The sequence below is a fragment of the Paraburkholderia phytofirmans genome, assembly GCF_046028095.1.
GTDB lineage: Bacteria > Pseudomonadota > Gammaproteobacteria > Burkholderiales > Burkholderiaceae > Paraburkholderia > Paraburkholderia phytofirmans_A.
In genome coordinates this window covers 629046-686716 of the sequence record NZ_JAQQDJ010000003.1, presented here as the reverse complement: position 1 = coordinate 686716, position 57671 = coordinate 629046, and the positions used below count along the sequence as shown (strand labels likewise).

At 62.4% G+C, this 57671-nt stretch carries 52 protein-coding genes and 2 pseudogenes (2 of these 54 cut by a window edge); 33 read left to right on the top strand and 21 right to left on the bottom strand.

Annotated features, from left to right (window positions below; translation table 11 throughout):
• Positions 1-1272, bottom strand: partial view of a hypothetical protein gene (locus PQR54_RS11995; protein ID WP_408245770.1) — the 5' portion only. Its footprint begins 516 nt before the window's first position; only the first 1272 of its 1788 coding nucleotides appear in the window; it begins with the start codon at positions 1270-1272; its stop codon lies off the left edge, out of view.
• A gap of 378 nt (positions 1273-1650) precedes the next feature.
• Between PQR54_RS11995 and PQR54_RS11990 the strand changes: the two genes are divergently transcribed.
• Positions 1651-2109, top strand: a complete 459-nt coding sequence (locus PQR54_RS11990) for a ribonuclease (protein ID WP_408245768.1) — start codon at positions 1651-1653, stop codon at positions 2107-2109.
• A gap of 171 nt (positions 2110-2280) precedes the next feature.
• Here PQR54_RS11990 and PQR54_RS11985 read toward each other — a convergent pair whose 3' ends face one another.
• Complete coding sequence (locus tag PQR54_RS11985; RefSeq protein WP_408246074.1) at positions 2281-2682, bottom strand: hypothetical protein; 402 nt, start codon at positions 2680-2682, stop codon at positions 2281-2283.
• Positions 2683-3207: 525 nt separating this feature from the next.
• Here PQR54_RS11985 and PQR54_RS11980 point away from each other — a divergent pair.
• Positions 3208-6423: a chemotaxis protein CheB gene (locus tag PQR54_RS11980; protein ID WP_408245766.1), complete on the top strand. Its 3216-nt coding sequence runs from the start codon at positions 3208-3210 to the stop codon at positions 6421-6423.
• Between the two features lie 14 nt (positions 6424-6437).
• Positions 6438-6977, top strand: coding sequence for a response regulator (locus PQR54_RS11975; protein WP_408245764.1), 540 nt, complete (start codon positions 6438-6440; stop codon positions 6975-6977).
• 143 nt (positions 6978-7120) lie between these two features.
• Here PQR54_RS11975 and PQR54_RS11970 read toward each other — a convergent pair whose 3' ends face one another.
• Positions 7121-8098 (bottom strand): SDR family NAD(P)-dependent oxidoreductase, encoded by a 978-nt coding sequence (locus PQR54_RS11970; RefSeq protein ID WP_408246072.1) that lies wholly within the window; start codon positions 8096-8098, stop codon positions 7121-7123.
• A 121-nt stretch (positions 8099-8219) separates the two neighbouring features.
• On the opposite strand from PQR54_RS11970, the gene PQR54_RS11965 reads away from it, so the two are divergent.
• Positions 8220-8798: a TetR/AcrR family transcriptional regulator gene (locus PQR54_RS11965; protein ID WP_408245762.1), complete on the top strand. Its 579-nt coding sequence runs from the start codon at positions 8220-8222 to the stop codon at positions 8796-8798.
• Positions 8799-8837: 39 nt separating this feature from the next.
• Here PQR54_RS11965 and PQR54_RS11960 read toward each other — a convergent pair whose 3' ends face one another.
• The gene (locus tag PQR54_RS11960; RefSeq protein WP_408245760.1) at positions 8838-9650 is read right to left on the bottom strand and encodes a hypothetical protein; all 813 of its coding nucleotides are present in this window, start codon (positions 9648-9650) and stop codon (positions 8838-8840) included.
• Between the two features lie 145 nt (positions 9651-9795).
• On the opposite strand from PQR54_RS11960, the gene PQR54_RS11955 reads away from it, so the two are divergent.
• On the top strand, positions 9796-10338 hold the full coding sequence (locus PQR54_RS11955) for a DUF488 domain-containing protein (protein WP_408245758.1): 543 nt from the start codon (positions 9796-9798) through the stop codon (positions 10336-10338).
• Between the two features lie 45 nt (positions 10339-10383).
• Positions 10384-10995, top strand: coding sequence for a uracil-DNA glycosylase family protein (locus PQR54_RS11950; protein ID WP_408245756.1), 612 nt, complete (start codon positions 10384-10386; stop codon positions 10993-10995).
• Between the two features lie 53 nt (positions 10996-11048).
• Here the strand turns inward: PQR54_RS11950 and PQR54_RS11945 are convergent, their stop codons facing one another.
• Positions 11049-11663, bottom strand: coding sequence for an O-methyltransferase (locus PQR54_RS11945; protein WP_408245754.1), 615 nt, complete (start codon positions 11661-11663; stop codon positions 11049-11051).
• A gap of 3 nt (positions 11664-11666) precedes the next feature.
• Complete coding sequence (locus PQR54_RS11940; protein ID WP_408245752.1) at positions 11667-11798, bottom strand: hypothetical protein; 132 nt, start codon at positions 11796-11798, stop codon at positions 11667-11669.
• A 318-nt stretch (positions 11799-12116) separates the two neighbouring features.
• Here PQR54_RS11940 and PQR54_RS11935 point away from each other — a divergent pair, with 318 nt between their 5' ends.
• Both PQR54_RS11935 and PQR54_RS11930 read left to right on the top strand, forming a co-directional pair.
• Positions 12117-12395 (top strand): DUF1488 family protein, encoded by a 279-nt coding sequence (locus tag PQR54_RS11935; RefSeq protein WP_408245750.1) that lies wholly within the window; start codon positions 12117-12119, stop codon positions 12393-12395.
• A 26-nt stretch (positions 12396-12421) separates the two neighbouring features.
• Positions 12422-13213: a phosphate/phosphite/phosphonate ABC transporter substrate-binding protein gene (locus PQR54_RS11930; RefSeq protein WP_408245748.1), complete on the top strand. Its 792-nt coding sequence runs from the start codon at positions 12422-12424 to the stop codon at positions 13211-13213.
• A gap of 36 nt (positions 13214-13249) precedes the next feature.
• Here the strand turns inward: PQR54_RS11930 and PQR54_RS11925 are convergent, their stop codons facing one another.
• The 4 genes from PQR54_RS11925 to PQR54_RS11910 all read right to left on the bottom strand — a co-directional run bounded on the left by PQR54_RS11925 (position 13250) and on the right by PQR54_RS11910 (position 19056).
• The gene (locus PQR54_RS11925) at positions 13250-15319 is read right to left on the bottom strand and encodes an acetyl/propionyl/methylcrotonyl-CoA carboxylase subunit alpha (RefSeq protein ID WP_408245746.1); all 2070 of its coding nucleotides are present in this window, start codon (positions 15317-15319) and stop codon (positions 13250-13252) included.
• Positions 15320-15400: 81 nt separating this feature from the next.
• Positions 15401-16186, bottom strand: coding sequence for an enoyl-CoA hydratase/isomerase family protein (locus tag PQR54_RS11920; protein WP_408245744.1), 786 nt, complete (start codon positions 16184-16186; stop codon positions 15401-15403).
• Between the two features lie 31 nt (positions 16187-16217).
• On the bottom strand, positions 16218-17825 hold the full coding sequence (locus PQR54_RS11915) for a carboxyl transferase domain-containing protein (protein ID WP_408245742.1): 1608 nt from the start codon (positions 17823-17825) through the stop codon (positions 16218-16220).
• A gap of 49 nt (positions 17826-17874) precedes the next feature.
• Positions 17875-19056: an isovaleryl-CoA dehydrogenase gene (locus tag PQR54_RS11910; RefSeq protein WP_408245740.1), complete on the bottom strand. Its 1182-nt coding sequence runs from the start codon at positions 19054-19056 to the stop codon at positions 17875-17877.
• Between the two features lie 298 nt (positions 19057-19354).
• On the opposite strand from PQR54_RS11910, the gene PQR54_RS11905 reads away from it, so the two are divergent.
• From PQR54_RS11905 to PQR54_RS11895, 3 genes are all read left to right on the top strand, one after another.
• Complete coding sequence (locus tag PQR54_RS11905; RefSeq protein ID WP_408246070.1) at positions 19355-20104, top strand: TetR/AcrR family transcriptional regulator; 750 nt, start codon at positions 19355-19357, stop codon at positions 20102-20104.
• Positions 20105-20196: 92 nt separating this feature from the next.
• Positions 20197-21036: a DUF72 domain-containing protein gene (locus tag PQR54_RS11900; protein WP_408245738.1), complete on the top strand. Its 840-nt coding sequence runs from the start codon at positions 20197-20199 to the stop codon at positions 21034-21036.
• Between the two features lie 127 nt (positions 21037-21163).
• On the top strand, positions 21164-22282 hold the full coding sequence (locus PQR54_RS11895; protein ID WP_106301387.1) for a 3-deoxy-7-phosphoheptulonate synthase: 1119 nt from the start codon (positions 21164-21166) through the stop codon (positions 22280-22282).
• Between the two features lie 202 nt (positions 22283-22484).
• Here the strand turns inward: PQR54_RS11895 and PQR54_RS11890 are convergent, their stop codons facing one another.
• Positions 22485-22763 (bottom strand): HU family DNA-binding protein, encoded by a 279-nt coding sequence (locus PQR54_RS11890; protein WP_042324988.1) that lies wholly within the window; start codon positions 22761-22763, stop codon positions 22485-22487.
• A gap of 350 nt (positions 22764-23113) precedes the next feature.
• Between PQR54_RS11890 and PQR54_RS11885 the strand changes: the two genes are divergently transcribed.
• Positions 23114-23497: a hypothetical protein gene (locus PQR54_RS11885; RefSeq protein WP_408246068.1), complete on the top strand. Its 384-nt coding sequence runs from the start codon at positions 23114-23116 to the stop codon at positions 23495-23497.
• A gap of 184 nt (positions 23498-23681) precedes the next feature.
• Positions 23682-25655, top strand: a complete 1974-nt coding sequence (locus tag PQR54_RS11880; protein WP_408245736.1) for a putative bifunctional diguanylate cyclase/phosphodiesterase — start codon at positions 23682-23684, stop codon at positions 25653-25655.
• Positions 25656-25685: 30 nt separating this feature from the next.
• Here PQR54_RS11880 and PQR54_RS11875 read toward each other — a convergent pair.
• Both PQR54_RS11875 and PQR54_RS11870 read right to left on the bottom strand, forming a co-directional pair.
• A pseudogene (locus PQR54_RS11875) lies at positions 25686-26023 on the bottom strand (cytosine permease); the annotation flags it as partial.
• Between the two features lie 50 nt (positions 26024-26073).
• Positions 26074-26805, bottom strand: coding sequence for a DUF899 family protein (locus tag PQR54_RS11870; protein ID WP_408245734.1), 732 nt, complete (start codon positions 26803-26805; stop codon positions 26074-26076).
• Between the two features lie 237 nt (positions 26806-27042).
• On the opposite strand from PQR54_RS11870, the gene PQR54_RS11865 reads away from it, so the two are divergent.
• Together PQR54_RS11865 and PQR54_RS11860 are read left to right on the top strand one after the other, a co-directional pair.
• Positions 27043-27978 (top strand): LysR substrate-binding domain-containing protein, encoded by a 936-nt coding sequence (locus PQR54_RS11865; protein ID WP_408245732.1) that lies wholly within the window; start codon positions 27043-27045, stop codon positions 27976-27978.
• A 109-nt stretch (positions 27979-28087) separates the two neighbouring features.
• Complete coding sequence (locus PQR54_RS11860; RefSeq protein ID WP_408245730.1) at positions 28088-29338, top strand: MFS transporter; 1251 nt, start codon at positions 28088-28090, stop codon at positions 29336-29338.
• 76 nt (positions 29339-29414) lie between these two features.
• Here PQR54_RS11860 and PQR54_RS11855 read toward each other — a convergent pair whose 3' ends face one another.
• The gene (locus PQR54_RS11855) at positions 29415-30020 is read right to left on the bottom strand and encodes a peroxidase-related enzyme (protein WP_408245728.1); all 606 of its coding nucleotides are present in this window, start codon (positions 30018-30020) and stop codon (positions 29415-29417) included.
• Between the two features lie 179 nt (positions 30021-30199).
• Between PQR54_RS11855 and PQR54_RS11850 the strand changes: the two genes are divergently transcribed.
• The 4 genes from PQR54_RS11850 to PQR54_RS11835 all read left to right on the top strand — a co-directional run bounded on the left by PQR54_RS11850 (position 30200) and on the right by PQR54_RS11835 (position 33833).
• Positions 30200-30616, top strand: a complete 417-nt coding sequence (locus PQR54_RS11850) for a cupin domain-containing protein (protein WP_408245727.1) — start codon at positions 30200-30202, stop codon at positions 30614-30616.
• 358 nt (positions 30617-30974) lie between these two features.
• Entirely contained in the window at positions 30975-31994 is a 1020-nt protein-coding gene (locus PQR54_RS11845) for a VTT domain-containing protein (RefSeq protein WP_408245725.1), read from the top strand.
• Between the two features lie 112 nt (positions 31995-32106).
• Positions 32107-32640, top strand: coding sequence for a MarR family transcriptional regulator (locus PQR54_RS11840; protein ID WP_408245723.1), 534 nt, complete (start codon positions 32107-32109; stop codon positions 32638-32640).
• Positions 32637-33833, top strand: coding sequence for an MFS transporter (locus PQR54_RS11835; protein WP_408245721.1), 1197 nt, complete (start codon positions 32637-32639; stop codon positions 33831-33833). Before PQR54_RS11840 ends, PQR54_RS11835 begins: the two co-directional genes overlap by 4 nt.
• A 53-nt stretch (positions 33834-33886) precedes the next feature.
• Here the strand turns inward: PQR54_RS11835 and PQR54_RS11830 are convergent.
• The 3 genes and pseudogenes from PQR54_RS11830 to PQR54_RS11820 all read right to left on the bottom strand — a co-directional run.
• Positions 33887-34021 (bottom strand): annotated as a pseudogene (locus PQR54_RS11830) (agmatinase); the annotation flags it as partial.
• Between the two features lie 116 nt (positions 34022-34137).
• The gene (locus PQR54_RS11825) at positions 34138-35631 is read right to left on the bottom strand and encodes an aldehyde dehydrogenase (protein WP_408245719.1); all 1494 of its coding nucleotides are present in this window, start codon (positions 35629-35631) and stop codon (positions 34138-34140) included.
• Between the two features lie 103 nt (positions 35632-35734).
• Positions 35735-36286 carry a cupin domain-containing protein gene (locus PQR54_RS11820; protein WP_106277429.1) on the bottom strand — a complete coding sequence of 184 codons (552 nt, stop codon included), beginning with the start codon at positions 36284-36286 and terminating at the stop codon, positions 35735-35737.
• 444 nt (positions 36287-36730) lie between these two features.
• On the opposite strand from PQR54_RS11820, the gene PQR54_RS11815 reads away from it, so the two are divergent.
• The 12 genes from PQR54_RS11815 (at position 36731) to PQR54_RS11760 (ending at position 50865) form a co-directional block, all read left to right on the top strand.
• Positions 36731-36952: a hypothetical protein gene (locus PQR54_RS11815; protein ID WP_370577238.1), complete on the top strand. Its 222-nt coding sequence runs from the start codon at positions 36731-36733 to the stop codon at positions 36950-36952.
• 304 nt (positions 36953-37256) lie between these two features.
• Positions 37257-38051, top strand: a complete 795-nt coding sequence (locus tag PQR54_RS11810) for a gamma-glutamyl-gamma-aminobutyrate hydrolase family protein (RefSeq protein WP_408245716.1) — start codon at positions 37257-37259, stop codon at positions 38049-38051.
• Between the two features lie 32 nt (positions 38052-38083).
• The gene (locus PQR54_RS11805; protein WP_106277425.1) at positions 38084-39418 is read left to right on the top strand and encodes a glutamine synthetase family protein; all 1335 of its coding nucleotides are present in this window, start codon (positions 38084-38086) and stop codon (positions 39416-39418) included.
• Between the two features lie 27 nt (positions 39419-39445).
• Positions 39446-40891 (top strand): aspartate aminotransferase family protein, encoded by a 1446-nt coding sequence (locus tag PQR54_RS11800; RefSeq protein WP_408245714.1) that lies wholly within the window; start codon positions 39446-39448, stop codon positions 40889-40891.
• A 73-nt stretch (positions 40892-40964) separates the two neighbouring features.
• Positions 40965-42086: a polyamine ABC transporter substrate-binding protein gene (locus PQR54_RS11795; protein WP_408245712.1), complete on the top strand. Its 1122-nt coding sequence runs from the start codon at positions 40965-40967 to the stop codon at positions 42084-42086.
• Between the two features lie 212 nt (positions 42087-42298).
• Positions 42299-43462 (top strand): ABC transporter ATP-binding protein, encoded by a 1164-nt coding sequence (locus PQR54_RS11790; RefSeq protein ID WP_106301340.1) that lies wholly within the window; start codon positions 42299-42301, stop codon positions 43460-43462.
• Complete coding sequence (locus tag PQR54_RS11785) at positions 43459-44433, top strand: ABC transporter permease subunit (protein WP_408245710.1); 975 nt, start codon at positions 43459-43461, stop codon at positions 44431-44433. The genes PQR54_RS11790 and PQR54_RS11785 overlap by 4 nt, the downstream gene beginning before the upstream one ends.
• Positions 44430-45341, top strand: a complete 912-nt coding sequence (locus PQR54_RS11780) for an ABC transporter permease subunit (RefSeq protein ID WP_106277415.1) — start codon at positions 44430-44432, stop codon at positions 45339-45341. The genes PQR54_RS11785 and PQR54_RS11780 overlap by 4 nt, the downstream gene beginning before the upstream one ends.
• 38 nt (positions 45342-45379) lie before the next feature.
• On the top strand, positions 45380-46957 hold the full coding sequence (locus PQR54_RS11775; protein WP_408245708.1) for a DUF3138 family protein: 1578 nt from the start codon (positions 45380-45382) through the stop codon (positions 46955-46957).
• Positions 46958-47028: 71 nt separating this feature from the next.
• The gene (locus tag PQR54_RS11770) at positions 47029-48321 is read left to right on the top strand and encodes an NAD(P)/FAD-dependent oxidoreductase (protein WP_408245706.1); all 1293 of its coding nucleotides are present in this window, start codon (positions 47029-47031) and stop codon (positions 48319-48321) included.
• Positions 48321-49652: an NAD(P)/FAD-dependent oxidoreductase gene (locus PQR54_RS11765; RefSeq protein WP_408245704.1), complete on the top strand. Its 1332-nt coding sequence runs from the start codon at positions 48321-48323 to the stop codon at positions 49650-49652. The genes PQR54_RS11770 and PQR54_RS11765 overlap by 1 nt, the downstream gene beginning before the upstream one ends.
• Positions 49653-49854: 202 nt before the next feature.
• Entirely contained in the window at positions 49855-50865 is a 1011-nt protein-coding gene (locus PQR54_RS11760; protein WP_408245702.1) for a DUF2891 domain-containing protein, read from the top strand.
• A 197-nt stretch (positions 50866-51062) separates the two neighbouring features.
• Here the strand turns inward: PQR54_RS11760 and PQR54_RS11755 are convergent, their stop codons facing one another.
• A complete protein-coding gene (locus PQR54_RS11755; RefSeq protein WP_408217505.1) occupies positions 51063-51488 on the bottom strand; it encodes a PRC-barrel domain-containing protein in 426 nt (141 codons plus the stop codon).
• A gap of 230 nt (positions 51489-51718) precedes the next feature.
• On the opposite strand from PQR54_RS11755, the gene PQR54_RS11750 reads away from it, so the two are divergent.
• Positions 51719-54094: a DNA polymerase II gene (locus PQR54_RS11750; protein WP_408245700.1), complete on the top strand. Its 2376-nt coding sequence runs from the start codon at positions 51719-51721 to the stop codon at positions 54092-54094.
• Positions 54095-54142: 48 nt separating this feature from the next.
• A complete protein-coding gene (locus PQR54_RS11745) occupies positions 54143-55123 on the top strand; it encodes an LLM class oxidoreductase (protein WP_408245698.1) in 981 nt (326 codons plus the stop codon).
• Positions 55124-55148: 25 nt separating this feature from the next.
• Here PQR54_RS11745 and PQR54_RS11740 read toward each other — a convergent pair whose 3' ends face one another.
• The 3 genes in view from PQR54_RS11740 to PQR54_RS11730 are tightly spaced (at most 33 nt apart) and all read right to left on the bottom strand, a layout consistent with a single transcriptional unit that may run on beyond the window.
• Positions 55149-56417, bottom strand: coding sequence for an MFS transporter (locus tag PQR54_RS11740; protein ID WP_408245696.1), 1269 nt, complete (start codon positions 56415-56417; stop codon positions 55149-55151).
• A gap of 1 nt (position 56418) precedes the next feature.
• Positions 56419-56973 carry a GAF domain-containing protein gene (locus PQR54_RS11735; RefSeq protein WP_408245694.1) on the bottom strand — a complete coding sequence of 185 codons (555 nt, stop codon included), beginning with the start codon at positions 56971-56973 and terminating at the stop codon, positions 56419-56421.
• Positions 56974-57006: 33 nt separating this feature from the next.
• Positions 57007-57671: the 3' end of an MFS transporter gene (locus PQR54_RS11730; protein WP_408245692.1), read on the bottom strand. Its footprint extends 748 nt past the window's final position; the window shows 665 of its 1413 coding nt (coding positions 749-1413); its start codon lies off the right edge, out of view; its stop codon occupies positions 57007-57009.

Genomic DNA, 57671 nt, shown 5'->3' with positions numbered 1-57671 from the left:
TTTGACCAGCCACTCGACGCCCGTAACGATAGCCGATACGAGGCTGCCGGCGCCCGGCAGAAAGGCGCTCAGCGACATGGACACCACCCCTTTCAGCGTGGTCCACAGTCCCTGGAAAATACCGGATTCCATTTCGCCTTCGAGCGTTGCGGCGATCAGTTCGGGATGTCCGGGGTTCAGTTCGATGCGGCGCCGCTGCAGCCACGCGCCGACTTTTTCCGCGGCTGCACGCAAGGTCTTGACGATGCCCGCGCCGAGGTCGATGGCCGCGCCCACGAATGGCGCCGCGCTGGCGAGACACTGTGTGACGACGACCTTGATCAACGAACGCACCACGCTGCCGGCCAGGTTGAAGTTGCTTGCCGATGCGCCGAGCAACGCATTCTTGATCTTCTCGAAAGCCCACGTGACCGCGCTTTCTATCTCTCGGCGCAGATTGTTGAGCGTTTCCGTCACGGTGACGAACGCCGCGCCGACCACGGTGGTCGGCAACACCCAAGGGTTGAGGAAAAGAGCCGGATCTTCCTTGATCATGTCGAAGCCGGCCTGGGTCACCGGATAAGTCCAGGTCACGCTGGACTTGATCACGCCGCTGCCGGGGCTATTCATGTCAGGACTCACGGTGCCGGTGGTCGCCCAGCGCCGCTCGCGGGTGTTGGGGGCGCTCAGGCCGAAAAGATCGTCCACTTTCGCCACACCCTTGGGCAACAGCTTGACGCCGGTCGCGGATGCAGTGGTGAGCGCCTGAGCGGACACCTGATGCCCTGCGATATTGACATGGCGGGCCGCCTGGCTGACGTTGTTCAGATGTTGCGTGTTGGTGGCGAAGCCGGACCCCACTGCGCCACCGACGGCGGCCACACCCTCCATCGCGATGGTGAAGCAGTTCATGTCGATGTTGAGATTGCCCAGCAGGTAAAGCACGCCGTAACGCGAATGCGGGATATCGAAATTGCGGATACGGTCGCGGGCGGCCGCGGCCGACGCCCGCGGCGGCGCAACGTTGGTTGCCTCCCGCAGGATGTATTCCATCAGGCCGCCGCTTTCGGTGTTGCGCGGCACGCGGGCCCAGTTACCGCCTTTTTCGGCGACGTAGTCGTCGAGGGCGTCGCGCAGCGTGGCGGCCTTGAGCGCGTCGAAGCGCGCCGTGCACCAGGCGGCGTACGCAGCGTCGACACGCCGTGTGCTTGCGCTTCGCGAACTGAGTGTCAGCGCCGTACGGCGGATCCATTCGCTTGCATTGACAACTTCCAACGGTCCTTTCGCACCCATCTCCAGATCCCCTGTAGCCGGTCCGCCGGCTTATCCTGGTGTTGAACCCAATTGCAACATCGTAGGTAAATGAACTCCTGCACCGGTTCTTTCGAGTGGTTCCAGGATCGTTGATGGCGTGCACGTTGAGCCAGTCACCGAGGTATGCATCGGCCCGAAACGCCATCACATCGTTAACGGCCGCCACGTCGCGGACTTTAGTGGAGGTCGATGTCTTGCATGCGGGCGTCGTGCGCTACCGGACTGCCGCAAACGGTGCATCACCCTGGTTGCGGTGTGAAAAGAGGCTATCTGCCGCCGAACATTGATTTGCTCCGCCATTAGCGATACCTTCTATTCTGGTCGTCGAATTGCGGTCAACGAGAGGAGACCCGTTTCGTGAAAAGAGCGTGGGCTTTCTCCTGCATCGTCGCCTTGAGCGCGATCCTCGGCGGATGCGGCAAGGGAGGATCGCAAAACGCCACCGAGGCGTCGGGCGCCTCCGTGGCGAGCGAGGCGTCAGCTCCCCCAGCGGCAGGCGCGAGCGGCACAGCCGTCGCGTCAGGCGCACTCGGCACCGTCACCAAGACACAGTTGCCGGGGGAGGCAGCCGAAACATTGCGGCTGATCAAAGCGGGCGGCCCCTTCCCTTTTTCGGAAGACGGCGTCGTGTTCCGTAACAGCGCGGCATTGCTGCCGCAGCATCCACGCGGCTATTACCACACATACACGGTTCGCACGCCTGGGTCGACGGATCGCGGGCAGCGCCGGATCATATGCGGTGGACCACGCAGGCAGACAGGCGACTGCTATTACACCGACGATTACTACGTCAGTTTCAAGCGCATTGCAGAGTAAGGCCGCTTTTACAGAACGAATAGCGTGATTGCCGGAAGACATGCCCACTTATGAAGTGTGGTCTGGATGAAAAATTCTTCGTCGAGCATTGCTACACGATCGCGTGTGGACACGCCCATTTGCAGTTTGCCCGAGGACCTTCGACCAGTGGCCAGAGAGTCGACGGATAACTCATCCAAAAACCTTGGCCCATGCAGCCCGAAGACGTCGCGCGCGGTCTTCAAAGAGATATGACGCAGCCAGCGTCAAGAGACCTGAAATAGCACCCGTGACGATGTGCTCGACATAAGGGATGCGGTAGTGACTCACGTGCGCATAGGCGTCGCCCAATGCTGTCAGCAAGCCGACGATCAGCGCATTGCCGTATCGATTCCCGTAGAGTTTCGCAGCGGGCGTGAAGGTCAGAAGCACGGCAAGGAGTCCGGTGAGCAGACCGGTGTGGAATGCAATCGTCCAGTGGGCAAGGCTCATGATGTTGCCCCAGCTCCCCGGCATGCAGGTCATGCATGCGCTGGTCGGCTGCCAGAAACGCTGGACAAACAGCTTTAAGCGGCGCTTCCACTCGAATGACATGAGGTTTTTCCCACCAATGCCGCTGTTACGGCCGACGCCAGCCTGGCTGCCGTTGGACCGCTTTGCAGACCTTTTGACCAGCTTGCCGTCCTCGTTATGGATAAGCCTCATGAGCGCCGTCGAGGCCGCGTAATAGCGTGGCATGGAGGGATACTACACCGCCGTTAGAGCGCCGCCGTTTCAACCGGTATCGCAATTCGGCCCTTGCGATTGGCGGCCGCTCGTCGCAGCGCGGCGCCGCGCGAACCGCGGTCCTATCGCTAGCGGCAGGCCCAACCCCTGCGGCGGTGCCGTCGGCAGTTGCCGCGCGGATCGGACGCCGGCAGGACAAAACGGTAAGGCTGCCCCATGGGCGCTACGTCGGCACGGTAATATTGACGTCACGCGACCAATTCCGGGGCCAACCGACATTCATTGTCTTGCCGGTAAGTAATCAGGCATAAAATTGACCTCATCCGTGTCAATATCTGCGTTTGCTCCGGACGGGTCCAGCCTGTGTTCAACATACCAGCGCCAGAGGCAGAGTTGCTGCCTTCAGCCTTCCCCATAGTAGGCATCGGCGCTTCCGCAGGCGGACTGGAGGCGATCTCCGAACTCATCTCCACGATTCCGCGTTCGAGCGGGCTGGCACTACTTATCGTGCAGCATCTCGATCCGACCCGTCGCAGCCTGCTGCCGGAGATTCTGACCAAGCATACTGCGATGCCGGTTGTCGAGGCGGTCGAAGGAATGCTCATCGAGGCCGACCACGTCTATGTCATTCCGCCCAACGCCCGGATGCGGATTGCGCAGCGTCGCATCAATCTGCAGCCGCGCGTCGACGTTCTCGGGCCACCGATGCCAATCGACGACCTGCTGGAGTCGCTCGCCAACGACCAGGGCGCCAATGCCATCGGGGTCATTCTGTCGGGCAGCGGATCCGACGGTGCGCTAGGTCTCAAGGCAATCCAGAATGAAGGCGGCATCACGTTCGCTCAGGACGAGGCGTCCGCCCGTTTTGCCAGCATGCCGCAGGCAGCCATCGGCACGGGATGCGTCGATCTGGTTCTTCCCCCGCGGCAAATCGCGGAGGAGATCACGCGTATCGGGCGGCAGCCCCGAAGCGGTCCCAATCAGCCGATGCCGGCGACCGAGGCTGAGAAAAGTCTGCGGCACGTATTCCGGTTGCTGCACAAAGCCTGCAACGTCGACTTCACGCACTACAAACGCGGCACCATTGAGCGCAGGCTGGCGCGGCGCATGGCGCTGCGTCAGATCTCGTCCGTCGCGCAATACGCAGTCGTGCTCGAATCCGATGCGCCGGAAGTGCTCGCACTCGGACGAGATCTGCTGATCCAGGTGACGCAATTTTTCCGCGACCCGGAAACGTTCGAAGCGCTGGTCCAGATCGTATTTCCGAGGTTGCTCGGAGACCGCAAACCGGACATGCCGATCCGGTTGTGGATTCCCGGCTGTGCGACCGGTGAGGAAGTCTATTCGATCGCCATCTGCCTGATCGAATACCTCGGAGAACGCGCGGCGGACATACCGATCCAGATTTTTGGCACCGACGTGAGCATCGATGCACTGGAGATTGCCCGCGCCGGACGCTACATCGAAAACATCGCGCGAAACGTATCGTCCCAGCGTCTGCAACGCTTCTTTGTACGGGACGGCGATTACTACCGGCTCGACAAGCGCATCCGGGATCTTTGCACGTTCGCACGCCACAACGTTGCCACCGACCCGCCCTTCTCGCGGATGGATCTGATTAGCTGCCGCAATCTTCTCATTTACCTGAATCCGGTTCTGCAGCGAAACGTCATGCCGCTGTTCCACTACGCGTTGCGTGCCGACGGGGTGCTGATGCTGGGGCCGTCGGAAACGGTGGGCGCCTTCTCCGACCTGTTCGGCGTCATCGAAAGCAAGCGTACCAAGCTGTACAGCAAGAAGCCTCGTGCCGGACACCCTGGCGCCCGTTCGCTCAGCCTGATGTCTTCGCCCGAATCGGCGGTTGCGCCCACGAGTTCGACGCAGGATCGGCGCGAACCGCCGCTAGTCGAACGGCTGGGTCGCGCGGCCGCACGCAAGGCGCTCACGCGCTATGCACCGCCCTATGTCCTGTGCGATGACGAACTGAACATCATCGAGTTTCATGGCGACACCGGACCGTATCTGGTCAATCCTGAAGGGCCACCGAGCAGCAACCTGCAACGGCTTGCACGGCCTGAAGTGTTTCTGGCCATCAGCGAAGCCGTGCGGCAGGCCCGCCAGAGCGGCGCCCCGTTGCGCAAGACGGGACTACGCGTCGGAATTGCGGGGAACGCGGTCGAAGCAGGCATCGAGGTGCATCAGATACAGATCGCCGGCGCCGATGGACGCTGGTTTATCGTCTTCTTCGAGGGCGCGCCGCAACGGATGGCGGAAAGCAGTCAAGCCGCGCCCGGAGACGGTTCGATCAGGTCCGCCGTGTTGCGGAGCTTGAAGCGGAGGCTCGCCCGCACGCACGAGCAGGATCGAGGCGACCAGGACGCGGAGCTCGCGCGTCTCAGAACCGAACTGGACGCCACCCGTGAACAGCTTCGGGCAACGATCGAGGAGCATGAGAGCGCCAGGGAAGAGCTCAAATCGAGCGAGGAGGAACTGCTCTCCAGCAATGAAGAATTCCAGAGTACCAACGAGGAACTCGAGACAGCCAAGGAGGAACTGCAGTCCGTCAACGAGGAGCTTTCCACGACCAACGACGAGCTGCGCTATCGGGTCCGTGAGCTGAAGACCCTGCACGATGAAGTGACGCGTGCGCGCGACTACGCCGAGGCGATCGTCGATACGATCGCCGAACCGGTTCTCGTACTCGAGGCGGATCTGCGCATCACGCGAGCTAATCGGGCGTTCTACCAGGCCTTCGCGACCTCGGCCGAAGCGACGATCGGCACGAAGCTGTATCTGCTCGGCAACGGCCAGTGGGATATCCCTGCGCTGCGCACGATGCTCGAAGAAATACTTCCGGAGAGGACGAGCGTTCGGGACTACGAGATAACGCACGAGTTTCCGCGCATCGGCACGCGCACCATGTGCCTGAACGCAATGCGCATCGCGTGGCCTGAGCAGCCGCTTGTCCTGCTCACCATTCAGGACATGACCCAACAGCGCGATGCCGTGACGCGTCTGAAGGCGGCGGATAATCAAAAGGACGAATTCCTTGCCATGCTTGCGCACGAACTGCGAAATCCCCTTGCTGCGATTCGCAACGGGATACAGCTATGGCAGCGCGGTGATGCCGACGATGCGTCCATCAAGGCGGCTCAGGCTGCCGCCCAGCGTCAGCTCGCCAATGAGATCGGTCTCGTTGACGATCTGCTGGACGTATCCCGGATTTCGCGCGGCATCATCACGCTCAAGGTTCAGCGCATCGATCTGGCTGACGCGGTTCGCCACGCGGTCGAAACGATGCAGGCGGAAATCCGAGCGCGACAGCACGAGTTGATACTCGAGTTGCCGGAGAAAATGCTGACGGTCGAGGGCGATACGATGCGGCTTGAGCAGATCGTGACGAACCTGCTCGGCAACGCGATCAAGTACACCCCCGCTGGCGGACGCATCCGGCTTTCGCTCGAACGCGAAAGGCACGATGCGGTACTGAGCGTCACCGACAACGGTATCGGGATGACTGTGCCGAGTTCATCCCTACGATTTTCAGGATTTTTGTTCAGGCGCAGCGAACATCCGATCGCAGGAGCGCGGGTCTCGGGCTCGGTCTGACGCTGGTGCGGCGGTTGGTCGAACTGCACCGCGGGTCAGTGCAGGCTTCCAGTGAAGGCCTTGGTCGCGGTAGCAGGTTTGTCGTCCGGCTTCCGGCACTGCCGCCGGGCACCGCACCGGAACGTCCACCGAACTCCGGTCAAACCGTGGAAGGACCGGCCGCTACCCACCGGATTCTGGTTGTCGACGACAATGTCGACGCGGCGGAAAGCAGCGCCGCGCTGTTGCGACTCGACGGTCACGACGTGCAGGTAGCCTGCGACGGGCCAGCCGCGTTGCAGACCGCCGATGATTTTCGTCCCGACGTGGTGCTGCTCGACATCGGCCTACCCGGAATGGACGGCTATGAGGTCGTACAGCGGTTACGTACGATGCCGGCTCTGGCCGACGCCGTCATGATCGCGGTGAGTGGGTATGGAGGGGAACAGCATGCCGAGCGATGCCGGCAGGCCGGTTTCGATTGTCATCTGGTCAAGCCAGCCAATCTCGAGCAGCTTAATGCGTTAGTCGAGTCATGCCTCAGCAGGCGTACGACTGCTAACGATGCGTCGTGAACGGCGCGTGATGGACGTACATCGGCGCAGCGAGATTGGCTTCGCTTTGCGTGCGGACCCGACGCTCGGGTCGACTGAAACACTGCTGGATGCTGCTGACGTGCGGTACTGTGATCGCACAGCGTAGCATCCACGGCCTGGCGTCAGAACGATTCGCCCACCATTTCTTCACTCTTGCGCCAGAGCGCGTCAGCGTGTGCAGCGTCAAGCGCATAGTGTCGGACGCCTTCGCTGACGGGTGTGATGACAACATCGTCGGCAACGGTTTCGCTGACATGGCAGTTCTCGCAGTATCTGCCACCGACGGCGTCAGCTGCCGCCACCACCGCCGTCCACACGGAAGTCGCCGCCCCTTGTGGCACGGTCTTGAACTGAAACGGCGCATTCCCCTCCGACTCGAGCTGCTTGTTGATCCCTTCGAGCAACGCAGTCATCTGGCCTTCATCCATGTGACGAGCGAGTTCCGTGTGGATTCCACCCGGATGAACCGCGGCGGCGCGAACACCGCGCGCTCGATGCCGCTGATCGAAGGCCACCGCAAAGAGAATATTCGCCGTCTTGGCGCGCCCGTATGCAACGAACGGGTCGTAGGGCGTTCGTTCGAAGCCCGGGTCGTCGAGATCCACGTCAGCGAAACGATGGCCCGACGAGGCAAGCATCACGACTCGACCACCCGATGGGATCAGCGGCGCCAACCGGTTCACCAGCACGAAATGCCCCAGATGATTCGTGCCGAACTGCGTCTCGAAGCCGTCCGCGGTTTTGCCAAAGGGCGTTGCCATCACGCCCGCGTTCGCGATGATGACGTCGATGGGTTTGCCTTCCTCCTTCAGTCTGTCCGCGCAATTCCTGACGCTCGCGAGGCTCGCGAGATCGAGCGCAATCAACTCGATGCTGCCGCCGGCCGCGGCGGCTTCCCGCCGCGCATCGGCGATTGCCTGCGCTGCTTTTTCCAGATCTCTGGCCGCGCCGATCACGTTGGCGCCGCGCGCCGCCAGCGCCCGCGCCGTCTCCATGCCCAACCCCGCCGATACGCCCGTCACCAGAATTCGCTTGCCACGAAGATCGACGCCTGCGAGCACGTCGTCAGTCGTCGAAGTCGCCCCAAATTTCTCAGTCATTTCCGCCGCTCCAGCACAATGAAGATTGACGTCACTCCCCGTCCGGGATAAAACGGAGCTTCCCTCCGTTTTATCGATATTAAACGGAGACACCCTCCGTTTGCAAGGACCCAAAGTGTAAATGACCGATTCGACGCCAAAAGAACGAAAACCCAGAGCCGACGCGCTGCGCAATCGCGAACGCATCCTTGAAGAGGCAAAAACGGCGTTCACTCGCGCCGGCGGCGAAATCAGCATGGAGGAGGTCGCACGTCAGGCGGGGGTCGGCGCAGGCACGCTGTATCGGCACTTTCCGACGCGCGATGCGCTGCTGGAAAGCGTCTATCGTGCCGAGGTGGCCAAGCTTGCCGAGGAGCAGCGCAGACTGTCCGACTCGCTGCCTGCTGCCGATGCGTTGCGATCGTGGATGTTGCTCTTCGTGGATTACATCGCGACGAAGAAGATCATTGCGCCGGCGTTGAATTCAATCGTCGGGGGGCCGACCAAGCTATTCGAATCGTCCGGTGCGCAGATCAAGGACGCGATTCACTTGCTCGTCACGAACGCCATCTCGAGTGGCGACATCCGCGCGGATATCAAGCCACTGGATCTGCTTCGCGCGCTCGTCGGCGTTTCGAATGTCGCGTCGGCGCCAGACTGGCAGCAAAGTGCGAAGCGGCTGGTCGATATACTTTTACTTGGGTCGAGGCCGACGGAGTAGGTTTGGTAAGTGGACGCGGGAGCGGTCATTCGAACGATATCAGCCCTTCCCATCCTCCTGCCTCGCCCCAATCGCCTCAATCGCCGCAACAATCCGGCTCTGTGCGGCAACGAGCTGGTCATCCGTCGTCGCCACCAGCCACAGACGTGCTCGCTCCGCGAGCCGGCGGTTGTGATCCTTCAACGGGCCCATCGCGGCAGCAGCCTTCCAGACCACCGGGCCGACCCGGCTTTGTCTGCCCGACGGTGCACCGACGAGCAAGCAGTACGGTCCCAACGGAAGCGATACAAACGGAAGTGCCGGACTCGTGCTCACGCGCCAGTCGATAAAAGGCGTCTCGCTGATAAGCAACGGTGTGGGCAAACCGTAAAGCACACTGAAGTCGTACAGCGCCAGCTGTTCCGGCATGCGGGCGTAAATACGCCGGATGTCGTCGACAACCGCCGCGCGGATCTCGTCGTCGAACATGGGTTCCTGCGCGTAGCGGGCCAATGCCTCTCGCGCCTCCCATTGATAGGCGCTGAACAGGCCGAGTTCAACGCAATCCTGCACGGCGCGTTGAACCTCCGCGACAGAACCGGCTTCCTCCGGTTTGCCTAACTGCGCGGCCCGCAAAAACCGGGCAAGTCCCGCCTCCTGGATCGCGGGACCCTCTTGGGATACATCGTCTCGAGCGTCCTTGCCCAAGGGCACGTAAGTATATTTTTCGGCGGCGAAATGCGACTTCTTGCCTTCATCGAATTTGATCACGCCATCGACGCAATCCAGATAGCGAGTCCCGACTCGACCATGCTCCCAGATCCAGTTTTTCAGGAGCGGACGTAGTGGATGCGGTCTGTCTTGTTCGGCCATTGAAACCTCCAGGTGCCCCAGTATAGTTCCAAGTCGCGGATCGCTCCGTGGATGACATGGCGATGGTTAGCGTCGGCACGTTGACCTTTCGCAACCCACGCTGTACACAACATGGCATGGACGCAAGCGCTTCAGGAAGGCACCGATGAACCACCCCTTTTTCACCATTGGCCATTCCAACCGTGCGTTGCCCGAATTCGTGAGTCTGCTGAAGGAGGCGGAGATCGCGACGCTGGTCGATGTGCGCAGTATTCCACGCTCACGAACCAATCCGCAGTTCAATCAGGACACGCTGCCGGATGCGCTCGCGCCGGAACATATCGCCTACGCGCATCTTGCAGAACTGGGCGGGCGCCGCGGCAGGCGCAAAGACGATGCAGCGTCGCCCAATGTGTACTGGACTCATCCGGCGTTCCGTAATTACGCGGACTATGCGCTGAGCGACGCGTTCCGCCATGGCCTCGCGCAACTGCTCGCGCTCGGCCACCGGCGCCGCTGCGCGATCATGTGCGCGGAGGCGGTCTGGTGGCGCTGTCACAGGCGTATCATCACGGATTACCTGCTGCTGCACGGCGAAACCGTACTGCACATCATGGACGCGCGTCACACAACCGTTGCAACGATGACACCGGGCGCGCAACCTCAACCCGGCGGCACGCTGATCTATCCGGCTCCAACCACGGCCTGAACCGGCACGCAAAGCGACTGCCCGTCCGCTGTATTGCACGATTGCATGACTGTCACCACACAAGCCACGTCGCTCGATAACCTTCTTCGCGAGATTCGCGCCTGCACGCTCTGCTCGGCGGTGCTGCCGCACGCCCCGCGGCCGGTGCTGGCGGCATCCGCGCAGGCGCGCATTCTGATCATCGGCCAGGCGCCGGGCGCGCGTGTTCATGCGTCCGGCGTTCCATGGAGCGACGCGAGCGGTGCGCGGCTGCGCACATGGCTCGACGTCGACGACACCACCTTCTACGACACGTCGAAATTCGCCGTCGTGCCGATCGGCTTCTGTTTTCCAGGCCGCGGCCCGAGCGGAGATCTGCCGCCGAGGCCCGAGTGCGCCGCCCGCTGGCACAAGGAGTTGCTCGCGCACATGTCGTCGGTCCGGCTCACGCTGCTGGTCGGACAATACGCGCAGCGATTCGGACTGGGCAAGGCATTCGGACCGACCCTGACGGACACGCTCGTGCGGTGGCGCGAATTCGGCCCACAAGTCGTGCCGCTGCCGCATCCGTCGCCGCGCAACATTGCGTGGTTCAAACGCAATCCGTGGTTCGATGCGAGCGTTCTGCCGACGTTGCGCGAGCGAGTCGCGGCGGCATTGGCGGCGCCCGATGCGTGAAGATCTGAGCTGATCGGCAAGTCAAAATACGCCGCCGCCAGCCATTCGAGCCGTCAGCGATACCGGCTGATTTCCAGACCGGAACCCACCGGCACCGATAGACTCGTCATGCCCGGCTTCGCGCGAACCGCGCGGATATAGCGCAGCGCGTTCTCGCCGCCCGGCCGGATCATATTGTCGGCGACGATGATCGCGCCCGGATTGAGCTTCGGATAAAACGCGTCGAGACACGGCACGTAGAGATCTTTCCAAAGATCGATGAAAACGAAATCCGGCTTGATCGGCATATCCTCGATCAGTGTGACCGCGTTGCCGACCTTGAAGTCGACATAAGACGCAAGGCCGGCCCGGCTCGCCATCTCGCGCGCGTAGGCCGATTTGTCATCGTGCAATTCCATGGTGGTCACGCGGCCGCGCGCCGCTCGCGCGGCTTGCGCGAGCCAGAGCGTCGCATAGCCATCCGACGTGCCGAGTTCGAGAATGTGCGGAGCATGCAGGCTTGCCGCGAGAATATGGATGAAACGCGCGGTCTCCACTCCCGCAGCCTGCACATGGCGGCCCTTCGTTGCCTTCTGCTTACCGCGTCGGCGCGGTTCGCGCCCTTTCGTCTGCTCTTCTTCCGCGCGCTCCTGATAGGCGTCGAGCACGGCCAGAAAGTCCGGGTCCATCCGTCAGCGGCAACCGATCGCGCAGCCGAGCAGGCTGAACGCGCCGACAATCCCGACACCCGCGCCAAGCCCGAACGTTTCGAGCGACGTGGCACAGCCTTGCAGAGCGCAGGCCCACGCGAGCGCGGTTACCATGAGAACTTGCCGGATGCGGTTGCGCGCAATCTGGCTGTGTCGACTGCTATGGACCATCATTCCCCTCCCCGTGTTGATTGGCCTGTGCCAACGCGAAATCACTGGAGCGAGTGTAGCCAGCAAGCTTCACCGCAAAACGGTCGAATACCGGGGACAAACAGGGCGCCGATTACAAAAGCTTCCGCAAACGTATCCGTTAGCCCGGCACGGCCCATGAAGTCGCGGCCATTTCACCGCAAATGCCGGTTTTCCCACATACCGACAGCTTACGACTTGTCATCCTGATGGCTCAGGCGTGTGTTTTGGCGGGAGATGGCTATGTCGGTCTATGTCGATGAAGGGTTCAGGCCCTGTGTGACGGAATGCGCGACGGTCGCGTTCCGGGTGTGCAATGACGATCGTGCGCAGATTTTCGAGGTGAGCGCCGACGCGCTCATGACTTTCTGCGGCGCGGCGAGCACGCGCAAGGAAGATCTGCTCGTCGCATTCGAGGACGCGCAGTTCGAGATTCTCTCGGTCGCGGCGCAGAAATGGGCATTCAGACCGACCGAGCCGGTGCGTCTCGGCCTCGACGAATTCCGTACGGTCAGACATTAAAACAACGGGTATGCCAGAATCGCATCATGACCTGGATCGCCGCCCTGCCAATGTATAACGTCACGCCCGCGCTCGACCTCGAGTGGCGCGAGTGGCTCGCCGACGTGCTGCGCATGGTCAAGCCCGCGTGCCGCATCGTCGAACCGGACGAGGAATTGCATGGCTTCTGGCGGCGTCCCAATCTGCTGATCTCGCAGACCTGCGGTTATCCGTTCATGCATGGTCTGCAGGAACAGGTTCAACTGGTCGCGACGCCGCGCTTCGACGCTCCCGGCTGCGAAGGCGCGCATTATTCGAGCGTGCTGGTCACGCGTGCTGACGCGCAGTTCGATACGCTCGCGGCCTGCCACGGCGCGCGCGCCGCCTACAACCAGGACGATTCGAATAGCGGCATGAATGTGTTTCGCCACGCGGTGGCGCCGTTCTCGCGCGCCGGCATGTTCTTCAGTTCGGTGTTGCGAACCGGCTCGCATCTCGGCTCGTTGCGCGCGGTGGCGGAAAATCGCGCGGACGTCGCCGCGATCGATTGCGTGACCTTCGCTTTCGTGTGCGACGAAATGCCGGAACTGGCCCGCCAGGTCCGCCGGATCGGCATGACAGCGCCCTCGCCGGGCCTGCCTTTGATTGCTTCCGGCACGGTGCCCTCGGCGACGATCGAGGCACTGCGCGAAGCGCTGAACGAAGCCCTTGTGCTCCAGCCCGAACGCGCGAAACGCCTGCGTTTGCAGGGCTTTTCCGTGTTGCCGCCTTCAGACTACGAGCGCATCGAGCAACTCGAAAACGAGGCGCGCGCCGTTGGCTATACGCGCCTCGCCTGAGGCCTGAGGCCTGAGCCTGGAGCCTGAGCCGCGGAATTACTGCTGCTGCACGTCCAGCACCAGAAGCTGTGCGCCATCGGCAACCTGATCGCCGACCGAGTACAGCACTTCCGACACCGTACCGGCCGCCGGCGCACCGATGGTGTGCTCCATCTTCATCGCTTCCATCACGATCAGCGGCGTGCCCTTCTCCACCACGGTGCCCGGCTCGACCAGCACCGCGATCACCTTGCCCGGCATCGGCGCGGTCAGGCGGCCTTCGCCGCCTTCGGCATCCGCGGCGTGCGCGAGCAGGTTCTGCCATTCGAACGACAGCGCTTCGCCGAGGCAGAACACATGGAACGTATCGCCATCGACGAACACGCGGCCCGTTGCGCGCGCATCGCCAATCGTCGCGCGGTATTCATTCAGACCGCTGCCGTCCGACCAGCTAAAGTCCTCGCGCACGCCATCGTGTTCGAGCGTTTGCGTGCCGCCGTCGCGCGCGAACGTGACGGTGAAGGTCCTTTCGCTGTCGTTACCCGCGCTGCCGCTGTCAAGATCGCGCCAACCGAGCGTCTGCGTGTAGCCGCCGTTCAGGCGCCAGTGCGACAGCGCATCCCACGGCGATGCGCCATGCGCCGTGCCGCCTTCGCGCTTGAGCAATGCCGCGCAAGCCAGCGCCAACGCTTCCTTGAACGGTTTCTTGCGCGGCGCGAACAAGGCGTCGTGATGACGTTCGATCAAACCAGTGTCGAGATCGCCCGTTGCAAACGGCTCGCTCGCGACGATGCTTTGCAGGAACTCGACGTTGGTATGCGGGCCGACCACCTCGCAGGCATGCAACGCGCGGCTCAGACGCGCAAGCGCCTCTTCACGCGTCGCGCCGTGCACGATCAGCTTGGCGATCATCGGATCGTAGAACGGTGTGATGGTGTCGCCTTCACGCACGCCGCTGTCGATACGCACCGGCGCCTTGCGCCCGGATTCGCCGAGGCCGGCCGCGCCTGAGCCGGCCGCGTCGAGGGTGAACTCCACGCCTTCCGGCATGCGCAAATGCTTGAGCGTGCCCGTCGACGGCAGGAAGCCGCGCGCCGGATGTTCGGCATAGATACGCGCCTCGATCGCGTGGCCGTCGATCTTCAGCTGTTCCTGCGTGAGCGGCAGCGGTTCGCCGGCGGCGACGCGCAGTTGCCATTCCACCAGGTCCTGGCCGGTCACCATCTCCGTGACCGGGTGTTCGACCTGCAGGCGCGTGTTCATTTCCATGAAGTAGAAATCGCCCGTGCCGGTCATGATGAACTCGACCGTGCCCGCGCCGACGTAATTCACCGCACGCGCGGCCGCTACCGCCGCCTCGCCCATTTCGCGCTTGATTTCAGCGGCCAATCCGGGCGCCGGCGCTTCCTCCAGCACCTTCTGGTGACGCCGCTGCACGGAGCAGTCGCGATCGAACAGATAGACCGCGCCGCCGTGACGATCCGCGAACACCTGCACTTCCACGTGACGCGGCCGCGTCAGATATTTTTCGATCAGCACGCGATCATTGCCGAAGCTGCTCGCCGCTTCCCGCTTGCACGAAGCCAGCGCCGCCGCGAAATCCTCGCTGCGTTCCACCACGCGCATGCCCTTGCCGCCGCCACCCGCGCTCGCCTTCAGCAGCACCGGATAACCGATCGCATCCGCCTCACGATGCAGCAGTTTGGCATCCTGATCGTCACCGTGGTAACCCGGCACGAGCGGCACAGCGGCTGCATGCATCAGCGCCTTCGCGGCAGCCTTGGAACCCATCGCGGCGATGGCTTCGACCGGCGGTCCGATGAAGACGATGCCGGCCGCCTCGCACGCATGCGCGAAGTCCTCGTTTTCCGACAGGAAGCCGTAGCCCGGATGCACCGCCTGCGCGCCGGTGGCGCGCGCGGCTTCGATAATCCGTTCGACGCGCAGATAGCTTTCCGCCGCCGTCGAGCCGCCGATGTGCACCGCCTCATCGCACGCGGCCACATGTTTCGCGTTGGCGTCCGCATCGGAATAGACGGCCACGCTCGCGATGCCGAGCCGCTTGCAGGTCGCGGCGACGCGGCACGCAATCTCGCCCCGGTTGGCAATCAGGATCTTGTTGAACATGAAGTGTCTCGGTGAAGTGAGCCGTTTTTTTCGGGGCTGTTGTTCTGATCAAGGCGCGCCGGGCGCCCTGGATTAGGTGCTTCAGTTGCGCCAGGCCGGTGTGCGTTTTTCGAGGAACGACGCGACGCCTTCACGGCCTTCCGCGCCGGCGCGCGTACGTGCGATGCGCGCCGCCGTGTCCTCGATCATCGCGTCATTCAACTCGCGGCCCGCAATGTCCTGCACGAGTTGCTTGCACGCGCGCACCGCTTGCGGACCGTTCGCGCAAAGCGTGTCGGCAATCTGCCGCACGGTGGGGTCGAGTTGCTCGATGCTCACCGCTTCGCTGACGAGCCCGAGACGCAATGCCGTCGCGCAATCGAATTGCTCGGCGGTCGTGAAATAGCGGCGCGATGCCTGCTCGCCCAGCGCGCGAATCACGTACGGCGCGATGGTGGCCGGAATCAGACCGAGCCGCGCTTCTGAGAGGCAGAAGCGCGCGCTTTCGACCGCCACCACGATGTCGCACGCCGAGATCAAGCCCATGCCGCCAGCGTATGCGTCGCCGTTCACGCGCGCGATCACCGGCTTGTTGCAGCGATAGATCGACGACAGCATGTTCGCCAGCAGCATCGCGTCGGCGCGGTTCTCGTCGTCCGAGTAACCGGCCATCTTCTTCATCCAGTTCAGATCCGCGCCCGCGCAGAACGCCTTGCCGTTCGCGGCGAGCACGACCGCGCGCACGTCGTCGCGATCGTTGAGCGCCGTGAAGGCCGAGGTCACTTCGGCGATCATCGTTTCGTTGAACGCGTTGCGCACGTCCGGACGATTCAGCGTGACCGTTGCGATCGGTCCGGCGAATTCGGCACTCAGTGTTTCGTATTGCATCGTCGCTGCTCCCGCGCTTCGTTGCGCATCGTCACATTCTGAACACGCCGAACCGCGTGTCTTCGATCGGCGCGTTCATCGTGGCCGACAAGCCGAGACCGAGCACGTCGCGCGTTTGCGCCGGGTCGATCACGCCGTCGTCCCACAGACGCGCGCTCGCGTAATACGGGTGGCCCTGATGTTCGTATTGCTCGCGGATGGGTTGCTTGAACGCCTCTTCTTCTTCGGCGCTCCACGAACCGCCCTTGCCTTCGATGCCGTCGCGCTTGACCGTGGCCAGCACCGACGCCGCCTGCTCGCCGCCCATCACCGAGATGCGCGCGTTCGGCCACATCCACAGGAAGCGCGGCGAATACGCGCGGCCGCACATGCCGTAATTGCCCGCGCCGAACGAACCGCCGATGATCACCGTGAACTTCGGCACCTTGGCCGTGGCCACCGCCGTCACCATCTTCGCGCCGTTGCGCGCGATGCCTTCGTTTTCGTATTTGCGGCCTACCATGAAACCGGTGATGTTCTGCAGGAACACGAGCGGAATCTTGCGCTGGCAGCACAGCTCGATGAAGTGCGCGCCCTTGAGCGCCGACTCCGAAAACAGAATGCCGTTGTTCGCGATGATGCCGACCGGATGCCCCCAGATATGCGCGAAACCGGTGACGAGCGTGGTGCCGTAGCGCGCCTTGAATTCGTCGAAGGCCGAGTCGTCGACGATCCGCGCGATCACCTCGCGGATATCGAACGGCTTGCGGGTATCCACGGGAATCACGCCGTACATGCTCTTCACGTCGTAGCGCGGCGGCTTCGGCTCCTGCAACGCGACCGGCACCTGCTTGCTGCGATTCAGATTGCCGACGATGCTGCGCGCAATCCCCAGCGCATGCGCGTCGTTCTGCGCGAGATGATCGACCACGCCGGACAGACGCGTATGCACGTCGCCGCCGCCGAGGTCTTCCGCGCTCACTACTTCACCCGTCGCGGCTTTCACCAGAGGCGGACCGCCGAGAAAAATCGTCCCCTGGTTCTTGACGATGATCGACTCGTCGCTCATGGCCGGCACATACGCGCCGCCTGCCGTGCACGAACCCATCACCACGGCGATCTGCGGAATGCCTGCCGCCGACAGGTTCGCCTGGTTGAAGAAGATGCGGCCGAAGTGATCGCGGTCCGGAAACACGTCGTCCTGATTCGGCAGATTCGCGCCGCCCGAGTCGACCAGATACACGCACGGCAAGTGATTTTCAGCGGCAATTTCCTGCGCCCGCACGTGCTTTTTCACGGTGACGGGATAGTAAGTGCCGCCCTTGACCGTTGCATCGTTGCAGACGATCACGCACTCCTGTCCGGCGATCCGGCCAATGCCGGTGATGACACCCGCGCCCGGCGCGTCGTCGTTGTACATGCCGTAGGCCGCGAGTTGCGAGAACTCCAGAAACGGCGTGCCCGGATCCAGCAACTTCTCGATCCGGTCGCGCGGCAGCAGTTTGCCGCGGCCCGTGTGTTTGTCGCGCGCCGCCTGACCGCCGCCCAGTGCGAGCTTCTCGATTTTCGCGCGAAGGTCGGCGACCAGCGCTTCGAGCGCCGCCGCGTTGGCGCGGAAGTCGTCCGAGCGCGGATTCAGCTTTGATTCGATGATCGGCATTACGTGGCTCTCCTGTTCGCCGCTTCTTATTCGCTTCGGGCCGTTGCGCTCATGCCGTTTCGGCGAACAACTCGCGGCCGATCAGCATGCGGCGGATTTCGCTCGTACCGGCGCCGATTTCATAGAGCTTTGCGTCGCGCCACAAACGGCCGACCGGATACTCGTTGATGTAGCCGTTGCCGCCGAGGATCTGGATCGCCTCGCCCGCCATCCACGTGGCTTTTTCCGCGGTGTAGAGAATCACGCCCGCGCAGTCTTTACGGACCTGGCGCACGTGTTCCTTGCCGAGCGTGTCGAGTTGACGGCCCACCGCGTAGAGATACGCGCGGCACGCCTGCAAGGTGGTGTAGAGATCGGCCACCTTGCCCTGAATGAGCTGGAATTCGCCGATCGACTGGCCGAACTGCTTGCGGTCGTGGATATACGGCACGACCGCGTCCATGACCGCGACCATGATGCCGGTCGGGCCGCCCGCGAGCACGGCGCGCTCGTAGTCGAGCCCGCTCATCAGCACTTTCGCGCCGCCGTTCAACTGGCCGAGAATGTTTTCTTCCGGCACTTCCACGTCCTGGAACACGAGTTCGCCGGTATGCGAGCCGCGCATGCCGAGCTTGTCGAGCTTCTGCGCAACGGAGAAACCCTTCATGCCCTTCTCGACGATAAACGCGGTAATGCCGCGCGAATTCGCTTCGGGATCGGTTTTGGCGTAGACGACCAGCGTGTCGCAATCCGGGCCGTTGGTGATCCACATCTTGGTGCCGTTGAGCACGTAGTGGTCGCCCTTTTTCTCCGCGCGCAGCTTCATGCTGACCACGTCCGAGCCCGCGTTCGGCTCGCTCATGGCGAGTGCGCCGATGTGTTCACCCGACACGAGCTTGGGCAGATACTTCTGCTTTTGCGCTTCCGTGCCGTTGCGATGAATCTGGTTGACGCACAGATTCGAATGCGCGCCGTATGAGAGACCGACCGAGGCCGACGCGCGCGAGATTTCTTCCATCGCGATCATGTGCGCCGTGTAGCCCATGTTCGCGCCGCCGTATTCTTCCGAGACCGTCATGCCGAGCACGCCCAGATCGCCGAACTTGCGCCACAGGTCCATGGGAAACTGATCCGTGCGATCGATCTCCGCGGCACGCGGGGCGATTTCTTTGGCGGCGAATCCCGCAATGCTGTCGCGCAGCATTTCGATTTCTTCGCCGAGCGGGAATTGCAAACCGGGCAGGTTGCTCATTGCAGTGTCTCCAGAGTTCGTTGGCGGCCGGCCTTGGGTGGGCGCCGGCTGGTCCGGTTGCGGCTCGGCGGACGGCGGCGGCCTTGTGGGCCGCTCCTGTCGTCACGCACGAGGCGCGAAACGTTCAAGGCGCATTTCACGCTAGATTTACGTAAGCGTCAATAGGTATTTTTGAGTGTTACTCAGAAACTGAAGCGGGCGCCTACAACATCACTTTGGCGTGATAGCATCGCACTCATTGGGCTCGATCCGAACCATTCATGGCGGAATGAGCCTCACAAATCTGAACTGGACTCATATGACGGTTGCCACGAAGGCCGAGTTACCCGCCTCGCGCCGCCAGCCGGCCGGGCGCAAGTCGCAGCAACGCGTGAAGGAGATTCTTCAGGCGGGACGCGACGTGTTCTCCGAAAAGGGCTACGAGCGCGCGACCACCGCCGAGATCGCGCAGCGCCTCGGCATTTCCGAGGCGACCGTGTTCAGCTACTTCCGCGGCAAACGCGAGTTGTGCGCGCGGGTGATCGGCGACTGGTACGACGAGATCATCGAAGCGATCGAGTCCGGCTTGCCGCGCGACGGCAATGTGCGCCAGCAGTTTGCGTTCATCGTGCGCACGCATTTGCGGCTGATGCTGGTGAACGGCACGGATCTCTGCGCGCTGGTGTTGTCCGAGGGCCGGGCGCGGCATCATGAACTGAGCGAGGCGCTCACCGAGTTGCAGCGCCGCTATACCGCGCCGTTGATGCGCGTGCTGGCGCAAGGCCAGGAGAGCGGGCAGATTCGTGGCGACATGCCGTTGCGTCTGCTGCGCTCGATGGTGTTCGGGCCGATGGAGCATGTGCTGTGGGATGCCACGCTCGCAAACCGGCACATCGATATCGATGCGACGGCGGATCAGTTGATCGACGTATTGTGGGCGGCGCTGACGCCACCGGATCTTGCTGTAAGCGCGTTGCAGCAGTTCAGGGTGGAGGTGGCGGAGGCGAACCGCCGGTTCGAGGAGGCTACGCGCGGAGCAACGAACACGCCTATAGACGGCGGCGAATAGCGGCCGCGATTTCGTAGCTGCGCACTTCAGTTCTACGGCGAAAAAGCGGCTAATCTACTGCTTCCCCGCGCGAAGTCAGATGGAGAAGCCAAGTGCCGAAAGAACCAGCCGCAAAGACCGCAAAGACCTCGAAGACCACGAAAACCTCGAACATCCGCATCGGCATAGGCGGCTGGACCTACGCGCCCTGGCGCGGCACCTTTTACCCGTCCGACCTCACGCAAAGCCGCGAACTCGAATACGCGAGCAAGAACCTCACATCGATTGAAATCAACGGCACGTTTTACGGTTTGCAAAAGCCGGCGAGCTACGAAAAGTGGTATCAGGAAACCCCGGACGATTTCGTCTTTTCGCTGAAGGCGCCGCGTTACGCGACCAACAGAAAAGTGCTCGCCGACGCGGGCGAAACCATTGAACGCTTCTTCGGCAGCGGAGTGCTGCTGCTCAAACAGAAGCTCGGTCCAGTCAACTGGCAATTCGCGCCCACCAAGAAATTCGACAAGGAAGACTTCGAAGCCTTTCTGAAGTTACTGCCGGCCAGTATCGAAGGCCAGAAGCTCAGGCATGCGATCGAAGTCCGCAACGACACCTTCAAGACGCCGGAATTCGTCGCGCTGGCCCGCAAATACAAAGTTGCCGTCGTCCTCGCCGGTGACAGCGAATACCCACAGATCGCCGACATCACTGCGCCCTTCGTGTACGCCCGCATCATGGGCACAACCGACAAACAGGCCAAAGGCTATTCGAGCAAAGCGCTCGAAGCGTGGGCCGAACGCGCGCGGCAACTCGCGGCAGGCACCACACCGGACGACCTGGAAACCGCCGCGGATGCACCCGCGAAAACCGCCGCGCGCGACGTCTATCTCTACGTGATCAGCGGCTTCAAGGAACGCAATCCGGCGGCCGCCATGGAACTGATCAAACGGCTCTGACACGCGGCTCCCGGCCGCATCGCGCGAGTGTCATAATCCCGGCAGCGAAGACAAGCACAATCGACGCACCCACACACACGCAGTCAGGCCGCGAGGCCGCTTCTTCACCAAGGTCCGGGAGAATATTTTGAGCGCCATCGACAATCCTTTGCACGATCAGGAAGTCGGCTCGGCCGACGCCACCCAGGACACCACGCGCATCGACGACGTTCGGATCGGCGCGGTCCGTCCACTGATTTCCCCTGCCCTGCTGCAGGACGAATTGCCCGTGCCGCCTTCGGTGCAGACGCTGGTCGAGAAAACCCGCGCGGAAATCGCCGACATTCTGCATGGCCGCGACGACCGGCTCGTGATGATCGTCGGACCGTGTTCGATTCACGACCACGATCAGGCGATCGAATACGCGCACAAACTGAAAGTCGCCGCCGACACCTACAAAGACGACTTGCTGATCGTCATGCGGGTCTACTTCGAGAAGCCGCGCACCACGGTCGGCTGGAAAGGCTATATCAACGACCCGCGTCTGGACGGCAGTTTCCGCATCAACGAAGGTCTGCGTCTTGCACGGCAACTGCTGCTCGACATCAACGGTCTCGGCTTGTCCACGGCCACCGAGTTCCTCGATCTGCTGAGCCCGCAGTACATCGCCGATCTGATTGCGTGGGGTGCCATCGGCGCGCGCACGACGGAGAGCCAGAGCCATCGTCAGCTGGCTTCGGGACTGAGCTGCCCGATCGGTTTCAAGAACGGCACGGACGGCGGCGTGCAGATCGCCGCGGACGCGATCGTCGCCGCGCGCGCGAGCCACGCATTCATGGGCATGACGAAAATGGGCATGGCCGCCATCTTCGAAACGCGCGGCAACGACGACGCGCACGTGATCCTGCGCGGCGGCAAGAAAGGGCCGAACTACGACAGCGCGTCGGTGGAAGCCACCTGCGCGGCGCTCAAATCAGCGGGTTTGCGCGAGCAGGTCATGGTCGACTGTTCGCATGCGAACTCCGGCAAGTCGCACTTGCGTCAGCTGGAGGTAGTGCAGGATCTGGCGCAGCAATTGTCGCAGCGCGAGCGCCGCATCATCGGCGTCATGCTGGAAAGTCATCTGGAAGAAGGCCGTCAGGATCTGAAGCCGGGTGTGCCGTTGCGTCACGGCGTGTCGATCACGGATGCCTGCGTCAGTTGGGCGCAGACCGAGCCGGCGCTCGAAACACTTGCTGAGGCCACCCGCAAACGTCGCGCGGGCTAAGCACGCGCTGGGCAGCAAACGCCGCGTCGAGCACGCCCCTGAGGAAGCCCTCGGGGGAGAGCACAAAAACACACGCGCCGCACCTTCCGCCGATCGATCCACCTCACCGGGGTTGGGCAGCGCGTGATTCCTCACGCCCGATACATCGCTCGCCGCGCGCCATGTCAGCGCGCGTGGATGCTCCGGCGCGAAGCGCGTTGCATTACGACGCGTTGACAGCTTCCTTGAACGCCTTGCCAGCGGTGAACTTCACCGTCTTGGCAGCCGCGATCTGGATCTCGGCACCCGTCGACGGATTGCGGCCCACGCGTGCTGCGCGCGCGCCAGTCGAGAAAGAACCGAAACCGACCAGTTGCACCGTGTCACCGCTCACCACGGCTTTGGTCACCGCTTCGACGATCGCGTCGATGGTTTGGCCGGTGGCCGCTTTGCTTTCGCCCGTCGCTGCGGCGACTGCATCAATCAGTTCCTGTTTGTTCATAGCACTTCCCGTATGGTAATCATGGAACCGGCGCCACATCTGTTGCGCCGGGACCGACACACTAACGCATAGGCGCGGGTTCGCGCAAACCTTGGGTGTAAGCCTTGTATCACCCGCCCACAGGGAATTTGACGATTTTTTCCGGCAAAGTGCCATAAGAATCGCGCGCTTAGACGTTTCTTCGGCTCGATACGTGTTTTCGCGTTATCACAATCCGTTGCAATTTCAGTGCTTTAGCGCGTCGCAAGCCGCTACCGGCGGGCTTTTTTACTATGTTATGGTGGATCAGGAAGACTCGGTATTTGCCAGGCGCGGCGGCGCTAAATAAAGAATCCGGCAGGAATAAAAAAATGAAATTTCGCCATATTGCAACATGTGCGCTGCTCGCCGCGACGTCCTCCGCGGCCCTCGCAGCGGACGACAAAAGCTGCGCCACGCTTGTCGGCACGGCAAATTCACCCGCGCCGCAGAGCTTTCAGATACGTGATGGCGAGCCGGTCGACCTCGTCAGCGGCGCCGCAACGGTGCACGGCAAGCTGCTGGTTTTCGGCGACGGCGGCGTTTTCCGGGCCTATTGGCAGCCCGAGAACAGCCCGGAAAAGTATGTGCTGGCCAATGCCGGCGTGAACAGCGTGCGGCTCGTCTCCACGCCGCCGCAAGGCACGCCGGCGCAGAATGGCCAACCCGGCACGACAGTCGCGCCGCAACGCGTGCTCTCCTGCCCGGCGCTTTGACTCGCGAACCTGTTACTTCAGCCGTCTGGACACGGCACAAATGACACACGAAGCGTTGCAGCCCGGTCGTACTTACCGTTTATTCGCACAGCGATCGATTTCCTCCTGACCCGCCCTCAAGGTCCCATCGGTCCTGCCGATATACAAAGCTGCGTGTGCTGCGCAAACGTTTAAAGGGACGGGGATGATTCTGTTAGCCAAATTGAGGGAGGCGCTGTCGGTCGCGAATCGCGACCCCGAGCTCGTACGTTCGCAGCTCGAAGCATTCGGCCACCAGGTCCCGCTCCTCTATTTCATCCTGCTCGTCAATACGGCGGCCGTCGCCATCACGCACGTGAACTGCGCGCCGGCCTGGCTGTCGATCTACTTTCCCGCGACGCTGTGCACCCTGTGCATCATCCGGTGCATTCGATGGTGGCGTCTGCGGCACCGCGTCCTGACTCTCGACAAAGCGGTGCCCGAACTGCGCAAGCTGACCTGGCTTGCGGGCCTCTTCGCCGTCGCATTCAGCGCCTGGTCGTTGTTCCTCTTTCCCTACGGCACTGCGTACGAACAGACGCAGGTGGCGTTTTACATGGCGACCACGCTGGTCGGATGCGTGTTCTGTCTGATGCACCTGCGCGCGGCGGCCATGCTGCTGCTGTCTATCGTCATCCTAAGCTTTTCGACGTTTCTGGTGTTCACCGGCTATCCGGTCTTCATCGCGATGGCTGTCGACATGACCCTCGTCGGCGTCGCGCTCGCCTTCATCATTCAGCTCTACTGCCGGACCTTCGCCGACGTGGTGCACGCACAGCGCGAATTGCAGGCGAGCCAGCAAAAGACGCAACGCCTGAGCGACGACAACTTCCGGCTCGCGAGCATCGACAGTCTGACGGATCTGCCCAACCGGCGCAGTTTCTTCGCCTCGTTGCGCGCGCTGTCCGAACAGGCGATCGGCACCAGTAGCGGGTTCAATGTCGGACTGATCGATCTCGACGGCTTCAAACAGGTCAACGATATCTACGGCCACGCCAGCGGCGATCTTGTTCTTCAGGAAGTCGGCTCGCGGTTGCTGGCGCTTGCCGAGCCCGGCATTTTCTTCGCACGCCTCGGCGGCGACGAATTCGGCGTGCTGGCGCAGCACAAACTGACGGACGAGACGCTCGTCGAGTTGGGCGAGCGCATCTGCGAGGCGCTCGGTCAGCCGTATCGGGTCGCCGGCAATGTCGCCGAGTTGTCGGGCACGATCGGCTGGGCCGCGTTTCCCGAGGCCGGCACGACGGTGGCGCAGGTGTTCGAACGCGCCGACGCGGCGCTGTACGTCGGCAAGGAAAGCCGGCGCGGCACGCCGGTCATCTTCTCGACTGAACATGAAACGCGCATCCGGCGTTCGAGTCTCGTGACCCAGGAGCTCCGTCACGCGGACCTCGAGTCGGAACTGTTTCTGGAATTTCAGCCGATTTACGACGTGGTCACCCAACGCACCCTCGGCATGGAAGCGCTCGGGCGCTGGCATAACGCCAGGCTCGGCGCCGTGAGGCCGGAAGAATTCATTCGGATTGCCGAGCGCACCGAACTGATTCTGCGCATCACGGAGGTGCTGCTGCATAAAGCGCTCGACGAAGCCGCGCGCTGGCCGTGCGAGCTTTATCTGTCGTTCAATCTGTCGGCGATCGATATCTGCACTTCCGCGCGCGCCCGCCGGTTGATCGATATCGTGTTGGCTAGCGGTGTGCCGCCGCATCGCGTGTCGTTCGAAATCACCGAAACCGCCGTGACGCGCGATTTCGAACAGGCCCGCAGTTCGCTCACCATGATCAAGAAAGCAGGCTGCCGCGTGTCACTCGACGACTTCGGCACCGGTTATTCGAGCCTCAGCTACGTGCACCGCCTGCCCTTCGATACGATCAAGATCGACCGCAGCTTCATGACGGACGTGGATACCAACAGCGCATCGAAGAAGATCGTCAAGTCGGTACTCGACCTGTGCCGCAACCTTGGACTCGAATGCGTGGTGGAAGGACTCGAAACGGCATCGCAAGTCGAGGTCGTCAAGATGCTCGGCGCACGCGCGGTGCAAGGTTATCTGTTCAGCCGGCCAATGCGGGCGAGCGCGATCGCCGCGTATCTGCAAACGGCGCAGGGGCACGACTACGCTATGCAAATGCTGCCGTAGTCGATTCCTCGTGTCTTGTCGCCCTGCTCTCTATTGCCCCACGCGGTCCGCACCGCCGAATTCGCGCGGCAAGATCATCTGTTCGGGAATGTCAGCGCCTTTGACGCGTGCCGCGAAGTAGTACAGCAAGGCGGGCGCGGCCAGCCCGACGATCCACGAAATATCGACGCCGCCCAACGATTCCACCAATGCGCCCGTGTAGAAGCTCGTCGCGATGAACGGCATCTGGACGGCACGCCGAACGCGTAGACCGCAATGCCCGTCATATTCCAGCGGCCATAGCGGCCGTTCGGATCGAATAGAGCCGGCACGTCGTAGCGCTCTTTGGTCACGAAATAGTAGTCGACCAGATTGATGGCGCTCCAGGGCCGCCTGGAAAGCTTGCGGATCGGTCGGGCCGCGCAGCCTTCACCCGCCCCTAACGCGCCGCGTTCCCGTACTCCAGCTTCGGATACCAATCCTTGCCGCGCCCGCCCGGCGTCATATCGAGCACGGTCCAGATCGGCATCACGTCCGGCGCGCCGCGTGGATCCTGCCCGGGGTCCGCTGTCGAAGGTCCCATCTCTTCCGCCCAGAAGTGCCGCACCGTGCCGCCTGAGCGCGTGAACACGTTGAACGCGGGATTGTCGTCGCCCGCCGGATCTTCCGCCGCGTAGTCGCGATTGAAGGTGTTGCCGCCCGACGAATACAGCCGCAGATTTCGCCAGCCGCGCTCCTGCTTGAACGCCACCAGCTTCTCGATCGGCGAGCGCGCGATGATGGCAAACGCCACGCGCTGCAACATGTCGGGCATTTCGCCGTCGTACGCGCTCAGCAGCGACGTGCACATCGGACACGGGCGGGCGCGCTGCGGGCCGAACATCCAGTTGTAGGTGACGAGCGTGTCGTGTTCGCCGAACATTTCCGACAGCTTCACCGGGCCTGCTTCGCCCATGAAAAGGTAATCCTCGGGCACGACGCCGCCGGGCGGCAGCGCGCGGCGCTGTTCAGCGACCCGTTCGATATGGCGGCGCAACTCGATTTCCTCGGCGAGCAATTCGTTGCGCGCGCGGCGATAGTCGGCGCTTTCGCCGGGAAAGCGGCTCGGTGTGTCGGCCGCCAGTTGCCGGGCGGGCTTGAGCGTTGGTGCGGATGCGTGTACGTCGGTCATCAGCCATCTCCTGTTACGGAACAAGGATAAAGAGCGCAAGTAGCGCGCCGCGAGACGCGAGCGCGTTCTCGTCCTCCATGTAGTCACGACGAACCGCGCGGGGGCAAATCGACAACATCGATCGAAACTTTTTGCTGCAACGCTCGCACCTGCCGCAACGGCAACCAAACGCGCCCGGCAAGGTATCCTTTAGCGCAACAGCACGCGCGCCGGGCGCGCCGTCCATGGGGATGCAACATGCCGCTTCGTCTGCCACCGCTGCCGGCGCTTCGTTTCTTCGAAGCGGCCGGTAGGCATCAGAGTTTCAAACTTGCCGCCGCGGAACTGAATGTCACGCCGAGCGCGATCAGCCACGGCATTGTCGGCCTGGAACAGGCGCTCGGCGTCGAACTGTTCGTGCGCGAGCCGCGCGGCATCTCGCTCACGGCGAGCGGCGCGGACTATCTGTCGTATGTCTCCGAAGCGTTTTCGCTGATCGCCATCGGCACGCAGCGTCTGCCGAATCACCGCGCGGATCGCCCGATCGCGCTGAGTTGCGCGCCGACCTTCGCGTCGCGCTGGCTGCTGCCGCGCCTCGCCGGCTTCCGCGCACGCTGGCCGAATGTGAACGTGAGCGTCGACACCTCGCATCGGCAAGTCGGCTTTCCCGTCGACGGGTTCGATTTCGCGGTCCGCATGAGCCGTGCGCCGGTCGCGGGCACCGCGTGGACGCGGCTGTTCGGCGAGCGCTTCGTGCCCGTCTGCAGCCCCGCGTATCTGGCGAATCTGTGCGACGAGCAGGGCAACGCGGACCTGCGTCGCGCGACGCTCATTCATGTGAACGCCGCCAGCGAGGACTGGCAGGCATGGCTCGATGCGACCGGCACCGAAGGCATAGATACCACCGCGGGCCTGCGCGTCGACACGATCCAGCTTGCCTTCGAAGCGGCCGCGATGGGCCTCGGCGTCGCGCTCGGCAGACAGCCGCTGGTGGATCGAGATATCGACAACGGCACGCTGGTGCAAGCCTGTGCGGCGACGATCGCGTCCACCACAGCCTACTGGCTGGTGAGCGCGGAAAACGCGGATCGCCGGCCGGAGCTTTTCGATTTCAAACGCTGGCTGGTGAGCGAGGCCGAGCACTTCGACGCGCCCGCCGCCGCCGACCAGACACTGCAGAGCACGGCGAGCTGACACCCCAGCCCGCTCCGCACAGGTGAGCCACGCTCACCTGTCGTCGAAAACTTATCTTTTGCCGCTTCTGACGCTCGCTGCGACCATGTGTCGAAAGGAGATCAGAATCATGTCCGCCGCCGACAGCAAACGCTTCGCCCCCGCCTTCAACCAGACGACACTCGTGATCCTCGCCGGCGCGCTCATTCTGAGCGCCGCGATGGGCATCCGGCAGACCTTCGGCCTCTTCATCGGACCATTCTCGTTTGATCGCGGCTTGCCGGTCACGCTAATCGCCTTTGCGATCGCGCTGCACAATCTCGTGTGGGGTTTCGCCCAGCCGTTCGCGGGCGCCGCCGCGGATCGCTACGGCTCGGCGCCGGTGGTCGCGTTCGGCGCGACGACGTTCGCGGCGGGGCTCAGCCTCGCGGCCGTGGCGCCCAGTGGCGCCATGCTGATCGTCGGCATGGGACTGCTGGTGGGCATCGGCGTGAGTTGCACGACCTTCGGCGTGGTGCTGCCGGCTGTTGGCCGCATCGCTTCGCCGGAAAAACGCAGCATGGCGATGGGGCTCGTCAGCGCCGGCGGCTCCGCGGGGCAGGTGTTGATGGTGCCGCTCGTACAAGGTGTCCGGCTCAGTTCGGGCATCGCGACGTCGCTCTTCGTCCTGGCTTTCCTGATGCTGCTGATCGCCCCGCTCGGCATGGTGCTCGACCGCCGTGCGCGGGTCGGCACGCCCGTTCAGGAAACGCCGGCCGTGCCGCTTCGCAAGGTGCTGGGTCAAGCGGCCGGGCATCGCGGCTACCGGCTGCTGTCGCTCGGTTTCTTCACCTGCGGTTTCCAGCTTGCCTTCATCGCCACGCATCTGCCCGAATATCTGTCGCTTTGTCATATGCCGGTCGGGCTCGGCGCTACCGCGCTCGCCTTGATCGGCCTGTTCAACATGGCGGGCAGTTGGGCGTGCGGCTGGCTGGGCGGCCGCTTCCGGCAGCACTATGTGCTCGGCTGGCTTTACGTGATTCGCAGCGTGACGATCGGCGCGTTCTTTCTACTGCCGAAAAGCTCCGCGTCGGTGGTGATTTTCGCGGCCGTGATGGGACTGACCTGGCTCGGCACCGTACCGCTCACGAGCGGACTCGTGGCGAAAGTGTTCGGCACGCGCCACCTCGGCAGCCTCTTTGGAGTGTGCTTTCTGAGCCATCAGATCGGCTCGTTTCTCGGCGCGTGGCTCGGCGGTCTGGTGTTCGATCTGACCGGCTCGTATTCGCTGCTGTGGGAAGCGACGGTGGTCGCCGGCCTCGTCGCCGCGATGCTGCACTTTCCGATCGACGACACCACCGTCAGCACGCCCGCGCTTCGAACCGAACCGGCGGCGGCGTGAGCGTGTGTGCCGGCGGTGCTCGCGGACGCTGTCACCGGCACTCCGTCAAAAACAGCGGGAAACGTCCTCTGCGTAGCTATTTTTTCGGCGTCTCCGCCGCGGCTTTCGGCACGCGTCCCATCAGATAGAACTCGTCGTTCGGACGCATGGAAATGACGTTGGCCATGCGGTTCGACAAACCGAAAAACGCGGTGATCGCCGCGATATCCCAGATGTCTTCGTCGGAAAAGCGGTGGTCGCGCAGAGTTTGAAAGTCGGCGTCGCCGACCGTGCCGGACGCACTGCAAACCTTCACCGCGAAATCGAGCATCGCCTTCTGACGCGGCGTGATATCCGCCTTGCGATGATTGACGGCGACCTGATCGGCCACCAACGGCGCCTTCTCATAGATGCGCAGAATCGCGCCATGCGCGACCACGCAATACAAACACTGGTTGATCGCGCTGGTCGCGACCACGATCATCTCGCGCTCGCCTTTGCTGAGGCCGCCCTCTTTCAGCATCAACGCATCGTGATAGGCGAAGAACGCGCGGAACTCGTCCGGGCGGTGCGCCAGCGTCAGGAACACATTCGGCACGAAACCGGCTTTCTCCTGCACTTCGAGAATGCGCGCGCGAATGTCGTCCGGCCATGCATCCGGCTTGGGCACGGGGTAGCGGCTGATCGGCTGAGGCTTGGCCATGCTGTGTCTCCGTCGTATCTGTGTGGGTATGACGACGATTCTAGCAAGCCGCACAGCCGCAGCATGCCTGCGCTCGACAAGGTCCGATATCGACGCCCATATCGTCTAGACTTTGCACTCAAGGGAGCATGAGCCCCGCCGCGACGACCGGCGCCGGCCGATTTCAGCAGGAGCTGACCATGTCAGACGTTTTGCACGACGCGCGAGCGCCCGTGGTCAAGGTTCGACCCGACCGGGAAATGGCGACGGCCCAGCGGCTGCCTTACTTTGTCGGCATCTCGGCCGGCACCGCGGGCAGCAAGGGGGTGTCGATGTATATGGTTGTGGTGCCGCCAGGCGGCCACGCCGAGCCGCACTTTCACGCCGACTACGAAACCGCGATCTACCAGCTCGAAGGCAAGATCGAAACCCGCTATGGGCCCGGCTTGCGTGAGTCCGTGATTACCGAACCGGGCGATTTCCTGTTCATTCCGCCGGGCGTGCCGCATCAGCCGTTCAATCTGGATGCGAACACCGCAGCGCGCGCGATCGTGGCGCGCAACCATGCGGACGAGCACGAACGGGTTGTGCCGTACGATCCGGCCTCTGAGGCGTGACTTGGCCTCTGACGCGTGATCCGGCGTCAGAGGCGAATCTTCCAAATAAAGGCGGCAGGGCCCGCAGCGGCTAACCGTCCGCTACATCGGCCTCGCCGCCAACCACATTCACGCGAATTCTCCTCACCGCCATCCTGCGTCATTCGCCCCGGCATTCCGCCTTCCCCGCAGCGCCGTTTTGCCACCTGTGCTTAAATCCGCTGTTCACATCTTTTTTGTACCATGGCGGCCGCCTGCCGACGCGACGCGGCGTGGCGCTCGCCGTGGTGCGGGAACGGAACATGCGCGGCCTGTTCGCCATGCGCCGCCCCGGCGCGGTCGTTTCAAATCCCTTCAGTGCATTCTCAGGAGCGCGGTTGTGTGGCATTTCCCGGTTGCTATTCCACCCTCGCTGGGCGTGTGGGCCGTGTTCATGAGCGTGCTCATTACGCAGCTCGGCGTGCCGATTCCGGCCGCGCCGATGCTGATTCTCGGTGGAACCATGGCCGCCATGGGGCAAACCTCGTACGCGAGCGTGGTGTGCGCCGCGGTCGCCGCCACGCTGATCGCCGACTCGCTATGGTTCTTCACCGGACGGGCCTACGGCCGCCGCCTGCTGAACTACCTGGTGCGCTTCTCCCTCTCGCTCGACACCACGGTGCGGCTCGCGCGCAATACCTATGAACGGTACGGCGCGCCGATTCTCACGGTCGCGAAGTTCCTGCCCGGACTCGGCCTGGTTTCAGCGCCGCTGCTCGGCACGACGGCCATCAATGTCGGCGTGTTTCTGCTGTGGGATTTTGTCGGCGCGACGCTGTGGGCGAGCGTGTGGGTGATCGGCGGCGCCGCGCTGCATGACGAGATCGTGCAACTGATGCTGCTCGTGCGCCACAACGGCGGCACGATTTTCGATGCGTTCGCGGCGATCTTCGTGGCCGTGCTGCTGTATCGCTGGGTGCGCCGCTGGCAATTTCGCCGCTGGCTCGCGCATACGCGTATTTCGCCGGACCAGCTCGACGAGATGATGAAGTCGAACGAGCCGCCGCTGATCTTCGACGCGCGGCCACGCAGCGTCCGCGCAAAAGAATCGCACCGGATTGCCGGCGCACGGCCGCTGGATCTCGATTCGCCCGAGCCGATCGATCCCGAGCTGCTGAAGCGGCCGATCGTCGTCTACTGCGTGTGTCCGAACGAAGCGACGGCGAAGCGGATCGTCGAGCAGTTGCATCGCAAGAATATCCACCACATCCGCGCGCTCAAGGGCGGCCTCGATGCGTGGCAGAAACGCGGCTATCCGGTCGAACCGTTGCCGGCCGACTTCCACACCGCGAAGGCCCACATGATCGAGGACGAAGGCGAAGAAGGCGAATACACGGTACGGGCGCGGCTGGCCAAGTAACGCTCCACGCGCGCCTCGAGTATCGCCGCGTTGCCGTTAAAAAACCGCTTGCGCTTCACTTTCAATGTGTGCAACATGCATATATGCACGTTGCACACATTGAGGCTCTCCCATGACGCAGCGCACCGAAAATCTGCTCGGCGTACTCGCCCTGCTGGTCACGGACGAAATGAACGCGCAAGCCACCGTGGACGCGCTCGCCGGCCCCACCGCCCGCGCCATGCTCAACGCGATTGGCCAATATCCCGATTCATCGATTGAAGTGCTGCGCGAGGCGGTCGATCTGTCGCATCCGGCCGCCGTGCGCGCCGTTGCGGCATTGGTCGAGGCGGGTCTCATCGAGAAAAAAGCGGGCGCTGACAAGCGGGCTGTCGCGCTTGCCCTGACCACAGCCGGCAAACGTGAGGCCAGGCGTCTGCAAACGGCGCGCGACAAAATGCTGCAACGCATAGTCGGCCGGCTCGAAGACAGCGAGCGCGACGTGCTGGAAAGCCTGCTGATCAAGATCTTGTGGAACGAGACTCGCGACCCCGCGCACGCCATGCAACTGTGCCGCCTGTGTGACGACGGTCCATGCCTGAAAGCCGGCTGTCCGGTCGAATGCCGCGAACAGGGGCTGCCCATGCCCGCGCGGAGCAGCACATGAAATCCGCGGCGCCGGTGCGCTGGCCCGCAATCGCGGCGCTGACCGCAGTGTCGGCGCTCTCGCAGGTCGGCCAGTTCGGCATCGGCTTCATGGTGCTGCCGGTGTGGCTCGCCCATCGCGGCCTGGATGCGCCACGCGCCGGCCTCTTTTCCGCCGCGCAATGGACTGGCATGCTGGCCGGCTTGCTGATCGCGCCGTGGCTGATGGCGCGCATCGGCGCGAAACGCACGGTGTCGCTGGGTTTGCTGGCCACGCTGGTGGCCTTCGCCATCATGGGTGCATTGTCGTGGCCGCTGTGGCTCGTGCCCGGTCTGCTGACGGGGTTCGGCATCGGCTTGCGCTGGATCGCCAACGAAACCTGGCTCTACAGTCTGGTCCCCGCTGAATCGAGCGGACGCGTGGTAGGCGTGCACGAAGCGCTGATCGCCACGGCCGGCGTCATCGGGCCCGCGCTCGCGGTGTGGTGCGATGTCGATGGACGCATCACGTTCGCGGCCGGCGCGGCCTTCACGTTTGCAGCGGCGCTGCCGCTGTGGCTGACCGCATCGGATGAAACGCCGCCAGCTTTGCTGCAAGCGCCGCCTGCGCGAAGAAAGAACGCGCAACAGCGTGTCACCCTCGGCCCGCTGGTGAGCCTCGGCATGGTGGTCATCGCCGCAGGCGGTATCGGCGACGGTGCGCTATACGGCCTCTTCCCGCTATTCGCGGACGCGCACGGCCTCAGCGCCACGCAAACCGCCACGCTGCTGACGCTGTTCGGGGCCGGCGGCACGGCGCTGCAATTTCCGGTGGGCTGGCTGGCCGATCGCGCGGGGCTTGCGGCCACGGTGATCGTGTGCGCCGCGCTCAGCACAGTGGCTATCTGCGGCTTCGCGCTGGTCACGCCCGCGTCGTGGCTCGCCGCCGCGAGCGCGCTGCTGCTTGGCGGCATGAACAGTTCGTTCATCACACTCGGCATGTATGCGGCTGCTTGCAGCGACAAGGCCGCGCTCACTCGCAACATGCGGCTGTTGTCGCTCACCTTCACCGCGAGTTCGATCGTGGGGCCGCTCGTCGCAGGCTTCGCGATGAATGCGCGCGGCAGCGATATGTTGATGTGGCAACTTGCGCTGATGAGCGGCGCGCTGGTGGTCTACACGTTGGGCTTGCGCGAAGGCCGGCGCCAGCCCGAACATTCGTCGTCGATGGGCTGAGCCGGGTTGCCTCGATTGAGCGCGCCTACGCCTCTCGTTCTGCAACCTTGCACGACGTCGACGCCGTCGGGTTCGCGTGTGCACTTGCGGCGCATGAACGACAGTACGCCCGCATAGGTGTTTTCGATCGACGAGCCATAGAGCGACGGGCGACGCATCGCGCCGTCGCCATAGACGAGTTCAGTCATGAATGAGCTGATACCTGTAGGCAGGCTGGCTTCGCATGCGCAACGCCTGCCTCGGATTCATTGGGAAACGCGACGGCGCGCATCACACGCACCGCCGCGCCGGCTTCGCGAATCTTTTAGCGCAGCCGCACGAGCGTGGACTTCAGCTCGGTGTATTTTTCCAAAGCATGCAGCGACTTGTCGCGGCCGTTGCCCGATTGCTTGTAGCCGCCGAACGGGAAGTTCATGTCACCGCCTTCGTCGTAGCAATTGACCCAGACTGTACCGGCGCGGAGTTTGCGCGACACCTCGTGCGCGGTGGTCAGGTTCGAGGTCCAGACCGCGGCGGCGAGACCATACTCGCTGTCGTTAGCGATCCTGATCGCCTCTTCCACCGTGTCGAACGTGATCACCGACAACACCGGCCCGAAGATTTCCTCACGCGCGACCTTCGCGCCGGAAGCCGGAATCTCGAAGATGGTCGGCTCGATATAGAAGCCGCCTGTTTCCTCTTCGACACGCGCGCCGCCGAGCAACAGTTTGGCTTCGGCGCGGCCGGCCTCGATATAGCCGAGTACGCGTTCGAGCTGAACCTTGTCGACGATCGCGCCCATCGACGTGTTCGGATCGAGCGGATTGCCCGGCGTATAGCTGCGCGCCGCGGCGATCAGCTTGTCGATGAATACGTCCTTGATGTCGCGATGCACGAGCAGGCGCGAACCCGCCGTACACATTTCGCCCATGTTGTAGAAGATCGCACCCGCTGCCGCGTTCGCCGCGCGGTCCATATCCGGGCAATCCGGCATCACGATGTTCGGCGACTTGCCGCCGAGTTCGAGCCACACGCGCTTCAGGTTCGATTGGCCGGCGTACTGCATGATCAGCTTGCCGACGTTGGTCGAGCCGGTGAAGGCGAGGCAGTCCACGTCCTGATGCAGCGCCAGCAGCTTGCCCGGCTCGCCCGCGCCCGGCACGACGTTGAACACGCCGGCGGGAATGCCTGCGTCGAGTGCGAGTTGCGCGAGGCGGATCGCGGTGAGCGGCGACTTCTCCGATGGTTTGAGCACCACGCTATTGCCCGCCGCCAACGCCGGGCCGAATTTCCACGACGCCATCAGGATCGGGAAATTCCACGGCACGACCGCAGCCACCACGCCGATCGGCTCGCGCGTGACGAGGCCGACCAGATGATGATCGGCCGGCGCGACTTCGCCGCCGATTTTGTCGATGGCTTCAGCGAACCATTCAACGCAATACGCCGCGCCTGGTACGTCGACGCTGGTCGTGTCGGCGATCGGCTTGCCGGCGTCGAGCGTTTCGAGCAGCGCGAGTTCGTCCATGTGCTCGCGAATCGACGCGGCCCAGCGCAGCAGCACGGCTTTACGCTGGCGCGGGTTGAGGCCCGACCACACGCCGGAGTCGAACGCGCGACGTGCGGCCGCAACGGCGGCGTCGACGTCGGCCGCGCCGCTGTCGGCGACTTTGGCGAGCAGCTTGCCGTCGATCGGGCTCAGGCAGTCAAACGTGCGGCCGCCTTCGGCATCACGGTATTCGCCGTCGATAAACGCGCGGCCTTCGATCGATAGCGTAGCGGCTTTGTCTTGCCAGAAAGCAATAGATTTCTTGTCCATCAGGATGCCTCAATAGTTATGCGCTCGACGCAAACCTGCATCGACCTGATGCGAGAGTCAGCTGCGGCAGTGAATTGAGTCGAGGCGCGTTGGCGCGGAGTCTTTAGAACGTGGGCGGCGAATTGGCCGACACGATCTCGCAGAGATGCTCCGCGCTGGGATTGCGAAAACGGTGCGGAAGACGGCTTTCGAAGTAGTAGCTGTCACCGGGGTCGAGCAGCCACGTGGTGCCGTCCACCGTCAGTTCGATCTGACCGCTGACCACCACCCCGCCCTCGTGCCCTTCGTGCTCCAGCATTTCCGGCCCCGTGTCCGACAACGGCTGATAGACCTCGCGCAGAATGCCCATGTTGCGATCTTTCACGCTCGAACCCGCGAGATAAAACTCGATCGACTCATTGCCGAGGTTCGGCATATCGGCGCGGCGCGACACCACTGAGCGCTCTACTTCCACTTCGAAGGTGAAGAATTCGGCGAGACTCATGGGTATGCATTCGAGCAGTTTCTTCAGCGAGCCGACCGAGGGGCTCACGCGATTCTGTTCGATCAGCGAGATCGTGCCGTTCGTCACTCCCGCCCGTTTCGCGAGTTCACGCTGGGACAAGCCGTTCTTCTTGCGGATGTATTGCAGACGGGTCGCTACTTCTATGGACATCGCTAGGTTCTCTGACATTGAAGACGATCGGGGCGCTAAGTGACCAGACGAATGAAACACAAGACTCGGGCAAAGCGCTGCTCGCGAGTGTTGAATATTCTAATCACTTTCATCTTTGCGCCGCTGGGGAAAACCCTGAAAGGATTCCGAAATATGAATAGCGCAACGAACGTTCCCATAGGGCGGGATTCTAGCCGGACCCCCGGGAAAGCCCTGATAAATGTTTTATCAAAAAGGGTTTGACGGCTTTATTGGCTCGTATATGCTGGTTCCCAGGCGATCGTTATGCCGACGTCATGAGGCACCCAAAGGTGTTTCGCGGCGCAGCGAATTCAGTTCGCATCGGTTCAAGGCGATCATCCCAGCGTCCTGTTTCTTTAAACGCCCCGTGCGGATTTCGAGCAGGCCGTTCAATACTTTCAACGTCGCTAGTCGAGTGTAATCGTGAGAGTCCGAGGCCCTTTGGTGAGATGGAATCGTAGTCAGGCGAGTTGTCCTCGCGCTGACGGCGCCATCGCCGACGGCAGCAGCGGCAGCCTTGCGTTCCGCCGCTTCCTGTCCGTCTTCACGATCCTGTCCCGCCGTTCAGTTCGACGTCACAACTCTATCTCCGCGCGCGCCTTCATTGCCGTGCGTACGGACGAAGTCGCCTCGCTGCTGCCGTAGCGCCTCCCCCTTTTCGCCGTTCGATTCATCCGTTTGCGTGAGCGCGCTCTTTCGAGCCGTGCGTTCCCGCCTGTGCGGTGCCGTCTGCCGCCTGCGCGTTTCACGTCCATCGGACCGGTTGCGCACCGCAGCGGATCGAATCGAACAGCCTCTCCGACTATCACGCGCGGCGCGTTTTCCGTTGACGACGACCGCCTGCACTACCCGGTGGCCTTGCGCACTGCGCACGGCTGCGGAATCGTGCCGCGCTGTGTTTAACGTTGTTCATGCCGCGTCCCGCGGGGAACACACACGTCTATTCGTTATGCGAAAGAAACCCTTGGTCGGCATCAGCGCTGACAGAACGATGATGGGAGTCCACGCGTCGCACGTGGTCGGCGAGAAATATATCGCCGCGATCGTGGACGGTTCACAGGCGCTGGCCATGCTGCTGCCGGCGCTCGGCGAGCGTCAGTCCGTAGAAGACGTGCTGGCGACGGTCGACGGCCTGTTGTTTACCGGCAGCTATTCGAACGTCGAGCCGCACCGCTACGGCGGCCATCCGAGCACGCCGGGCACGCTGCACGACGCCGCACGCGATGCGACAACGCTGCCGCTGATGCGCGCGGCAATCGCCGCCGGCGTGCCGGTGCTGGCCGTCTGCCGGGGCTTCCAGGAAATGAACGTGGTTTTCGGTGGGACGCTGCATCAAAGCGTTCACGCGGTGGACGGTCTGAACGACCATCGCGAGAACAAGGAAGACGACCTCGACGTGCAATACGCACCGTCGCATTCGATCACGCTGACGCAGGGCGGCTTGTTGCAGCGCCTCGCGGGCGGCACGAATGAAGCGCGTGTGAATTCATTGCACGGTCAGGGCGTCGAGCGGCTGGGCGTGGGCCTCACGGCCGAAGCCACCGCGCCGGATGGCTTGATCGAAGCGGTGAGCGTGACCGATGCGCGCGCCTTCGCGCTGGGTGTGCAGTGGCACCCGGAGTGGAAGCATGCCAACGACGCGCTATCCACCGCGATCTTTCGGGCCTTCGGCGACGCCTGCCGCGATCGAATGCGCACCAAGGCCGGCTATGGCGCGGCATCCGCCGCTGCCACGCATGCCTGAGCCGGTCGCGCACCAAAACAGAGAGAATAAACATGCATGACATCGACGATTTTCTGAAGAAGAACCGTGTCACCGAAATCGAAGCGATCATTCCGGATATGGCCGGGATCGCGCGCGGCAAGATCATTCCGCGCAGCAAATTCGAATCCGGCGAGTCCATGCGCTTGCCGCAGGCGGTGATGATCCAGACCGTCACAGGAGACTATCCGGAAGACGGTACGCTCACGGGCGTGACCGATCCGGACATGGTGTGCGTGCCCGACGCCAGCACCATCCGCATGATTCCGTGGGCCGTCGATCCGACCGCCCAGGTGATCCACGATTGCGTTCACTTCGACGGCACGCCCGTCGCGATCTCGCCGCGCCGTGTGCTGCGCCGCGTGCTCGAACTCTACAAGGCCAAAGGCTGGAAGCCGGTTATCGCGCCCGAACTCGAGTTCTATCTGGTCGATATGAACAAGGACCCGGATCTGCCGCTGCAACCGCCTATCGGCCGTACGGGTCGTCCGGAAACCGGCCGTCAGGCTTACTCGATTGAAGCGGTCAACGAGTTCGATCCGCTGTTCGAAGACATCTACGAATACTGCGAGGTACAGGAACTCGAAGTCGACACGCTGATTCACGAAGTCGGCGCCGCGCAGATGGAAATCAACTTCATGCACGGCGATCCGCTCAAGCTCGCCGACAGCGTGTTCCTCTTCAAACGCACGGTGCGTGAAGCCGCGCTGCGCCACAAGATGTACGCGACTTTCATGGCCAAGCCGATGGAAGGCGAACCGGGCTCGGCGATGCATATGCACCAGAGCCTCGTGGACGAAGAAACCGGGCACAACCTCTTCACCGGCCCCGACGGCAAACCCACTTCCTTGTTTACGGGTTATATCGCCGGCCTGCAGAAATACACGCCCGCACTGATGCCGATCTTCGCGCCGTATATCAACTCGTATCGTCGTCTGTCGCGTTTCATGGCGGCGCCGATTAACGTGGCATGGGGTTACGACAACCGCACCGTGGGTTTCCGGATTCCGCATTCGGGACCGGCTGCGCGCCGCATCGAAAACCGTATTCCGGGCGTGGACTGCAATCCGTATCTGGCGATTGCCGCGACGCTCGCCGCCGGCTATCTCGGCATGACGCAGAAACTCGAAGCCACCGAGCCGCTGCTCAGCGACGGTTACGAATTGCCCTACCAGTTGCCGCGCAATCTCGAAGAGGGCCTGACGTTGATGGGCGCGTGCGAGCCGATCGCCGAAGTACTCGGCGAGAAGTTCGTCAAAGCCTACCTCGCTCTGAAGGAAACCGAATATGAAGCGTTCTTCCGCGTGATCAGTTCGTGGGAACGCCGGCATTTGCTGCTGCATGTGTAAGGCAAACGCAAAAAAATTGGAGGCAGTATGAGCTACAGAACAGAAGAAGTCGCTTACGTGCAACCGGCCCAGCCGGCCGCGAGCGCACTGGCAGCACAAGCAACGCAACAACGCAGCACCGCCGAATACCGTGCACTCGACGCCGCGCATCACATCCATCCGTTTTCGGATATGGGCTCGCTCAACCGCAGCGGCAGCCGCGTGATCGTCAAGGCGCAAGGCGTGTATCTGTGGGACTCGGAAGGCAACAAGGTGATCGACGGCATGGCCGGCCTGTGGTGCGTAAACGTCGGTTATGGCCGCGAGGAACTGGCCGATGCCGCGTACAAACAGATGCTGGAACTGCCCTACTACAACACCTTCTTCAAGACGACGCACCCGCCGGTGATCGAACTGTCGGCCTTGCTCGCGGAGCTGGCGCCGGAAGCGTTCAATCACTTCTTCTACTGCAATAGCGGTTCCGAAGGCAACGACACGGTGCTGCGCATCGTCCATCAGTACTGGGCGACGCAAGGCAAGCACTCGAAGAAGTTCGTGATCTCGCGCAAGAACGGCTATCACGGTTCGACGATCGCGGGCGGCACGCTCGGCGGCATGGGCTACATGCATGAACAGATGCCCTCGAAAGTCGAGAACATCGTCCACATCGACCAGCCGTATTTCTTCGGCGAAGCACAAGGCAACCTGACGCCGGAAGAATTCGCACTGGCCCGTGCGCAGCAACTGGAAGCGAAGATTCTCGAAATCGGCGCGGACAACGTTGCGGCGTTCATCGGTGAGCCTTTCCAGGGAGCGGGCGGCGTGATCTTCCCGGCTTCGACGTATTGGCCGGAAATTCAGCGCATCTGCCGCAAGTACGACATTCTGCTGGTCGCCGATGAAGTGATCGGCGGATTCGGGCGCACCGGCGAATGGTTCGCGCATCAGCACTTCGGTTTCGAGCCGGATCTGATCACGCTGGCGAAGGGCCTGACGAGCGGCTACGTGCCGATGGGCGCGGTCGGCCTGCATGACCGCGTGGCGAAGGCGATCATCGAAAACGGCGACTTCAATCACGGTCTCACGTATTCGGGTCACCCGGTTGCCGCCGCCGTTGCAGTCGCCAACCTGAAGTTGCTGCGCGACGAGAAGATCGTCGATCGCGTGAAGAACGACACGGGTCCGTACTTCCAGAAACAGTTGCGCGAAACCTTCGCCAATCACCCGATCATCGGCGAAATCTCCGGTACGGGTCTGGTGGCCGGCCTGCAACTCGCGCAAGACCCGAAAGCGCGCAAGCGTTTCGCCAATGGCGGCGATGTCGGCACGATCTGCCGCGACTTCTGCTTCAACGGCAACCTCATCATGCGCGCCACCGGCGACCGCATGCTGCTGTCGCCGCCGCTCGTGATCAATAAGCTGGAAATCGACGAAATCGTCTCGAAGGCCAAGAAAGCCATCGACGCGACAGCACAACAACTCGGCATTTCGTAACGGCAGTCCGTTCCGGCATGAGCACACCCACAAAACACGCTCACGCCGGTTCTTCACATCAAGGGAAAAAACCATGAGCGTTAGTCATCTTCGTCATGCGGTCGCGGGGGCCGCGCTTCTCGCCTTCACCGGTTTTGCGGCGCTGTCGGTGACGCCGGCCCTTGCGGCCGACACGGAACTGAATGTGTATAACTGGTCGGACTACATCGCGAAGGACACCATTCCGAACTTCGAGAAGCAGGACGGCATCAAGGTCAAATACGACAACTACGATAGCGACGACACCTTGCAGGCCAAACTGCTCGCCGGCAGCTCGGGTTACGACATCGTGGTGCCGACTTCGAACTACATGGCCAAGCAGATTCAGGCCGGCGTGTATCAGAAGCTCGACAAATCGAAGCTGCCGAACCTCGCGAACCTCGACCCCGTGCTGATGAAGATGATTGCCGATGCGGACCCGGGCAACCAGTACGGTGTGCCCTGGGCATACGGTACGGACGGCATCGGTTACAACGTGCAGGCCGTGCAGAAAGCGCTCGGCGCCAATGCGCCGGTGGATAGCTGGGCACTCGTTTTCGACCCGGCCAATATCTCCAAGCTGAAAGGCTGTGGCGTGTCGATCCTCGATCAGGCAGTCGATGTGTTTGCCGCCACGCTGCAATACATGCACAAGGATCCGAATAGCACGAGCCCCGCCGATTATCAGGCCGCATTCGAAGTGCTGAAAAAGATCCGCCCGTATATCACCCAATTCAATTCGTCCGGCTATATCAACGACCTCGCCAATAACGACGTGTGCGTCGCATTGGGCTGGTCGGGCGACGTCGGCATTGCCAGCCGCCGCACCGAAGAAGCCAAGCGTTCCTACCAGATCAAGTTCTCGAACGTGAAGGAAGGCGGCTTGTTGTGGTTCGACGTGATGGTGATCCCGAAAGACGCACCGCATCCTGAAGCCGCGTTGAAATGGATCAACTACATCTCGGACCCGAAGGTCAACGCCGCGATCACCAACGAAGTGTTCTACCCGACCGCGAACAAGGCCGCGCGCCAGTTCGTGACGCCTGCTGTCGCACAGGACAAGACCGTTTATCCGGGCGATGAAGTGTTGAGCAAAATGACGCTCATGAAGCCGATGCCGACCGACATTCTCCGCCTTGAAAACCGTCTTTGGGCGCAGCTTAAAACCGGTCATTAACCTGGCCACATTAATTAATCGATCCCGCGCTCAGGGATCGCTCGAACCCTGAGCGCATGAATAGCCGTAACGGTAGTCAGCCTGCGCGTTTGTTTTAGCAGTCCCACCCGCGCGCAGTCCCATGTTTTCCGATCGCAGCGCACGTTGCGAGACGCTTCCCGCGCCTCGTATGGAGACACTTGCGCCCGCGATCCGCAAGGAATGGTTACATCATGAACTCGACGACCTCAAAAAGCGCAGCCGGCGCCACCCAGATGGCCCGCCCCGCAGTGACGACAAAATCGAAATCGGACGAATTCGTTCGCATTGAAAATGTCGTGAAGAAATTCGGCGACAGCACCGCTGTCGACAACGTCAACCTGAGCATCGCCAAGAACGAGTTGTTCGCGCTGCTCGGCAGCTCAGGCTGCGGCAAGTCCACGCTCCTGCGCATGCTCGCGGGGCTCGAGACGGTGACCTCCGGGCGTATTTTCGTCGACGGCGAAGATCTCGCCGCGATGCCGCCGTACAAGCGGCCGGTCAACATGATGTTCCAGTCATATGCGTTGTTTCCGCACATGAGCGTGGAGGCGAACATCGCCTTCGGCCTGAAGCAGGAAGGCACGCCGAAGAACGAGATCAAGGAACGCGTCGCCGATGCGCTCAATCTCGTGCAAATGAGCAAATACGCGCAGCGCAAGCCCCATCAACTGTCAGGCGGTCAGCAGCAGCGTGTGGCGCTCGCGCGTTCGCTCGTGAAGCGCCCCAAGCTGCTGCTGCTCGACGAGCCGATGTCGGCGCTCGATAAAAAGATCCGCCAGAAGACCCAGCTCGAACTCGTGAACATCATCGAGAAGGTCGATGTGACCTGCGTGATGGTCACGCACGATCAGGAAGAGGCGATGACGATGGCCGGCCGCCTCGCCGTGATGAGCGAGGGGCGCATCGTGCAGATCGGTTCGCCGAGCCAGGTGTACGAGTTTCCGAATAGCCGCTTCTCCGCAGAGTTCATCGGTTCGACCAATCTGTTCGAAGGCACGGTGGTCGCGGACGAACCGGACCATATTTTCGTGGAAAGCGAAGAGCTCGAATCGCGCATTTACGTGAGCCACGGTATTACCGGGCCGCTCGGTATGCCGGTAGGGATCTCGGTGCGTCCGGAGCGCATCAAGGTGTCGCTCGACAAGCCGACCACGCCGCACAACTGGGCGCGCGGCGTAGTCTCGGATGTGGCGTACATGGGCAGCTATTCGCTCTATCACGTGCGTCTGCCGAGCGGCAAGACCGTCGTGTCGAATCTCTCCAGCTCGCATCTGATGGCCGAAGGTGCGCCCTCCTATAACGACGACGTGTTCGTCTACTGGTCGCCGGCTAGCGGCGTGGTGCTGACGCAATGAGCAATCCCACTACCTCCTCCCCAGCGGCGCTCGGCGCGCCGTCCGGCAACCGCCTGCTCGGCTCGCTGAAAAAACGCCTGTCGATGCTCGTGCCGTCGGGCCGCTCGACCGTGATCGGCGTGCCGTTCCTGTGGCTCACGGTGTTCTTCGCGTTGCCGTTCGTGCTGGTGCTGAAGATCAGTTTCGCCGATCTGCGTCTGGGCATTCCGCCGTACACGGATCTCGTCACGGTCAAGGACGGCATGGTGCATTTCGCCATGCAGCTCAGCCACTACGCGTTCCTGCTGCAGGACGATCTGTATGTCGCCACGTATATCAGCTCGCTGAAGATGGCCGCGGTCTCGACCTTCTTCTGTCTGCTGATCGGCTATCCGATTGCGTACTACATCGCCCGCTCGGAACCGACGAAACGCAACCTGCTGATGATGGGCGTCATGCTGCCGTTCTGGACGTCGTTCCTGATTCGCGTCTACGCATGGATAGGCATTCTGAAAGACGACGGCCTGCTCAATCACACGCTGATGGCGATCGGCATGATTCATTCGCCGTTGCGCCTCTATCACACGGATATCGGCGTCTATATCGGCATGGTCTATTCCTACCTGCCCTTCATGGTGATGCCGCTGTATGCGCACCTCGTGAAGATGGATCTGACGCTGCTCGAAGCCGCCTACGACCTCGGCTGCAAACCGTGGACCGCGTTCACGCGTATTACGTTGCCGCTGTCGAAGAACGGCATTATCGCCGGCAGTCTGCTGGTGTTTATTCCGGCGGTTGGCGAATACGTGATTCCGGAACTGCTCGGCGGCGCCGACACACTGATGATCGGCCGCGTGATGTGGGATGAATTCTTCAACGACATGGACTGGCCGATGGCATCCGCCGTCACCGTCGCAATGGTGCTACTGCTGCTCGTGCCGATGGCCGTGTTCCAGTACTACCAGGTCAAGGAACTGGAGGGCGCGAAATGATCAAGCCTAATAAGACGCTTTCCAATAGCGTGCTGACGTTCGGATTTCTGTTTCTCTACATTCCGATCATCAGCCTGATTGTGTATTCGTTCAACGAGTCGAAGCTCGTCACGGTGTGGTCCGGCTTCTCGCTCAAATGGTACGGCGCGCTGTTGCAAGACGGCGAACTGCTGAACGCCGCATGGCTCTCACTGAAGATCGGTCTGTTGACCGCGTGCGCCTCGGTCGTGATCGGCACATGGGCCGGTTTCGTGCTCGCGCGCTTCGGACGCTTTCGCGGCTTTACGCTGTTCGCCGGCATGATCAACGCGCCGCTTGTGATTCCTGAAGTGATTCAGGGCATCTCGCTGCTTCTGCTGTTCGTCGCGCTCGAACAGATGCTCGGCTGGCCGAAGGGCCGCGGTCTCTTCACGATCTGGATCGGCCACGTGATGCTGTGCGTCTCGTACGTGGCGATCATCGTGCAATCGCGTGTGAAAGAGCTCAACAAGTCGCTCGAAGAAGCCGCGCTCGATCTCGGCGCCACGCCGTTCAAGGTGTTCTTTCTGATCACACTGCCGCTGATCTCGCAGGCGCTGATGTCGGGCTGGCTGCTGTCGTTTACGCTGTCTTTCGACGACCTCGTGCTCTCCGCATTCCTGTCCGGCCCCGGCTCGACCACGCTGCCGCTCGTCGTGTTCTCGCGGGTGCGGCTCGGTCTGAATCCGGAAATGAACGCGCTCGCCACGATCTTTATTACGACCGTGACGATCGGTGTGATCGCCGTGAACCGCTGGATGCAATTGCGCGAACGCAAACGCAATCGCGACATGCAGATGGCTTTCGCACTCGCCGAAGCCGCCGACCCTTTGCCCGCCGCACCACAACAAGCCGCCGTACGAAAGTCGCTCGATACGGCACGCGCATAAGAAGTCCTTTCGCAATACGACCAATAAGGAGAATTTGAATGAGAAAGAAGCTCATCTGTCTGTTGGTGGCGGGGAGTCTGCCTGGCATGGCCATGGCGGATGCCACCAGCGACCAGATCAAGGCGCTCCAGGCCCAACTCAATGCACTGCAAAAGGAGGTGAAGCAGTTGCGGGCGGAAGTCGCCACCAAGCCGAAGGCAGCCACCGCGGCGACGGCGGCGACAGCGGCCCCTGCCCCGGCGATAGTGGCCGCGCCGGTGGACGTCTCGTCGCCTGATTACGGCAAGGCTCGGGCGACGCTGACCAACGACGACGTGACGGCGATGAAGCAACAGATCGCCAATCAGCAGTTGAAGGTCGATTCGCTCGAGGACGCGGCGCAGACCGGGCCGATCGCCGGTTTGTCGGTGACGGGTTATATCGACCCGACCTACCTGTATAACCGTGCACAGAGCAGCTCGTCGTTCCTGTTCGCGAACCACGAAAGCAGCTACAACTACTTCAACAGCACATTCGGCGATCTGTACCTCGACATCAAGAAGACCTTCGGTGTCGGCCCGATGGCGCCGTCGGCTGAAATCACGTTGATGCCGAACCGCGGCAACGGCATTACGCTGCTGCAGAACTCGCACGGCGATATCGGCAACAACATCCTGAACACGGCCGTGGTAAATGTGCCGTTGACGGCGACCACGACACTCGTGGCCGGTTTGATTCCCAGCTTCGGCGGCTACGAAGTGCAGCAGTCGAATCAGATGCTCACGCTCACGCACAACCTGCTGTACGACTTCTCGGATCCAGGCAGCTATGTCGGGATCGGCGCGAACTACACGGTTGGTAACTGGGCGTGGAAGTTCTTCGTTGGCAACGAACAGTACCGCACGTTCGGCGCGGTCACGCAGACGGGCACGAACGCGCTGGGCGATCCGATCACGACCAGCAACAAGATTCCGACGTTCACGGCTCGCACCGACTACACGTGGTCGAGCGCACTGGATCTCGGCGCGTCGATCAACATCGGCCGCCAGACCTTGCCTAGCTCGATCGACGCAAACGGCGCGGTCAGCTACGGCGTAGGCGGTCAGGCACCGAGCTCGGGCGGTACGTTCTTCTTCACAGAAGCGGACCTGACCTACACGCTCGCCGACGTGCAGTACAACGCCGAACTCGACTACGGCCAGCAGCAGAACGCCGCGTACAACGGCGGCCAGGCTCAGTGGTACGGCCTGTCGCTGCTCGCGCACCGCAAGTTCAATCTGCCGGTGGTGGGCCGCATGGGCGCGACGGTGCGTTACGACTTGCTGGTCGACAGCAAGAACGGCGGCGGCGGCGGTGGCATTGCGTTGAACGGCAACGGCATGGACACGGCCAACGGCTTCGGTATCGGCGCGGACTGTCTCGCCAATTCGCAGGCGAACGGTGGCCTCGGTTTCGAATGCAAGGGCGCGACCCGCCAGGACGTTTCGCTCGACCTGCTGTTCTATCCGACCCAGCAGATCACGGTCAAGGTGGAATACCGCCACGACTGGGCCAACAAGCAGGTGTTCCTGAAGAACGACGGTTCGTATGGCAAGTCCAACGACCTGCTCGCGACCCAGTTCATCTACTCGTTCTAATCTGTTCTGTCTGCGCGTGGCCTTGCTGTCGAAAAGGCCACGCGCACAGGCTCTTTCCGTATGCTCTGCCTATGCTCCGATTCTCGAACCAGCCTCACGTCGCCTCGTATTACGCCGCCACCGCCAACGACAGCACCCGCCATCCCACGCTCGACGAAACGATCAGCGTCGACGTGTGCGTGATCGGCGCGGGACTGACCGGCATTTCCACGGCACTCAATCTTGCTGAACGCGGCCATTCGGTCGCGGTGCTCGAAGCATCGAAAGTCGGCTGGGCGGCGAGCGGCCGCAACGGCGGCCAGTTGATCGGCGGCTTCGCGTGCGATATCGATACGTTCGCGAAGTACCTGCCCGCGGACGACGTGAAGCGTGTTTGGGACATGGGGATCGAAACCCTCGACATCGTCAAGGAACGCGTCGCGAAGCACCAGATCGATTGCGATCTGACCATCGGCTATCTGACCGCGGCGAATAAGCCGCGCGATACCGACGCGCTGCAAAAATGGCGTGACGAAGCGCAGCGGCGCTTCGGCTACGACCGCTTCAGTTACGTCGATGCCGACGGCGTCGGCAACTATGTTCAATCGCAGCGCTACCTGGGCGGCCTGTTCGACGCCGACAGCGGCCATCTGCATCCGTTGAATTACACGCTGGGCCTGTCGCGCGCGGCGCGCGAAGCGGGCGTGCAAATTTTCGAGGACAGTTGCGTCACGGCCTTGCGTGAAGAAAACGGCCGACATGTGGCTGAAACGGCACGCGGGCGGGTGCAGGCACGCTTCGTCGTGCTCGCCTGCAATACTTATCTCGGTCAGCTCGCGCCGGACGTGGCGAACAAGATCATGCCGGTCGGCACCTACGTGATCGCCACCGAGCCGCTCGACCCCGATCGCGCCGAAGCGCTGATGCCTGCAAAAGCCGCCGTGTGCGATAGCCGTTTCGTTTTGGATTACTTCCGCCCCGCGCCCGATAACCGCTTGCTGTGGGGCGGCAAAGTGAGCTATTCGACGTTCGCGCCGCGCAAGCTCGGCGAAGCGATGCGCCGCGATATGCTGAAAACTTTCCCACAACTCGACGACGTCAAAATCGACTATGCGTGGGGCGGTTTCGTCGACATCACCATGAACCGCGCGCCGCATTTCGGCCGGCTCTCGCCGACCGTCTATTTCGCGCAAGGGTTCTCGGGGCACGGTGTGAATACCACCGGTCTCGCGGGCAAACTGATCGCCGAGGCGATCGACGGCCAGGCGTCGCGCTTCGATCTGTTCGGCAAGATTCGTCACCGCGACTTCCCGGGCGGCGCTACACTGCGCACCCCTGCCCTCGTACTCGCAATGGCCTGGTATCGAATGAAGGACCTGCTTTGATGAATGCTCCGACTCCCGGCTTCAACACGCTTAATACGCTCGACCGCCGCGCCGATGCGCTGATCGCCAACTCCTACTATGAAGCGAGCGCGACCCGTCCGCTCGCCGACGATCCCGCGCTCGACGGCACGCTCGAAGCCGACGTATGCGTGATCGGCGCGGGCTTCTCCGGTTTGTCGGTGGCGCTGGAATGCCGGGCGCGCGGCTTGTCGGTGGTCGTGCTCGATGCGCATCGTCCAGGCTGGGGCGCGTCGGGCCGCAACGGCGGGCAGACGCTGGTGGGTTTCGCGAAAGACGAGATCATGGAACGCCAGCTCGGTCTCGACGGCGCGCGGGCCGCATGGGCGATGTCGGTGGAAGGTGTTTCGTTAGTGCGCGAGCGTATCGAACGCTACGGCATCGATTGCGATTTCACGTCCGGCTATCTGACCGTCGCCACCAAACCAAAACGCGTGCCCGATTTGCGTTCGTGGATGGAGTCGGCTTCCCAACGCTGGGGCTATTCGAAACTCTCGTGGCTCGATACCGACGAGGTCCGTTCGCGCGTCGCTTCGAAACGCTATCTGGCCGGCGTCTACGATCCGTTTTCCGGCCATCTGCATCCGCTCAAATACTGTCTCGGTCTCGCCGATGCGGCTCGCCGCGAAGGCGCGCAGTTGTTCGCGCATTCGCCGGTGATCGAGGTCGTGCGCGGTGCGCGGCCTGTCGTGCGTACCGCTCGTGGCGAAGTGCGCTGCCGTTTTGTCGCGGCGTGCGGCAATGCCACGATCGGCGGCGTGCTGCCCGCGCCGGTGGCCGCGCGTATCGCGCCCATCGCGTCGTATATCGTCGCCACGGAGCCACTCGGCAAGGAGCGCGCGGATGCGCTGATCAAGGGGCGCGAGGCGATTTGCGACAACAACTTCTTCCTCGACTATTTCCGGTTGTCGGCGGACCATCGCGTGCTGTTCGGCGGGCGGGCAAGCTCGACCGGTGCTTCACCGGTGCAGCTCGGCGAAGAGATTCGCCAGCGCATGATCGGCGTGTTCCCGCAACTCGGCGACGTGAAAATCGACTATGCGTGGGGCGGTTTTGTCGACGTGACGCGCAATCGCGCGCCCGATTTTGGATCGATCGATCCGAATTACTTCTACGTGCAGGGGTTTTCCGGGCACGGTGTCGCGTTGACCGGTATTGCCGGGCGCGTGGTGGCTCAAGCCATGGCCGGCGAGACGAAAGCCTTCGATCTGTTCGCGCAGTTGCGGCATGCGCGCTTTCCAGGCGGCCCCGCTTTGCGCGGGCCGGCGCTGGAACTCGGGATGATGTATCACCGGATACTGGAGTTGTTCTAGGCGTCGCCGGTACGCCGCGCGGCTTTTACATTGCCGCGGCAACCCCGGCGAAACCCATCCTCAATATCACGCCGGCAGTGCTGCTGTAACGTCGGACCACGGCACGGCGCAATCCGGTCGCAAATGCCGGCTGCTTTACTATTGGTGGCCCTCAACAGCATACTGTCATACTTATTCGTATGCCGCTTTTGAGGAGGCGCCGATGACTACTCAACTCACTCGCGAATTCGCATCAAAATTCGCCAACCTGGCGCTTGCCCATCTCACGCGCGAATACCCGAACAAGCTGACGCATTCGCTCGCCGGGCCGCAAGACGTGCAAGGCCCACGTGCGCTGCATCCGATTTTTTACGGCAGCTACGACTGGCATTCGTGCGTGCACGGCTACTGGTTGATTCTGCATCTACTCGATCGTTTTCCCGATCTGCCGGAAGCGGCGCGCATCGTCGCGGTGGTCGACGAGCATTTCACCGCGGCTAACGTGGCCGGTGAAGTTGCGTATCTCGAACTGCCGCACAACCTTGGTTTCGAGCGTCCGTACGGCTGGGCCTGGCTGCTCGCACTGAGCGGGCAACTCAGTTCGCTGAAGCTCTCGGAAGCCGCGCGCTGGTCGAAAACCTTTGCGCCGCTTACCGAACTGTTTGTCGAGCGCTTCGAAGACTTTCTGCCGAAGGCCACCTACCCGCTGCGCGTGGGCACGCACTTCAATATGGCCTTCGCATTGGCGCTGACGCTGGATTTCGCGCGGCAAACATCGCGTGATTCGCTGGAAGCGCTCGTCGTGAATACCGCGGAACGCTGGTTTGTGAACGACGTCGCGTGTCAGGCATGGGAGCCTGCCGGCGACGAATTCCTCTCGCCTTCTCTCATGGAAGCCGAGCTCATGCGCCGCATATTGCCGCCTGCCCAGTTCGTCGACTGGTTCGGCCGCTTTCTGCCGGATCTCGGTGCGAAAAAGCCCGCTACGCTGTTCGAGCCCGTCACCGTAACGGATCGCACCGACGGCAAGATCGCGCATTTGGACGGCCTGAATCTCAGCCGCGCATGGTGCCAACGTTCGCTGGCGCGCGCCCTGCCCGCAGGCGATATTCGCCGAACCGTTCTGTTCGATGCGGCCGAGCGGCATCTGCAAACCGCACTGCCGCACGTGGCCGGCGACTATATGGGCGAGCACTGGCTCGGCACATTCGCCACGCTTGCATTGGAAGCTTGAATAAAGGCCTGATTCGAGACTTCGAATCGAACTCGACCGGCGGCATGGTCAACTGAAAATACGAAAGCGGCGCCGCATTCGCGAAACGGTTTCTCCCACTAACCAATTCACGCTGCGAGCGCCGCTTTTCAATTGTTGCTTCAGTACAGAGCCGCTTCTCGCGGCTCAGCCGGCGACGACGCGCCGGCTTCCTGCATTTACTGCCCCGTCAGCTTTTTAGGCTTCGGCGGCGCCTGAACCTTGTTGTACTGGAACTCGGGCGTTGCCTTCAGTGCGTCTTTGGTGGCGCCCGCCAGATAGAAATTCCCCTGGCGGATGTCCAGCGCTGCGATGGGCACCGCCACGTCGTGCGACGCCACGCCCAGGAAACCGCCTGCGGAGACAATGGCTGCGGACAGCGAACCGTCCGGTGCGATCACCAGATCGCGGACCGTGCCGATTTTCGCGTTCTGGTCGTTATAGACCGATTTACCGAGAATGCTCTTCTTCACACTCCAGCCGCTCAGCAACGCATTCGACTGCTCGACCGTGACGCTCAGCGGTTGAGTGCCGGCGACTTGCGCCTGTGCACCAAGGCTGGTTGCAGCTACCGCGACGACAACAACAAGTTTGCCCAAAGTCATATCGCTTACTCCGTTCTTAGTAGACTTGACCGGCGCATGGCCTGCGCCGAATGGAATCGCTGCACCACGATCATACAGACTGCGCGGCGCGGTTGCATCCAGCGTGCCGGAAGGTCGCATGCGCACATCTCGACAAGTCCACGCCGCAACGCTCGGGGATGACGTCACGGCCCGCAGCGCATGGCGGTAAAATCGCGCAAGGCGATCACGCCAGTTTTAGAGGTGGCAGTTTGACTGAGCTTGAACAGGGTTTCATCTTGACCCGACATTGGCGGGACACGCCCGCCGGCACCGAAGTCGATTTCTGGCTGGCCACGAACGGCGGGCCCCGGCACGTGCGCTTACGCCCTCAGCCTTCGGTGGCGTTCATTCCCGCCGAACATCGCGAGCGCGCTGAAACGATACTGCGCCGCGAAGCGCCGCTCGACCTGCGAGCACTCGATCTGTGCGATTTTCAGCATCGGCCGGTGATGGGACTTTACTGCCCGCAGTACCGGCAATTGACGGGCTTCGAGAAACGCCTGAAACAAGGCGGCGTCGACGTCTACGAAGCCGATATCTTTCCGCCCGAGCGCTACATGATGGAGCGTTTTATCACGGCGCCGGTCTGGTTCAGCGGCGACGCGCAGAGCAACGCAAAGAGCGGCCCGCTCGTGAACAGCGAACTCAAGCCGGCCGCCGGCTATCGTCCGCCCTTGAAGCTGGTGTCGCTCGATATCGAAACCAGCGCTCACGCCGAGTTGTATTCGATCGCGCTGGAAGGTTGCGGACAGCGTCAAGTGTATATGCTGGGGCCGCCGAACGGCGACGCGAGCACGCTCGACTTCGACCTCGAATACTGCGAAACCCGCGCACAGTTGCTGGAAAAACTGAACGCCTGGCTCGAGCGGCACGATCCCGATGCGATCATCGGCTGGAATCTGGTGCAGTTCGATCTGCGTGTGCTGCAGCAGCACGCCGAACAATATCGCGTGCCGCTGCGGCTCGGTCGTGGCGGCGCCGTGATGGAATGGCGCGAGCACGGGCTCAAGCAGAACCACTTCTTCGCCGGCGCTGCGGGGCGGTTGATTATCGACGGCATCGAGGCGCTGCGCTCGGCGACCTGGAGTTTCCCTTCGTTCAGTCTCGAACATGTCTCGCGCACGGTGCTGGGCGAAGGCAAGGCGATCGACAATCCGTATCAGCGCATGGACGAAATCCAGCGCCGCTTCGACGAGGACAAGCCCGCGCTCGCGCGCTACAACCTCAAAGACTGCGAGCTGGTCACGCGCATCTTCGCTAAAACGGAGTTGCTGCCGTTCCTGCTAGAACGCGCGAGCGTGACCGGTTTGCCGGCGGATCGCAGCGGCGGATCGGTGGCGGCGTTCACGCATCTGTATATGCCGCGCATGCATCGGCAAGGCTATGTCGCGCCGAACCTCGGCGATGTGGCCGGGGCCGCGAGCCCCGGCGGTTTCGTGATGGATTCGCGCCCCGGTCTCTATGATTCCGTGTTGGTACTGGATTACAAGAGCCTGTATCCGTCCATCATCAGAACCTTTCTGATCGATCCTGTCGGTCTTGTCGAAGGCATGCTGAATCCCGCCGACGACCAATCGGTTCCGGGCTTTCTCGGTGCACGCTTTTCACGCACGCGCCATTGTTTGCCGTCGATCGTCGGGCAAGTGTGGCAAGGCCGCGAAACGGCCAAACGCGAGAACAACAAGCCGCTTTCGCAGGCATTGAAGATCATCATGAACGCCTTCTACGGCGTATTGGGATCGACCGGTTGCCGCTTCTTCGATCCGCGTCTCGCCTCGTCGATCACCATGCGCGGCCACGAAATCATGCATGCCACGCGTGAACTGATTCAGGGCGAAGGCTATGAAGTCATCTACGGCGACACGGATTCGACCTTCGTGTGGCTGAAACACGCGCACAGCGAGGACGACGCGAGCCGCATCGGCCGCGCGCTGGTCGAGCATATCAACGCGTGGTGGCGGCAGAATCTGCAGGAAAGGTTCGGGCTCGACAGCGCGCTCGAACTGCAATTCGAGCGGCACTATCGGCGCTTCTTCATGCCGACGATTCGCGGCGCAGAAGAAGGCAGCAAGAAACGCTACGCGGGCCTCACCGTTTTGCCGGACGGCAGCGAAGACATCGTCTATAAGGGACTCGAAACGGTACGCACAGATTGGACGCCGCTCGCGCAGCAGTTTCAGCAGGAGCTGTATCGGCGCATCTTCACGCAGCAACCGTATCAGGATTACGTGCGCGATTATGTGCGCGACACGCTCGACGGCAAGCTCGACGATCAGCTCGTATATCGCAAGCGGCTGCGCCGGCCGCTCGAAGAATACGAGCGCAACGTGCCGCCGCATGTGCGCGCGGCGCGTGTGGCGGACGAATTCAACCGGCGGCAAGGGCGCCCGCTGCAATACCAGAACGGCGGCTGGATCAGCTATGTAATGACAGTGGCCGGACCCGAGCCGCTGGAAACGCTGCGTTCGGCAATCGACTATGAACACTACCTGACGCGTCAATTGCAGCCCGTGGCCGACGCGATCCTGCCGCTCCTGCGCGACGATTTCACGACCTTGATGTCAGGGCAGAAGCAGTTGTTCTGACGCAGTGCTAGCATCGGGCGTACCAATGACGCACAGCAAGGGCCATGCATGAACGAGTCGAATCCGATCGCGGCAGGCGAACCGAAAGATCAGCCGCAAAGCGCCGCGAACCGCGTGTTTTCAGACGGTGCGCTCAGTCTCGGACTCACCCTGCCGATGCTGCGCGCCGGCACCATCGTGGCCGATTTCGACGAGCAGCTGGCGCTCGCGCGTCTCGCCGACGAACGCGGCTTTCGCGCACTCTGGATCCGCGACGTGCCGCTGAACAGCGCGGACTACCCGGACCCTGTCGGCCATCTCGACCCGTGGGTGTTGCTCGGTGCGCTCGCCGCGAATACGCGGCGTATCGCGCTCGTGAGCGGCGCCATCGTGCTGACGCTGCGACATCCGCTGCATATCGCCAAGGCGGCGCTGTCCGTCGATACGCTCAGCCACGGACGCTTCATTCTGGGTCTGGGTTCAGGCGATCGTCCGCCGGAATATGCCGCATTTGGGCGCGATTCCGATGAGCGGCGCGAGCTGTATCGCCGTCACTGGGAGACGGTTGCCGCCGCGCTCGGCGAGCCGTCGCGCGTGATTCCCGATCGCGCGCCTGAAGGTGCGCCGACCTTTCAGCTGTTGCCCGCGCATTCGCGCGTGGTGCCACTGCTTGCTGTAGGTTCGGGAGGTCGGAGCGTCGACTGGATCGCGCGCCATTCGCTCGGATGGATGACGTACCATCGCGAGCCCGACGCTCAGCGCGCCCGTTACAGCATGTGGCGCGCCGCCGTCGAACGCGTGGCGCCCGCAGCGTTTCGTGCGTTCGGCGTTGCGATGCGGCTCGAACTCAGCAGCGATCCGCATGAGCCGGCTCAGGCCGTCTCACTCGGCTACCGGACCGGCCGGCTTGCGTTGATCGACATACTCGAAGCGCTGCGCGCGGACGGGACACACCATGTGACGTTCAATCTGGCGTCGGAGCGTCCCGTCGCTGAGATCGTCAACGAACTCGCCGATGAAGTGTTGCCGCAGTTTCATCAGGAGACGTAGAAACGCGTTGAGCACCTGCTGCGACTCACGGCGTGGACGGCTGGTCCGTGTCGTACAAGCGGTCCGGGATGAACAACGCGGTCACGCCGCTCAGGAAGAACACCGCGCCGACCACGAGGAAGCCCAGACCGATGGAAAACTGCGTGGCCAGAAAACCGATCACGATAGGCGCCGCCCCCGAGCAGAAGCGCCCCAGGTTATAGGAGCCGCCCACCGCAGTGCCGCGGATGGAAGTGGCGAAACTCTCGGACATGAACGTGCCGATCGTGCCCAGCGGTACGCCGTACAGAAACCCGAAGAAAAGCATGAGAACGGCAATGTTCTCCCGCGTGTGCCAGAAGATGATCACCGGCAGAAAGAGCGCGGCGCCCACGCAGCCGAGCACATACACGCCGCGCCGGCTCCAGCGGTCGCCCAACCAGCCGGCGAAGATCTTGCCGATGAACGCGACTACATAAGTCCCGATCATGTACCCGGTCAGCGCGCTGAACTTGATATGCAGCTCTTTTTCGAGGTACGTCGGCAGCCAGTTATTCAAGCCGTAGAAGCCGGAAAGAATGAACACAGAGGCCAGCGTCCACAGGATGAACAGGGTACGCGTCTGCCGATTGCTGAAAATCACGTGATAGCGGCTGTCGCGCCAGCGGCGCTGGCTCGTGCGCTCGATCGCCTGACTCGCCCGCCAGCTAGCCGGCTCGGGCACCGCGAACTTGATCGCCAACGCAAACACCACCGGTATCGCCGACACGTAGTACAGCGTGCGCCAGCCGTAGTGCGGCAAAATCCAGCTGCTCAGCGCAATGACCACGATATAGCCGGCCGAAATGCCGGTCTGCAATGCCCCCAGAATCAGCGAGCGCCGTTCCGTGGGCACGTATTCGGCAACCAGCGTCGTGACAAGCACCATGGAGCCGATGCCCAACGAACCGATGAAGCGGACAATCGCGAATTCCACGAAGCTGTGCGTGAGTCCAAGCAGCCCCGCGCCGAGCGAAAAGAGCGCCAACGCCCAGACCACCACCCTCACCCGCCCGATGCGATCGCTCGCCCAGCCGCCGAGAATCCCGCCGACTGCCATGCCGAGCAACGTCAGGCTGCCCAACGCGCCGGCCTGGACATTGCTCAGCCCGAAGTCGTCCTTGATGCGCGTCAGCGTGAGGCCGTACATCATGACGTCCGCGCCATCGGCCATGAGCGCAAGATAACCGAGGATGAAAACAAGCAGCCAGCGGCCTTGCGACACGGAAGTCTCGCTAACCGGCGACACTGTCGCAACACGTTGGGTAGTGGTCATGTCAGAGCGGAGTCAAACTGCCGGTGAATAGCGTATGGCGCGAAATGAGAGCGGGAGCCAGGAAGGAACCGATCAGTAATCCCAACTCTTCATGTCTCTTTGTGTACCACCGCTCCTGATGCGTCAGGTTCATGGTGCCGATGCACACGCCGTCGTACGCGATCGGAATGTTCAGTATCGAGCCGAGGCCCATGCCGGTCATCACGGTGTGATCGTCGAACGCTTCGCGAATGCCCTGTGCGGTTTCCGCGCGAAAGGGCTCGAGGTCGAGCAGGATCTGTTTGGCCCACGGCGTGCCGTGCTTTTTCTTGCGCCCGCCAATTGGATAAACGTCGGGCATGTTCGTATAGACGCGCTCCACCTCCTGGTTCTGCGCATCGTAGGACATGATCGTGAAGAGGCTGAAGCCGATTGCGCTTGCCGCCACTTCGTGAACCGCACGGAAAATCGCCACTGGCTGACCCGTGAGCCGCATGGCCTTCGCGAGCTGTTCAAGGTTCGACATGTCCAGCGCTTGCGGGGTGGGCGGCGCAGTTTCGATCCGGATGCCTTGCATGGTCTGTGTGGGAAAGTTGGCAAATCACGGCATTCAGCCGTGTATTTCGGTGGAACTGAGCGGGCCTCGAACATCTTGCGTGCGACCGAATTCCTCGGCCTCGATGTCTTCGAGCGAGCGGTTGCGAGTCTCGATACCCAGGAAGAAAACCACGCAGGCCCCGATGAGCAGAACCGTCGTAGTCATCGCGAACACGCCCAGGAAGCCGAGCACGGGATAGACGAGGCCGACCAGAATGGGCGCGCTCACGGAGCCGATGCGGCCAAACGATGACGACGAGCCCGTGCCGGTCGTGCGCACCGCGGTCGGGAATACTTCCGGGGTGTACGCATACACGCCCGCGAACGCACCGTTCATGAAGAACGACAGGCAGATGCCCGCAACCATGATGCCGATGCCCGTGTGAGAGAACGCAAGCGCGATCGCCGCGATGCCGCCCAGCAACATGTACGACGCGACCACCGCCTTGCGCCCGATCCGTTCATTGAGCCACGCGGCCGAGAAATACCCCGGAATCTGCGCGCCGTAGATCGCGATGGAATAGCCGAAACTCTTCGTCATGGTGAGCCCTTCTTTGAGAAGCAGGCTCGGAATCCAGGAGAAGAACGAGTAATACGCGAACGCGACCGAGAACCACATCAGCCAGCTGACCGCCGTGGTGCGTGCGAGTCGCGGCGACCACAACGTCAGCACGTTCT

Excerpts from the sequence above, each read along its gene's own strand:
- PQR54_RS11985 (WP_408246074.1), bottom strand. The coding sequence starts at position 2,682 with ATGTCATTCGAGTGGAAGCGCCGCTTAAAGCTGTTTGTCCAGCGTTTC.
- PQR54_RS11970 (WP_408246072.1), bottom strand. The coding sequence starts at position 8,098 with ATGACTGAGAAATTTGGGGCGACTTCGACGACTGACGACGTGCTCGCA.
- PQR54_RS11965 (WP_408245762.1), top strand. The coding sequence starts at position 8,220 with ATGACCGATTCGACGCCAAAAGAACGAAAACCCAGAGCCGACGCGCTG.
- PQR54_RS11960 (WP_408245760.1), bottom strand. The coding sequence starts at position 9,650 with ATGGCCGAACAAGACAGACCGCATCCACTACGTCCGCTCCTGAAAAAC.
- PQR54_RS11955 (WP_408245758.1), top strand. The coding sequence starts at position 9,796 with ATGAACCACCCCTTTTTCACCATTGGCCATTCCAACCGTGCGTTGCCC.
- PQR54_RS11950 (WP_408245756.1), top strand. The coding sequence starts at position 10,384 with ATGACTGTCACCACACAAGCCACGTCGCTCGATAACCTTCTTCGCGAG.
- PQR54_RS11945 (WP_408245754.1), bottom strand. The coding sequence starts at position 11,663 with ATGGACCCGGACTTTCTGGCCGTGCTCGACGCCTATCAGGAGCGCGCG.
- PQR54_RS11940 (WP_408245752.1), bottom strand. The coding sequence starts at position 11,798 with ATGGTAACCGCGCTCGCGTGGGCCTGCGCTCTGCAAGGCTGTGCCACG.
- PQR54_RS11935 (WP_408245750.1), top strand. The coding sequence starts at position 12,117 with ATGTCGGTCTATGTCGATGAAGGGTTCAGGCCCTGTGTGACGGAATGC.
- PQR54_RS11930 (WP_408245748.1), top strand. The coding sequence starts at position 12,422 with ATGACCTGGATCGCCGCCCTGCCAATGTATAACGTCACGCCCGCGCTC.
- PQR54_RS11925 (WP_408245746.1), bottom strand. The coding sequence starts at position 15,319 with ATGTTCAACAAGATCCTGATTGCCAACCGGGGCGAGATTGCGTGCCGC.
- PQR54_RS11920 (WP_408245744.1), bottom strand. The coding sequence starts at position 16,186 with ATGCAATACGAAACACTGAGTGCCGAATTCGCCGGACCGATCGCAACG.
- PQR54_RS11915 (WP_408245742.1), bottom strand. The coding sequence starts at position 17,825 with ATGCCGATCATCGAATCAAAGCTGAATCCGCGCTCGGACGACTTCCGC.
- PQR54_RS11910 (WP_408245740.1), bottom strand. The coding sequence starts at position 19,056 with ATGAGCAACCTGCCCGGTTTGCAATTCCCGCTCGGCGAAGAAATCGAA.
- PQR54_RS11905 (WP_408246070.1), top strand. The coding sequence starts at position 19,355 with ATGACGGTTGCCACGAAGGCCGAGTTACCCGCCTCGCGCCGCCAGCCG.
- PQR54_RS11890 (WP_042324988.1), bottom strand. The coding sequence starts at position 22,763 with ATGAACAAACAGGAACTGATTGATGCAGTCGCCGCAGCGACGGGCGAA.
- PQR54_RS11885 (WP_408246068.1), top strand. The coding sequence starts at position 23,114 with ATGAAATTTCGCCATATTGCAACATGTGCGCTGCTCGCCGCGACGTCC.
- PQR54_RS11880 (WP_408245736.1), top strand. The coding sequence starts at position 23,682 with ATGATTCTGTTAGCCAAATTGAGGGAGGCGCTGTCGGTCGCGAATCGC.
- PQR54_RS11870 (WP_408245734.1), bottom strand. The coding sequence starts at position 26,805 with ATGACCGACGTACACGCATCCGCACCAACGCTCAAGCCCGCCCGGCAA.
- PQR54_RS11865 (WP_408245732.1), top strand. The coding sequence starts at position 27,043 with ATGCCGCTTCGTCTGCCACCGCTGCCGGCGCTTCGTTTCTTCGAAGCG.
- PQR54_RS11860 (WP_408245730.1), top strand. The coding sequence starts at position 28,088 with ATGTCCGCCGCCGACAGCAAACGCTTCGCCCCCGCCTTCAACCAGACG.
- PQR54_RS11855 (WP_408245728.1), bottom strand. The coding sequence starts at position 30,020 with ATGGCCAAGCCTCAGCCGATCAGCCGCTACCCCGTGCCCAAGCCGGAT.
- PQR54_RS11850 (WP_408245727.1), top strand. The coding sequence starts at position 30,200 with ATGTCAGACGTTTTGCACGACGCGCGAGCGCCCGTGGTCAAGGTTCGA.
- PQR54_RS11840 (WP_408245723.1), top strand. The coding sequence starts at position 32,107 with ATGACGCAGCGCACCGAAAATCTGCTCGGCGTACTCGCCCTGCTGGTC.
- PQR54_RS11835 (WP_408245721.1), top strand. The coding sequence starts at position 32,637 with ATGAAATCCGCGGCGCCGGTGCGCTGGCCCGCAATCGCGGCGCTGACC.
- PQR54_RS11825 (WP_408245719.1), bottom strand. The coding sequence starts at position 35,631 with ATGGACAAGAAATCTATTGCTTTCTGGCAAGACAAAGCCGCTACGCTA.
- PQR54_RS11820 (WP_106277429.1), bottom strand. The coding sequence starts at position 36,286 with ATGTCCATAGAAGTAGCGACCCGTCTGCAATACATCCGCAAGAAGAAC.
- PQR54_RS11810 (WP_408245716.1), top strand. The coding sequence starts at position 37,257 with ATGCGAAAGAAACCCTTGGTCGGCATCAGCGCTGACAGAACGATGATG.
- PQR54_RS11805 (WP_106277425.1), top strand. The coding sequence starts at position 38,084 with ATGCATGACATCGACGATTTTCTGAAGAAGAACCGTGTCACCGAAATC.
- PQR54_RS11800 (WP_408245714.1), top strand. The coding sequence starts at position 39,446 with ATGAGCTACAGAACAGAAGAAGTCGCTTACGTGCAACCGGCCCAGCCG.
- PQR54_RS11795 (WP_408245712.1), top strand. The coding sequence starts at position 40,965 with ATGAGCGTTAGTCATCTTCGTCATGCGGTCGCGGGGGCCGCGCTTCTC.
- PQR54_RS11790 (WP_106301340.1), top strand. The coding sequence starts at position 42,299 with ATGAACTCGACGACCTCAAAAAGCGCAGCCGGCGCCACCCAGATGGCC.
- PQR54_RS11785 (WP_408245710.1), top strand. The coding sequence starts at position 43,459 with ATGAGCAATCCCACTACCTCCTCCCCAGCGGCGCTCGGCGCGCCGTCC.
- PQR54_RS11780 (WP_106277415.1), top strand. The coding sequence starts at position 44,430 with ATGATCAAGCCTAATAAGACGCTTTCCAATAGCGTGCTGACGTTCGGA.
- PQR54_RS11775 (WP_408245708.1), top strand. The coding sequence starts at position 45,380 with ATGAGAAAGAAGCTCATCTGTCTGTTGGTGGCGGGGAGTCTGCCTGGC.
- PQR54_RS11770 (WP_408245706.1), top strand. The coding sequence starts at position 47,029 with ATGCTCCGATTCTCGAACCAGCCTCACGTCGCCTCGTATTACGCCGCC.
- PQR54_RS11765 (WP_408245704.1), top strand. The coding sequence starts at position 48,321 with ATGAATGCTCCGACTCCCGGCTTCAACACGCTTAATACGCTCGACCGC.
- PQR54_RS11760 (WP_408245702.1), top strand. The coding sequence starts at position 49,855 with ATGACTACTCAACTCACTCGCGAATTCGCATCAAAATTCGCCAACCTG.
- PQR54_RS11755 (WP_408217505.1), bottom strand. The coding sequence starts at position 51,488 with ATGACTTTGGGCAAACTTGTTGTTGTCGTCGCGGTAGCTGCAACCAGC.
- PQR54_RS11745 (WP_408245698.1), top strand. The coding sequence starts at position 54,143 with ATGAACGAGTCGAATCCGATCGCGGCAGGCGAACCGAAAGATCAGCCG.
- PQR54_RS11740 (WP_408245696.1), bottom strand. The coding sequence starts at position 56,417 with ATGACCACTACCCAACGTGTTGCGACAGTGTCGCCGGTTAGCGAGACT.
- PQR54_RS11735 (WP_408245694.1), bottom strand. The coding sequence starts at position 56,973 with ATGCAAGGCATCCGGATCGAAACTGCGCCGCCCACCCCGCAAGCGCTG.